The organism is Leifsonia poae (genome assembly GCF_027921845.1).
Classification (GTDB): domain Bacteria; phylum Actinomycetota; class Actinomycetes; order Actinomycetales; family Microbacteriaceae; genus Leifsonia; species Leifsonia poae.
Genome location: NZ_BSEN01000003.1, coordinates 112,577 through 163,656 on the forward strand (window position 1 = coordinate 112,577; position 51,080 = coordinate 163,656).

Annotated in this window: 48 protein-coding genes and 1 tRNA gene (1 of these 49 cut by a window edge); 31 read left to right on the forward strand and 18 right to left on the reverse strand. The window is 67.6% G+C overall.

Translation table 11 applies throughout. From position 1 onward, the window contains the following. Window positions 1-349 carry the 5' end (the start) of a carbohydrate ABC transporter permease gene (locus PKE84_RS04200; RefSeq protein WP_271175962.1) on the reverse strand. It extends 614 nt beyond the left edge of the window, so only the first 349 of its 963 coding nucleotides appear in the window; its start codon is at window positions 347-349; its stop codon lies off the left edge, out of view. Window positions 350-436: 87 nt separating this feature from the next. Here PKE84_RS04200 and PKE84_RS04205 point away from each other — a divergent pair, with 87 nt between their 5' ends. The 4 genes from PKE84_RS04205 (at window position 437) to PKE84_RS04220 (ending at window position 6,778) form a co-directional block, all read left to right on the forward strand. Next, the gene (locus tag PKE84_RS04205) at window positions 437-2,650 is read left to right on the forward strand and encodes an alpha-galactosidase (RefSeq protein WP_271175963.1); all 2,214 of its coding nucleotides are present in this window, start codon (window positions 437-439) and stop codon (window positions 2,648-2,650) included. Window positions 2,651-2,752: 102 nt separating this feature from the next. Continuing rightward, a complete protein-coding gene (locus tag PKE84_RS04210; protein ID WP_271175964.1) occupies window positions 2,753-5,218 on the forward strand; it encodes a X2-like carbohydrate binding domain-containing protein in 2,466 nt (821 codons plus the stop codon). A 12-nt stretch (window positions 5,219-5,230) separates the two neighbouring features. Beyond that, window positions 5,231-5,863 carry an SGNH/GDSL hydrolase family protein gene (locus PKE84_RS04215; RefSeq protein WP_271175965.1) on the forward strand — a complete coding sequence of 211 codons (633 nt, stop codon included), beginning with the start codon at window positions 5,231-5,233 and terminating at the stop codon, window positions 5,861-5,863. 30 nt (window positions 5,864-5,893) lie between these two features. Continuing rightward, window positions 5,894-6,778, forward strand: a complete 885-nt coding sequence (locus PKE84_RS04220) for an acetylxylan esterase (protein WP_271175966.1) — start codon at window positions 5,894-5,896, stop codon at window positions 6,776-6,778. On the opposite strand, the gene PKE84_RS04225 is transcribed toward PKE84_RS04220, so the two are convergent. Together PKE84_RS04225 and PKE84_RS04230 are read right to left on the reverse strand one after the other, a co-directional pair. Then, entirely contained in the window at window positions 6,775-7,467 is a 693-nt protein-coding gene (locus tag PKE84_RS04225; protein ID WP_271175967.1) for a VIT1/CCC1 transporter family protein, read from the reverse strand. The two genes, PKE84_RS04220 and PKE84_RS04225, sit on opposite strands and share 4 nt — an antisense overlap. Window positions 7,468-7,527: 60 nt before the next feature. Beyond that, window positions 7,528-8,727 carry an FAD-dependent monooxygenase gene (locus tag PKE84_RS04230; RefSeq protein WP_271175968.1) on the reverse strand — a complete coding sequence of 400 codons (1,200 nt, stop codon included), beginning with the start codon at window positions 8,725-8,727 and terminating at the stop codon, window positions 7,528-7,530. Window positions 8,728-8,819: 92 nt separating this feature from the next. Here PKE84_RS04230 and PKE84_RS04235 point away from each other — a divergent pair, with 92 nt between their 5' ends. Both PKE84_RS04235 and PKE84_RS04240 read left to right on the forward strand, forming a co-directional pair. After that, a complete protein-coding gene (locus PKE84_RS04235) occupies window positions 8,820-9,542 on the forward strand; it encodes a TetR/AcrR family transcriptional regulator (RefSeq protein WP_271175969.1) in 723 nt (240 codons plus the stop codon). A 124-nt stretch (window positions 9,543-9,666) separates the two neighbouring features. After that, on the forward strand, window positions 9,667-9,807 hold the full coding sequence (locus tag PKE84_RS04240; RefSeq protein ID WP_271175970.1) for a hypothetical protein: 141 nt from the start codon (window positions 9,667-9,669) through the stop codon (window positions 9,805-9,807). 13 nt (window positions 9,808-9,820) lie between these two features. Here PKE84_RS04240 and PKE84_RS04245 read toward each other — a convergent pair whose 3' ends face one another. Further along, window positions 9,821-10,432, reverse strand: a complete 612-nt coding sequence (locus PKE84_RS04245) for a TetR/AcrR family transcriptional regulator (RefSeq protein ID WP_271175971.1) — start codon at window positions 10,430-10,432, stop codon at window positions 9,821-9,823. Between the two features lie 174 nt (window positions 10,433-10,606). Here PKE84_RS04245 and PKE84_RS04250 point away from each other — a divergent pair, with 174 nt between their 5' ends. Then, window positions 10,607-11,632, forward strand: a complete 1,026-nt coding sequence (locus tag PKE84_RS04250) for an aldo/keto reductase (RefSeq protein WP_271175972.1) — start codon at window positions 10,607-10,609, stop codon at window positions 11,630-11,632. Between the two features lie 166 nt (window positions 11,633-11,798). Further along, the gene (locus tag PKE84_RS04255; RefSeq protein WP_271175973.1) at window positions 11,799-14,828 is read left to right on the forward strand and encodes a hypothetical protein; all 3,030 of its coding nucleotides are present in this window, start codon (window positions 11,799-11,801) and stop codon (window positions 14,826-14,828) included. A gap of 26 nt (window positions 14,829-14,854) precedes the next feature. Here PKE84_RS04255 and PKE84_RS04260 read toward each other — a convergent pair whose 3' ends face one another. Both PKE84_RS04260 and PKE84_RS04265 read right to left on the reverse strand, forming a co-directional pair. After that, the gene (locus tag PKE84_RS04260) at window positions 14,855-15,397 is read right to left on the reverse strand and encodes a dihydrofolate reductase family protein (RefSeq protein WP_271175974.1); all 543 of its coding nucleotides are present in this window, start codon (window positions 15,395-15,397) and stop codon (window positions 14,855-14,857) included. 55 nt (window positions 15,398-15,452) lie between these two features. After that, a complete protein-coding gene (locus PKE84_RS04265; protein WP_271175975.1) occupies window positions 15,453-16,031 on the reverse strand; it encodes a helix-turn-helix domain-containing protein in 579 nt (192 codons plus the stop codon). A 303-nt stretch (window positions 16,032-16,334) separates the two neighbouring features. Here PKE84_RS04265 and PKE84_RS04270 point away from each other — a divergent pair, with 303 nt between their 5' ends. Then, entirely contained in the window at window positions 16,335-19,496 is a 3,162-nt protein-coding gene (locus PKE84_RS04270; RefSeq protein WP_271175976.1) for a beta strand repeat-containing protein, read from the forward strand. A 30-nt stretch (window positions 19,497-19,526) separates the two neighbouring features. Here the strand turns inward: PKE84_RS04270 and PKE84_RS04275 are convergent, their stop codons facing one another. Beyond that, on the reverse strand, window positions 19,527-20,441 hold the full coding sequence (locus PKE84_RS04275) for a DMT family transporter (RefSeq protein WP_271175977.1): 915 nt from the start codon (window positions 20,439-20,441) through the stop codon (window positions 19,527-19,529). A gap of 84 nt (window positions 20,442-20,525) precedes the next feature. On the opposite strand from PKE84_RS04275, the gene PKE84_RS04280 reads away from it, so the two are divergent. Further along, a complete protein-coding gene (locus tag PKE84_RS04280) occupies window positions 20,526-21,458 on the forward strand; it encodes a LysR family transcriptional regulator (RefSeq protein ID WP_271175978.1) in 933 nt (310 codons plus the stop codon). 37 nt (window positions 21,459-21,495) lie between these two features. Here PKE84_RS04280 and nicT read toward each other — a convergent pair whose 3' ends face one another. Then, window positions 21,496-22,626 (reverse strand): Nickel transporter NicT, encoded by a 1,131-nt coding sequence (nicT, locus tag PKE84_RS04285; RefSeq protein ID WP_271175979.1) that lies wholly within the window; start codon window positions 22,624-22,626, stop codon window positions 21,496-21,498. Window positions 22,627-23,025: 399 nt separating this feature from the next. Between nicT and PKE84_RS04290 the strand changes: the two genes are divergently transcribed. From PKE84_RS04290 to PKE84_RS04310, 5 genes are read left to right on the forward strand one after another with little or no spacing between them, the layout of a single operon-like run. Next, a complete protein-coding gene (locus PKE84_RS04290; RefSeq protein WP_271175980.1) occupies window positions 23,026-23,412 on the forward strand; it encodes a hypothetical protein in 387 nt (128 codons plus the stop codon). A gap of 21 nt (window positions 23,413-23,433) precedes the next feature. Next, window positions 23,434-24,570, forward strand: coding sequence for a DUF4331 family protein (locus PKE84_RS04295; RefSeq protein ID WP_271175981.1), 1,137 nt, complete (start codon window positions 23,434-23,436; stop codon window positions 24,568-24,570). 2 nt (window positions 24,571-24,572) lie between these two features. Then, window positions 24,573-25,937 carry a Dyp-type peroxidase gene (locus PKE84_RS04300; protein WP_271175982.1) on the forward strand — a complete coding sequence of 455 codons (1,365 nt, stop codon included), beginning with the start codon at window positions 24,573-24,575 and terminating at the stop codon, window positions 25,935-25,937. A 40-nt stretch (window positions 25,938-25,977) separates the two neighbouring features. Beyond that, window positions 25,978-26,841 carry an enoyl-CoA hydratase/isomerase family protein gene (locus PKE84_RS04305; protein WP_271175983.1) on the forward strand — a complete coding sequence of 288 codons (864 nt, stop codon included), beginning with the start codon at window positions 25,978-25,980 and terminating at the stop codon, window positions 26,839-26,841. A gap of 48 nt (window positions 26,842-26,889) precedes the next feature. After that, window positions 26,890-27,969, forward strand: a complete 1,080-nt coding sequence (locus PKE84_RS04310; protein ID WP_271175984.1) for a sulfite oxidase — start codon at window positions 26,890-26,892, stop codon at window positions 27,967-27,969. Between the two features lie 72 nt (window positions 27,970-28,041). Here the strand turns inward: PKE84_RS04310 and PKE84_RS04315 are convergent, their stop codons facing one another. Both PKE84_RS04315 and PKE84_RS04320 read right to left on the reverse strand, forming a co-directional pair. Next, entirely contained in the window at window positions 28,042-28,374 is a 333-nt protein-coding gene (locus PKE84_RS04315; protein ID WP_271176181.1) for a DUF1214 domain-containing protein, read from the reverse strand. Beyond that, on the reverse strand, window positions 28,275-29,288 hold the full coding sequence (locus PKE84_RS04320; RefSeq protein ID WP_271175985.1) for a DUF1254 domain-containing protein: 1,014 nt from the start codon (window positions 29,286-29,288) through the stop codon (window positions 28,275-28,277). Before PKE84_RS04320 ends, PKE84_RS04315 begins: the two co-directional genes overlap by 100 nt. 195 nt (window positions 29,289-29,483) lie before the next feature. Between PKE84_RS04320 and PKE84_RS04325 the strand changes: the two genes are divergently transcribed. The 3 genes from PKE84_RS04325 to PKE84_RS04335 all read left to right on the forward strand — a co-directional run bounded on the left by PKE84_RS04325 (window position 29,484) and on the right by PKE84_RS04335 (window position 31,886). Further along, the gene (locus PKE84_RS04325; RefSeq protein WP_271175986.1) at window positions 29,484-30,008 is read left to right on the forward strand and encodes a P-loop nucleotide/nucleoside kinase family protein; all 525 of its coding nucleotides are present in this window, start codon (window positions 29,484-29,486) and stop codon (window positions 30,006-30,008) included. A 348-nt stretch (window positions 30,009-30,356) separates the two neighbouring features. Continuing rightward, a complete protein-coding gene (locus tag PKE84_RS04330) occupies window positions 30,357-31,145 on the forward strand; it encodes an oxidoreductase (protein ID WP_271175987.1) in 789 nt (262 codons plus the stop codon). 69 nt (window positions 31,146-31,214) lie between these two features. Then, window positions 31,215-31,886, forward strand: coding sequence for a Type 1 glutamine amidotransferase-like domain-containing protein (locus PKE84_RS04335; RefSeq protein WP_271175988.1), 672 nt, complete (start codon window positions 31,215-31,217; stop codon window positions 31,884-31,886). A gap of 86 nt (window positions 31,887-31,972) precedes the next feature. Here the strand turns inward: PKE84_RS04335 and PKE84_RS04340 are convergent, their stop codons facing one another. Further along, window positions 31,973-32,890, reverse strand: a complete 918-nt coding sequence (locus PKE84_RS04340; RefSeq protein WP_271175989.1) for an NAD(P)H-binding protein — start codon at window positions 32,888-32,890, stop codon at window positions 31,973-31,975. Window positions 32,891-32,957: 67 nt separating this feature from the next. Here PKE84_RS04340 and PKE84_RS04345 point away from each other — a divergent pair, with 67 nt between their 5' ends. Together PKE84_RS04345 and PKE84_RS04350 are read left to right on the forward strand one after the other, a co-directional pair. Continuing rightward, entirely contained in the window at window positions 32,958-33,296 is a 339-nt protein-coding gene (locus tag PKE84_RS04345; RefSeq protein ID WP_271175990.1) for a metalloregulator ArsR/SmtB family transcription factor, read from the forward strand. Between the two features lie 291 nt (window positions 33,297-33,587). Then, a complete protein-coding gene (locus PKE84_RS04350; RefSeq protein WP_271175991.1) occupies window positions 33,588-34,100 on the forward strand; it encodes a P-loop nucleotide/nucleoside kinase family protein in 513 nt (170 codons plus the stop codon). Between the two features lie 70 nt (window positions 34,101-34,170). Here the strand turns inward: PKE84_RS04350 and PKE84_RS04355 are convergent, their stop codons facing one another. After that, the gene (locus PKE84_RS04355) at window positions 34,171-34,470 is read right to left on the reverse strand and encodes a Dabb family protein (protein ID WP_271175992.1); all 300 of its coding nucleotides are present in this window, start codon (window positions 34,468-34,470) and stop codon (window positions 34,171-34,173) included. Between the two features lie 170 nt (window positions 34,471-34,640). On the opposite strand from PKE84_RS04355, the gene PKE84_RS04360 reads away from it, so the two are divergent. After that, on the forward strand, window positions 34,641-35,108 hold the full coding sequence (locus PKE84_RS04360) for a hypothetical protein (protein ID WP_271175993.1): 468 nt from the start codon (window positions 34,641-34,643) through the stop codon (window positions 35,106-35,108). Window positions 35,109-35,271: 163 nt separating this feature from the next. Here the strand turns inward: PKE84_RS04360 and PKE84_RS04365 are convergent, their stop codons facing one another. After that, entirely contained in the window at window positions 35,272-35,862 is a 591-nt protein-coding gene (locus PKE84_RS04365) for a TetR/AcrR family transcriptional regulator (protein WP_271175994.1), read from the reverse strand. A gap of 105 nt (window positions 35,863-35,967) precedes the next feature. Between PKE84_RS04365 and PKE84_RS04370 the strand changes: the two genes are divergently transcribed. After that, complete coding sequence (locus PKE84_RS04370) at window positions 35,968-36,411, forward strand: DUF1048 domain-containing protein (RefSeq protein ID WP_271175995.1); 444 nt, start codon at window positions 35,968-35,970, stop codon at window positions 36,409-36,411. Between the two features lie 131 nt (window positions 36,412-36,542). Continuing rightward, window positions 36,543-37,352: an aquaporin Z gene (aqpZ, locus tag PKE84_RS04375; RefSeq protein WP_271175996.1), complete on the forward strand. Its 810-nt coding sequence runs from the start codon at window positions 36,543-36,545 to the stop codon at window positions 37,350-37,352. An 82-nt stretch (window positions 37,353-37,434) separates the two neighbouring features. On the opposite strand, the gene PKE84_RS04380 is transcribed toward aqpZ, so the two are convergent. Continuing rightward, entirely contained in the window at window positions 37,435-38,973 is a 1,539-nt protein-coding gene (locus PKE84_RS04380) for a glycoside hydrolase family 76 protein (RefSeq protein WP_271175997.1), read from the reverse strand. A gap of 210 nt (window positions 38,974-39,183) precedes the next feature. Here PKE84_RS04380 and PKE84_RS04385 point away from each other — a divergent pair, with 210 nt between their 5' ends. The 6 genes from PKE84_RS04385 to PKE84_RS04410 are packed head-to-tail and all read left to right on the forward strand — an operon-like array spanning window position 39,184 to window position 45,966. Then, window positions 39,184-40,491, forward strand: coding sequence for a glycoside hydrolase family 125 protein (locus tag PKE84_RS04385; protein WP_271175998.1), 1,308 nt, complete (start codon window positions 39,184-39,186; stop codon window positions 40,489-40,491). After that, window positions 40,488-41,483: a carbohydrate ABC transporter permease gene (locus PKE84_RS04390; RefSeq protein WP_271175999.1), complete on the forward strand. Its 996-nt coding sequence runs from the start codon at window positions 40,488-40,490 to the stop codon at window positions 41,481-41,483. Before PKE84_RS04385 ends, PKE84_RS04390 begins: the two co-directional genes overlap by 4 nt. Further along, the gene (locus tag PKE84_RS04395; protein ID WP_271176000.1) at window positions 41,480-42,415 is read left to right on the forward strand and encodes a carbohydrate ABC transporter permease; all 936 of its coding nucleotides are present in this window, start codon (window positions 41,480-41,482) and stop codon (window positions 42,413-42,415) included. The genes PKE84_RS04390 and PKE84_RS04395 overlap by 4 nt, the downstream gene beginning before the upstream one ends. Before the next feature lie 55 nt (window positions 42,416-42,470). Next, entirely contained in the window at window positions 42,471-43,727 is a 1,257-nt protein-coding gene (locus tag PKE84_RS04400; protein ID WP_271176001.1) for an ABC transporter substrate-binding protein, read from the forward strand. A gap of 43 nt (window positions 43,728-43,770) precedes the next feature. Then, window positions 43,771-44,838 carry a glycoside hydrolase family 76 protein gene (locus PKE84_RS04405; RefSeq protein WP_271176002.1) on the forward strand — a complete coding sequence of 356 codons (1,068 nt, stop codon included), beginning with the start codon at window positions 43,771-43,773 and terminating at the stop codon, window positions 44,836-44,838. A gap of 27 nt (window positions 44,839-44,865) precedes the next feature. Next, a complete protein-coding gene (locus PKE84_RS04410) occupies window positions 44,866-45,966 on the forward strand; it encodes a GntR family transcriptional regulator (protein ID WP_271176003.1) in 1,101 nt (366 codons plus the stop codon). 163 nt (window positions 45,967-46,129) lie between these two features. Here the strand turns inward: PKE84_RS04410 and PKE84_RS04415 are convergent. Continuing rightward, window positions 46,130-46,219 (reverse strand) — tRNA-Ser (locus tag PKE84_RS04415). A 105-nt stretch (window positions 46,220-46,324) separates the two neighbouring features. Between PKE84_RS04415 and PKE84_RS04420 the strand changes: the two genes are divergently transcribed. Further along, entirely contained in the window at window positions 46,325-47,188 is an 864-nt protein-coding gene (locus PKE84_RS04420; protein ID WP_271176004.1) for an SGNH/GDSL hydrolase family protein, read from the forward strand. Here the strand turns inward: PKE84_RS04420 and PKE84_RS04425 are convergent. Then, a complete protein-coding gene (locus PKE84_RS04425; protein WP_271176005.1) occupies window positions 47,178-48,104 on the reverse strand; it encodes an alpha/beta fold hydrolase in 927 nt (308 codons plus the stop codon). The genes PKE84_RS04420 and PKE84_RS04425 overlap by 11 nt on opposite strands. Before the next feature lie 141 nt (window positions 48,105-48,245). On the opposite strand from PKE84_RS04425, the gene radA reads away from it, so the two are divergent. After that, window positions 48,246-49,613, forward strand: a complete 1,368-nt coding sequence (gene radA / locus PKE84_RS04430; protein WP_271176006.1) for a DNA repair protein RadA — start codon at window positions 48,246-48,248, stop codon at window positions 49,611-49,613. A 150-nt stretch (window positions 49,614-49,763) separates the two neighbouring features. Here radA and PKE84_RS04435 read toward each other — a convergent pair whose 3' ends face one another. After that, window positions 49,764-50,396: a hypothetical protein gene (locus PKE84_RS04435; RefSeq protein ID WP_271176007.1), complete on the reverse strand. Its 633-nt coding sequence runs from the start codon at window positions 50,394-50,396 to the stop codon at window positions 49,764-49,766. Between the two features lie 46 nt (window positions 50,397-50,442). After that, window positions 50,443-50,949 (reverse strand): amino-acid N-acetyltransferase, encoded by a 507-nt coding sequence (locus tag PKE84_RS04440; RefSeq protein WP_271176182.1) that lies wholly within the window; start codon window positions 50,947-50,949, stop codon window positions 50,443-50,445. Between the last annotated feature and the right edge of the window lie 131 nt (window positions 50,950-51,080).

Genomic DNA, 51,080 nt, shown 5'->3' on the forward strand with positions numbered 1-51,080 from the left:
GGATCGACACGACGAGGGTGAGCGCCACGGCGATGAGCACGAAGTAGATCGTGATCCCGAGCGATTGCCAGAACGTGTCGTCGTGGAACAGATCGATGAAGTTCTGCACGCCGATCCACGTCGGAGCGCTCAGCAGCCGGTAGTCCGTGAAGCTCAGGTAGATGCCGCGGAGCGTGGGGTAGAGCGCGAAGACGAGGAAGCCGATCATCGCCGGAGCGATCAGGATCCAGGCCAGTCGGGCGTCTCCGCGGTGAGAGGGCGCTGACGCGTTCACCGAACGACGCGGGCGTCGCCGTGACGCGCCTGTCGTCGTCGTCTCGATTGCGGTTGGGACGTTGGAGATCGTCATTGGTCTTCCTTCTCAGGGGTTGCAAGACACACAGTAGGCATGGTTAATTGACACTGTCAAGTAACTCCATCCGCTAGGAGCACCTTCATGGTCGACGGCTACGGCGCCGTTCTCTCACTGCGCGCAGCAGGCACGTCCTTCGTCATCGACACGGCGGGACGCGTGCCGCGGGTGCTGCACTGGGGGGCGGACATCGGCCCCCTCGACGAGGTCGCCGCGGCCGCTCTACGGGATACAGCGGGCCCCGCCGTGCTGAACAATTCGCCCGACATCCCCCGGGCGTTCAGCCTGTGGCCCACCGAGTTCGAAGGGTGGGCGGGCACCCCGGCCCAGGAGGGCCACGCCGCCGGTTCGGCGACGACACCGCGGCCGCGCACGGTGGCCGTACGCCATCGCCAGGACGGCCGGGCCGGCGAGGACGGCGGTGTGATCGAGATCGACCTGGTCGACGACATCACGGCGCTGCGTTCGACCATGTCGCTCGCACTCGACCGGTTCGGCGTGCTCGCCGTCGACGTGTCCCTGGTGCGGGACACGTCCCTCTCCCCGCACGCGACCGCCATCGCGTACACCCTCGACGCGCTCCGCGTGCTCCTCCCGCTCCCCGAACGGGCCGTCGACATCCTCGACTTCACCGGCAAGTGGTGCCGCGAGCGCGCCCCTCAGCGTGGGCCGGTGTTCTTCGGAAGCCACGTGCGCCGGGCCCGGCGCGGGAAGCCGGGCCACGACGCTCCGTTCCTCGTCGTGGCCGGCACGGAGGACCTCGGCTTCGGCCGGGGCGAGGCCTGGGCGACGCACCTCGCATGGAGCGGCGACGCCGAGTACGTCGTCGAGAAGCTGACCGAGGGCGCCGGTACGTTCTCCTCCGTCCTCGGAGTCGGCGAGGGCCTTCGGCCCGGGGAGATGGCGCTCGAGGACGGCGACCGCTACGCCGCGCCGACGGCCCTGTTCGTCTGGTCGGGCGACGGCCTCGACGGGATCGCGGCGCGGCTGCACCAACGCTTGCGTGCGCGTCCGACACACCCGTCCTCTCCCCGCCCCCTGACGCTGAACTCGTGGGAGGCCGTCTACTTCGACCACGACCTGGAGCGGCTGACCTCGCTCGTCGAGCGGGCCTCCCGCGTGGGTGTGGAGCGCATCGTGCTCGACGACGGGTGGTTCCACGGCCGCCGCGACGCGAATGCCGGGCTCGGCGACTGGTTCGTCGACCGGTCCATCTGGCCCGACGGCCTCTCGCCGCTGGTCGAGGTCGTCCGCTCCCACGACATGGAGTTCGGCATCTGGTTCGAGCCGGAGATGATCAGCCTCGACTCGGACCTCGCCAGGGCCCACCCGGAGTGGGTGCTCGGGCCTCAGCACGCGCTCGGCGCGACCGCACGGGATCAGTACGTTCTCGACCTGACCCGCCCCGACGCGTACGCCCACGTGCTCGAGCAGATCAGCGCGATCGTCGGGGAGTACGACGTCGACTACATCAAGTGGGACCACAACCGCGACCTCTCCGAGCCGGTGAGCGGGCGCGCGGGAATCGACCGCCCGGTCGTCCACGAGCAGACGCTCGCGCTGTACCGGATGCTGGACACCCTGCGCGCGCGGCATCCGGGCCTCGAGATCGAGACATGCTCCGGGGGCGGAGGGCGCGTCGATCTGGGGATCCTCGACCGCACCGACCGCGTCTGGGCGTCGGACTGCAACGACCCGGTGGAACGTCTGCAGATCGAGCGCTGGACCAGGATGCTCGTGCCTCCGGAACTCATCGGCTCACACCTCGGGGCGGAGCGCTCGCACACGACCTCCCGTCACACCGACCTTGCGTTCCGGCTGATCGTCGCGCTCACGGCCCATGCGGGCATCGAGTGGGACCTGCAGGAGGCCGACGACGGCCAGCTCGCGCAGATCGCGCGCTGGGGGGCCGCCTATCGCGAGCTGCGCGGGCTGATGCACACCGGTCGCGTCGTGAACGCCGACCTCGCCGACGAGGCGACGGTTCTCACCGGCATCGTCGGCGCCGATGGGAGCAGGTCGATCTTCACGTGGGCACGGCTCGCCACCTCGGCCCCCGGGCAGTCCGGGCGGGTGCGCTTCCCCGGTCTCGACGCAGCGTCGCAGTACGCCGTGCGGATCCGTGACGACTTCGGGCCCGCCAGCCGCCACCAGAGCGCCGATCCCGCGTGGATCGTCGCGGCTACTCGGGCCGACGGCGTCATTCTTCCCGGAGCGGTGCTCGCCATGGCCGGCGTCCCGATGCCCACCCTCAACCCGCAGCAGGCGATGCTGTTCGACCTCGTGCGGGTGCCCTGATGCGCTCGCACGCCGCCGGACCGGCCCGCTCCTCAGACGGCCCACCGCACTAACCGCTCCGGCGCACCGACGCGCCAGGGGCTCTTCAGAGAGGAAGATCGCATGACACGCCATACACGCACGCGAGGTGGTCTCACAGCCATGGTCGCGGCGATCGCGGCACTGGGGCTCGCTGTCGCCGCAGCCGCCCCGGCGGGCGCGACGCCGATGGATCGCGCCACGCCGTCCCCGACCAGCACGGTGACCCGACCGCCAGCCGTTGCTCCTGCTCCCGATTCCTGGGCGATGACGCCCTATATGGGTTGGAGCAGCTACAGCATGCAGGTCTACAGCGGGAATCCGAAGTGGATCACCGCCGACCAGATCGTCGCTCAGTCCGACGCGATGCACGCCAAGCTGCAGAAGGCCGGCTACGACTACATCAACGTCGACTCCGGCTGGACCGACCACGTCGACGCCAACGGGCGGCCGGCTCCGAGCGACGCGCTCTACCCGCAGGGCCTGAAGGCGGTCATCGATCACGTCCACGCGAACGGGCAGAAGTTCGGGCTCTACCTCATCCCGGGCATCTCACCGGATGTCTACAACAAGGCCTACCCGATCGAGGGCGCGCCCGGCTGCACCACGAAGAGCATCGTGAAGCAGCCGTTGCAGCAAGCCGATTACTGGAAGATCGGCTACCGCATCGACTTCGGCAACCCGTGCGCGCAGAAGTACGTCGACTCGGTCGTCGACCAGCTCGCCGCGTGGGGCGTGAACTTCCTCAAGTTTGACAGCGTGACCCCGGGCTCGGGTGTCAGCGACCTCTCTCTCGACGCGCGCGACGACGTCGCCGCCTGGTCGAAGGCCCTCAAGAAGCACGGAATTTGGTTCGAGCTGTCGTGGGCGCTCGACATCAACTACGCCGACACGTGGAAGCAGTACGCGAACGGCTGGCGCGTCGAATGGGACGTCGAGTGCTACTGCGCCGGTGTGGCGCTGACCCAGTGGGACAACATCGCGCGACTCTTCCCACGGGCGGCGGACTGGTGGCGCTATGCCGGCCCCGGCGGCTGGAACGATTTCGATTCGCTCGACGTCGGCAACGGCAGCATGGACGGACTCACCCGCGACGAGCGACGCACCGCGACCACGCTGTGGGCGATCTCGGCGGCTCCGATGTACGTCGGCAACGATCTGACCAAGCTGGATCAGTTCGGCGTCGACCTGCTCACCAACCGCGAGGTCGTCGCGGTCAACCAGGCGGGGACGCCGGCACAGCCGGTCTCCACATCGACCGACAAGCAGGTCTGGTACGCACCGAACGCCGACGGCAGCTACACGGTCGCGCTGTTCAACCTCGGCCGCACCGACGCGGACATCACGGCGAACTGGTCCGATCTCGGACTGAATGGCGCGGCGACCGTCCGCGACCTGTGGGCGGGCAAGGACCTCGGACGCTTCGACGCGCAGTTCACGGGCCGTTCGATCCCGATCCATGGCGTCCGCCTGCTCAGGGTGACCCCGCAGAAGAACTCGACGGTCGCGCTCAACGATGACGCGCAACGCGTGACGTACTCCGGAACGTGGAAGCGCAACGGTGGTCTCGAGGATCCGGCGACGGCTCAGCCGCTGCAGGTGGCGGTGGGCGATTCGTCGACCGGTCCGGTTCCGACGCCGCCCGCCTCTGGCCGTGTCGTCGCTGTGAACGACGGCGATGCCGGCATCTCCTACAGCGGCGGGTGGGGTCAGAGCGGCGGCCGCGGTTTCGGCGACTACAAAGACGACGTGCATTACGCCGAGACCGATGGCTCGTCGTTCCAGTACACCTTCTCGGGGACGGGCATCGACTACGTGACCGAGCTGGACGAGTCGCAGGGCGATGTGGACGTGTATCTCGACGGCCAGTTGCAGAAGACGGTGAGCACGGGTCGCGACGCGGGTCAGCCACGTCTCGTGCAGCAGGCGGTGTGGAGTGTCAGCGGACTGTCGAACGGCTCGCACACGCTGCGCGTCGTGAAGAAGTCGGGTGGTTACATGTTGCTGGACAAGCTCGATGTGACGCTGGCGAGCCTGCTGAAGCCGGACACCGCCGTGTTCGACAAGGCGAAGCCCGCCGATGTGTCGGTCGGCCTCCTGCGCGACGGCGGCGAGCTCGCCGGCATCACCCGCGACGGCACGGCGCTGAAGCGGGGCACCGACTACGTCGTGTCCGGCTCCACCGTGACGATCCGCGCGGGGTATCTCGCCGGGCTGGCTGCGGGAACCGCGTCGCTCAGCTTCGCTTTCGGTGGCGACGCGCATGACGACGTCCACGCGACGACGAAGAACGGCGACTCGGTCAGCCTCACCTTCCGCGGCACCGGCATCTCCTGGATCGGCCCGACCGCGCCCGATCAGGGCACGGCCGGCGTCTCGCTGGATGGCAAGCTGGTGAAGTCCGTGAACGTGCACTCGGATGCGCGCCGCACGGGCCAGACCCTGTTCAGCGTGGACGGGCTGCGCGACGGAGAGCACCGCATCACTGTCACGAAGGCGTCGGGAGACGTTCTCCGGCACGACCTGTTCCAGTACACCGTGAAGAAGTAGCCGAGGAGTTCCATGTCCCATCGCACCCGATTCGTCTTCGTCGGCGACTCGATCACCGACTGCGGCCGCGATCGGGGCGACTCCGCGTCGCTCGGCGATGGCTACGTCCGCATCCTCGCGGACGCCATCGCCGAGCGCGCTGGAGGGGCGGACGTGCGCAACGTCGGCGTCTCCGGCGATCGAGCGATCGACCTGGAGGCCCGCTGGGCGACCGACGTCGTGGCCGCCCACCCGGACGTGCTCACCGTCTACGTCGGAGTCAACGACATGTGGCGCCGCTTCGACAGCGACGACCCCACGTCGCCCGAGGCCTTCCAGGCGACCCTGCTCCGACTCCTCGACACCCTGCCTGCTCCCCTGCCCCGCCTCCTGATCATTGAGCCCTTCTTCCTGCCGTCCACGCCCGCACACCGCGAGTGGATCGACGACCTCGACGGCAAGCGCGCGGTGCTCCGCCGAGTTGCCGACCAGTACGGGGCGACGTTCGTTCCGCTGCACGACCGCCTGACCGCCGCTGCGGCCGAGAGCGGCATCGCCGCCATCGCCCCGGACGGCGTGCACCCGAGCCCCGCCGGCCACGCCCTGATCGCCGAAGCGTGGCTGGAGGCGTTCGGAGCGACCGATCCGGATGCGCGGGCGTCCTGACCGATGAACCCGCTGCACCCCGAGGCCCCGGTGGGTCACGAACCCCTGCCGACACCGGACGACTATCGGGACTTCTGGGCGGCCGCGATGGAGGATGCACGCCGGTTCCCGCTCGCGACCGGCATCGAACCGATCGACACGAGGCTGACGATGATCGACGTGTTCGACGTCACCTTCCGGGGCTCGAACGGCCGGGCGGTGAGCGGTTGGCTGAGGCTACCGCGCCACCGCCCCGGCCCCCTCCCTGCCGTCGTTCACGCGAACGGCTACGGTGCCGGCAGGCTGGCGCCGATCGACGACCTCACCTGGTCGGCGGCCGGCTTCGCTCACCTCGTGGTGAACACCCACGGTCAGGGCGGCGGCAGCGCCGGGCACCTGCTCGAGAGCATCGACGACGCTGAGAACTCCTACTACCGAGGGGTCTTCGTGGATGTCGCACGGGCCGTCGACGCCGTCCGCGGCCTGGCCGAGGTCGACCCATCGCGCGTGGCGATGATCGGCAACAGCCAGGGCGGAGGCATCGCCCTGGGCGTCGGAGCCCTCGTGCCGGACCTCGTCGCCGTCCTCGCCCAGGCCCCCTTCCTGACGGACGCACCCGAGGCCGTTCGGCGCGCGGCGCAGGGGCCCTGGACCGAGCTGCGCGGCTACCTCCGCGAGCATCCCGACCGCGCCACCGCCGTCGCGCGCACGCTCTCCTACGTCGACGGGGTCACCTCCGCCCGCCACGCGACGGCGCCGGGCTGGATGTCGGCGGGCCTCGACGACGACATCTGCCCTCCGCAGACCACCCGCGCGGCGGCCGCGGCGTACGCGGCACCGCTCGTTTTCCGCGAATGGCCGGATGCCGGCCACGAGGCCGGCGGCGCCGCCGACCGGGAGGCAGCCCTCGCGGTGCTCACGCAGCGCTTCGCCTAGAAGATCAGCACGCCCGCGAGATAGCTGACCCCGAGCGTCCCGACGCCGACCGTGAGCGACCGCCCGATCGTGCGGAGAACCGTCGTGCGCCCGCTGCGCGCGCTCACGATCGAGGTCAGGATCAGCGAGACGATCACGGCGAGCAGCACCGCCCACGCCTCGAGCCGTCCCGGCACCAGGATCGTGATCAGCAGCGGGACCAGCGCGCCCAGCACGAAAGCGACACCCGCGGTGACCCCCGACCAGATCGGCGCCGCCCTCGACATCACCTCGCGGATGCCGTGCTCGGTCTCGAGCTGCGCGCCCAGCGCATCCGCCGCCGTCAGCTGTTCGGCCACCTGACGTGCGAGCTCGGCTGTCAGCCCTTTTCGCTCGTAGTACCCGGCCAGTTCGACGACCTCATCCTCCGGACTGAGCGCGAGCTGCGCGGCCTCCTCCCGCGCGACCCTGAGCTGGGCCTCACGCTCGGCGGCCTCCTCCGACCACTTCGCGCCGCCCAGGCTGAGTCCGCCGGCCACGGTCGCCACGATCGCGGCTGTCAGGAGTGTCGCGTCGTTCGCCCCGGCCCCCGCGAAACCCTCGAGCACACCGGCCGTCGCGATGATGCCGTCGTTGGCGTCCACGGTCCACGAACGCAGGGATGCCGCATCCGTCACTGCATCGCGGAACCGGATGAGCAGGCTGGCCATGCGCCATGTTCTCACGACCGTGCGCTGCGAACGTCCGCTCAGCCCGGGGCGGACGCCGATTCAGCGCGGCGACCGGAGCCCGGTCGGCAGCGCGTAGTCGGGAACGCTGTCATCGGTGGCGAACATGTCGGTCATCTTCATCATCGCGGCGAAGGCGAGCCGATTCGAGAACGTGAAGTCCCGCATCCGGATGCGCGCCCGCGACGGCGGAGCGAGGAACGGTCCCGCGTTGCCGGACCGCGCGATCTTCGTCGGCTTCAGCATGCGCCGGTTGTAACCGGCGAAGGCGGCCCGATGGTCGCCGCCTGCGGCCGCGAGCTCTCCGGCGAGGATGTACGCGCCGACCAGGGCGAGCCCGGTGCCGAACCCGCCCAGGGTGTTGGCGTACCCGGCGTCGCCCACGAGGGCGACGCGTCCGGAGGTGAACGCGGTCATCGTGGTCCTCGCCAGCGCGTCGAGGTAGAACTCGTCGCTGGCGAGCGCGGCGGTGAGAAGCTCGGGCACCCGCCAGCCGGCATGCTCGAACCCGCGGGCGAGAAAACGCTTCTGGGAGTCGACGTCGTGGCGGTCGTAATCGCCGTTCTTCGCTGCGAACACGAACAACTGCGGTGCCTTCGAGCCTCCGAGAATCGCCAGCCGGCCCGGCTCGTTGTAGGCGTACCCGACCTGCCGTCCGCTCGGCAGCACCATCTCGAGGTCGCTCGGCACGGTGGCGCCCGCCACCGCGTAGTAGTGGCCGAGCGGCTTCACGAACTCCACCTCCGGCCCGAACGCCAGGCGGCGCACGCCCGAGTGCACGCCGTCCGCCCCGAGCACGAGATCGAAGGTCTCCGACGCGCGATCCACGAACGACGCCTCGACTCCGCGACCGGTATCGGTCAACTCCGTGATGCGGTCGCCGAAGACGTAGTCGCACGCCGCAGCGCTGTGCTTGTGCAGGATGCCGGCCAGATCGCCTCGCAGGATCTCGATGTCGCCGCCGATGAACTCGCCGGGCATCACGGCTCTGACCCTGTCTTCGTCGTCGACGATGCGCAGATCGGTCTTGGGTGTCTGCGCGGCGACGATGTCGTCCCAGATCCCCATGCGCTCCAAGACCAAGCGGTGAGTGCGCCCCTTGAAGTCGACGGCCTGGCCGCCTGGCCTCAGCGAGGGCGCCTGCTCGACGACGGTCACGTCGTATCCGAGCCTGCTCAGCCAGAGTGCCGCGGCCGGTCCGGCGATGCTCGCACCGGAGATGAGTACCTTCTTCGACGTCATGAGACGCCCCTTCCTTCGTAATTGCGTCCGATGGACACAAATTAGCGTATGGTAGACACAGTTTCAAGTCCCTGCGTCGAAAGGAGCCTTCGGTGGCTGCCAACCGGACACTTCTCTGGCCCACCGAGCGCAGCACGAAGCGCGGACCGAAACCGAAGATGACCCTGGAGCGCATCGTCGACGCCGCGATCGGTGTCGCCGACAGCGACGGCCTTGCCGCCGTCTCCATGCAACGGGTCGCGGACGAGCTGGGCGCGACCAAGATGTCGCTGTACCGCTACGTGCCGGGAAAATCCGACCTGACCGCCTTGATGCTGGACACGAAGATGGGCCCCGCCCCCGTGCCGCCTGCGCGTGCGACAGCGCCTGCGAACACGGAGTGGCGCGAAGGCCTCGCCGCCTGGACGGTGGAGCTGCACCGTCGGCTCGCAGACGCACCATGGGCACTGGAACTGTCCGTCGGCGCCCGCGTGATCGGGCCGAACGAGCTGTCGTGGATGGAGCTCGGCCTCACCGCCCTTTCCGGCACGCCACTGAACGGCGCCGAGCAGCTGGATGTGCTCGCCTTGCTCAGCGGGCACGTGCGCAGCATCGTCCAGCAGCAGACCGCGAACGGCGAGACGGAACGAGCGACCGCGCTCCTAATGTCCTCGATCATCGATGAGCATGCCGCGCGCTTCCCGCACGTGGCGAAGGCATTCGACAGCGCGTCCTCCGCAGGCGACCGCGACAATGCACTGGCGTTCGGAACCGACCGCATCCTCGACGGGATCCAGACCCTCATCGATGTCCGCACCGCCTCGTCGAGGCCGTGATCGACGCAGAGCCGGATGACTCCCGATCGCCCGCCTGACGAGGCCTTTCGATGGCGGTCGGTGCGCGCCTAGAGTTGGTCGTGCACGGGAAGAAGCAAACCCACTTTCGGGAGAGGAACGCTCCGTGAACAGAAGAGAGCGACGCGAGCAGGAAGCCACAGCGGAGGCGCACGCGCAGGCCGAAGCGGCGACGGCAGCGACCGAGACGGACGACACGTCCATCGACGCAGACGAGTCCCTCGAGTCCGAGGAAGAACCGGACTAGAGCCCGAGCGTCGTCAGTCGACGTCCGTGGCCCGCAATCCGGCGAGCAGCAATCGCACCATCCGCTCAGCCTGGCCCGGATTCTCACCGGATGGTCCGCCACCGTGGCAGAGGTTGGCGACCGCGCCGAGGAACTCGGTCGCCTCGACATCCTGAACGATGTCCCCGGATTCGGTCGCCGCAGCGAGCAGGCGCTGGAGCGTGGGCGCGAGACGCGTCGCGAAGTACTCGGCGAGCGGCTCGTACGCCGCGTCACCCGAGTGCAGCGCAGCGGCGAGACCGCGCTTCGTCGCGACGAACTGCATGTAGCGCATGATCCAGTGGTCGAGCGCCTCGCCGGGAGGATACGTGGCCTCGATCTCGGTCGCAGCGTCGACGCAGGCGTCGATCTCGCGTCGGAACACCGCCGAGATGAGATCGGACCGGAGCGGGTAGTGCCGGTAGAGCGTGCCGACCCCGACGCCGGCACGCTCAGCGATCGATCGAACGGGGGCGTCCACGCCGGCCTCGGCGAACACCGCCTTCGCGGCCTCCAGCAGGGCGTCGGCGTTGTGTCGCGCGTCCGCACGCATCGGGCGCTGTCGGTGATCCGCCACGATTCCGGCGGTACTCGCTGCGGTTGGCACGCACCATCTCCTTGCATCCGGAACGCTGTTCCGTATAGAGTCGGGAACTAAGCGGAACGCCGCTCCGGTAACTCGCCGGTGCACCCCAACTCATCCGGAGTGATGTTCCACTTCGCTCGATCCTAGGTCACTCCCGTGACCGTGTCACGGTGACAATCACAAGGAGCAGACACCATGCAATACCGCACACTCGGCCGCACCGGCATCCAGGTGACCCCGTACGCTCTCGGCGCGATGATGCTCGGATCGCTGGGAAACCCCGACCGGCAGCAGGGAATCGCCATCATCCATCGGGCCCTCGACGCGGGCATCAACTTCGTCGACACCGCCGACCGGTACGGGGACTCCGAGGAGGTCGTCGGCGAAGCACTCAAGGGTCGTCGCGACGAGGTCGTTCTGGCCACGAAGTTCTGGGGACCCGTCGACGACGACATCAACCATCGCGGCGCATCCCGTCGCTGGATCATGGAGGCGGTCGAGCGTTCGCTCCGCCGCCTGCAGACGGACCACATCGACCTCTATCAACTGCACCGGCCCGACCCGGAGACCGACATCGACGAGACCCTCTCCGCGCTCACCGATCTCGTTCGCCAGGGCAAAGTCCGCGCGATCGGCTCGTCGTCGATGCGGGGGTCGGAGATCGTCGAGGCGCAGTGGATGTCCGAGCGCCGAGGGTTCGAGCGGTTCCGCACCGAGCAGCCGAACTACTCGATCCTCGACCGCGAGATCGAGCGCGAGATCCTCCCCGTGGCCGAACGCTACGGGATGGGCACGCTCGTCTACAGCCCGCTCGCGGGCGGCACCCTGACCGGGCGATACCGGGCGGGCGCGGACAACGACAACTTCCGCTCCGCGAGAACCGGGATGCGCCACTTCCGGGATGAGCGCCGACTGGCGGTCGTCGAGGAACTCATCGCGCTTTCCGACGAAGTCGGCGTGAAGCTGACGCACCTCGCCATGGCGTTCGTCATCGCTCACCCGGGCGTCACCTCCGCGATCGCCGGCCCGCGCACGATGGAGCAGCTGGAGGACACCCTCGCCGGAGTCGACGTCGCGCTCTCGGACGAGGTGCTCGACCGCATCGACGCGATCGTGCCGCCCGGCGAGAGCATCGGCGCGATGGACATGGTCTACCGCGGCCCCGAGGTCGGCGACCCGAGCGCGCGCCGGCGGCCGGAGACGCAGCGTTCGGCCGCGTAGCCGCACGCTTTCTCCGCTATAGTGAGGCACTCTCACTTGAGCGAACCCGTGTCCGGGGGTGGCGATGTCGTTACCTGGTTATGTCTGGCCTGCTGTTCGCGCCGAATCCGTCCGAGCCACTGTTCGGGACCGCGGCAGGCGCATCGCGACGCTGCTGTGTTTCGCGATGCTCGCGGCCGCCAGCCTGCTGACGATCGCCGGCCTCGACCAGCTGATCGGGCAGGCGATCGGCAAGGATCGGCAGAGTCACCCCCTCTCCGGCGTCATCGGCCTCGGCGCGGCGACGAACGTCTCGTCGTGGGCTCAGTGGTACACCAGCGGCCGGGCCGACGCCGTCGGCTGGTGGATATTGTTCTCGGTCGCCGCGGATGCCCTGTTCGTGGTCGCCTACGCGGTGATCCTGCTGCGGTTGGTCGCTCGAGCCACTCCGCCGGCGCCCTCCGACATGGTCGCGGGACACTCCTGGACGAACGTCAGCAGACTCTTCCTCCAGCTGCTGATCCTGTTGGAGGCGATCGAGGCCGTCGTTCTGATCGTGGGGGCGATGACGCTTCTCTCCAGCGCCGGCTCGGCCACTCAGCCACCCTCTTTGGCGCTCATCGGGACGATCGAGGCCGCTGTGGCAACCGGCAAATGGATCGCCTTCGGTCTGCTCGTGATCGCGGTGCTGAGGAACCCCGGAACGCGCGGTGTGCTCTGGCGGGTGACTCGGAACATGTCCCAAGCGGTCTGGGTGCATCGGCTGTCGGCTGTGCTGGTACTCGCGCTGGTCGTGCTGGCGTGCATCCCGTCGGACGGCGTGCTCGATCAACTGCCAGACGTGCAACGCCAGTGGCTCGACGACCTCCCCTGGGGCGCTGTGCACTACGCAGGGATCGCCGCGGCGACGTTGGGACTCGCGGCGGTCGGGCTCTTCCTCCTCGGACGACAGCGTTCGCGCTGCAGCTACGATTTCCGCGTCCGCCAGTACCCGGAATCGGCGAAGCTGCCGGCTGAGCGCCAGTGGATCTGGTGGTCGATCCCCGTTGTCGCGTGGCTCGTCCTGGCTGTGTGGACGCTGCTCGCGTCGCTTATCGCGGGGGCCACGTGGCCCGCGATCATGACGCAGTTCGACTCCGCAGCCGCGCTGTTCCTCGGGATCCCGATCGCGGTGATCGTGGTCTCCGCGCTGCTCGAGCGGCGACGTCCCCCGGTGATGATCGACGTCGAACCGGATCCCGACCGGGCTGTCTACGCGTGGCTTTTCGGCGACGTCCTGGCTGTGCTCGTGCTCTGCGTCGGCGGGCTCGGCCTCGTGCGATCGTTTGCCGGGCCGACGTTCCTGAGCCCGTCCGGATGGGCGATCGGCATCTTCGTGCTCGGGTTCGTCAGCGCCGTACTGTGGCCGCTCGTCGTCGTCGGGCTCACGGGCTACGCGCGTCCCGCACCCGACGCCGGATGGCTGCGGATCACGTCCGCTCCTGCGCGCGCTCTCGGTTGGATCAACCGATGGGCCGATCCGACCGCCACGCCGACACCGGCGCGATCGGCCCGGAACCGTCGAGGCCTCTTCGCGCTGATCTGTGCAGGCGTCGCGGTGATCGCGCTGGCGCTCGTGTTCCCGGCCGACTTCGCCGCTGCGCTCGGAGGAGTCGGTGTCACGGTCGCCCTGATCACCGCCTGGGGTGTGATCCTGGGAGCCTTCACGGTGGCATTGCAGGACTACCAGGTGCTGGCGGTCTTCCGGGGCCTCCGCCTGAAAGCCGCGCCCATCCTGACCCTCGCGATCGCACTCCCACTCGTTTTCACCATTACCGGAGCATCGGTCTGGGGCGGCGACGCGACCGCGCACGCGATCCGGATCGGGCACGACTCGACCGGTCCGGCCTCGACGCCGCCCGCATCCCGAGACATGGTCGACGCACTGCGCGGTCGAATCGACGCGGCGCGGTGCTACCTGACCCTGCCGGACGGCACGGTCGTGAAACCCGTGATCATCGTGGCTGCCGAGGGCGGTGGCATCCGTGCTGCGTACTTCACCGTGAAGGCGCTGCAGAAGCTGGGGAGCGCAGGCTGCCTTGCCCAGTCCGTCGCGCTCTCCAGCGGCGTCTCCGGAGGCTCTCTCGGTCTGGCATTGACGAAGACGTCGGGCGGAGACGCACTCGCGAAGGTCCGCGCCGTGTCGGCGCAGAGCGTCGTCGCCAGCGGAGTGACGGGTCTCCTCGCAGGTGACCTCGTCGCCGGCAACCTCGGGATGCACGTCCCCTCCGTCATGGACGGCCGCATCGGCTGGCGGGATCGCGCCTCCCTCATCGAGCAGGGCTGGATCGACGCAGCACCGGGACTGGGGCGGCAGTTCGACGTCACGCCGACCGATACGACCGGATACACTCTGTTCAATTCGACCGACGCACGCTCGAAATGCCGGGTGATCATCGGGCAGCTGGCAACCGGCGCCGCACAACTGTCGGGGAGCGACTCGTCACCGGTCACGTGCTCCCGACCGGGCGTGCAGCCGGCCGAGACCGCGGACCTTGCGACGATCAGCGGCCAACAGTGTCCGGCCTCGCTGGATTGGGCGGGCGCAGCGATGCTGTCCGCTCGATTCCCCATCATCACCCCGGCCGGCCGACTGCCGAGCGGAAGCGCGTGCTCGGAGGGGAAGACCGTCGAGCTCATCGACGGGGGCTACGCAGAAGGTTCGGCACTCGGCACCGTCGCCGATCTCGCACCGACGATCACGACGGCGGTCCGCGAATACAATCTGTCGCGGCACGGCGCGGAACCGTTCGCGTTGCCGCTCCTCCTCTTCCTGCGGAACTCCAGCGGGTTCGACCTGCAAGCGAAAGAAGCGGGTGTCGTCGCCGAACCTCTCGTGCCGCTCGAAGGTAGGGATGCGGCGAGCGCGCAGTCCGACCACCGAGCGCTCATCCAGAGGATCATCGCCAACTTCCAGCGCGCGTGTCCGGCACACTCGGAGGCGTGCGCGACGCAGACGGAGGGGTTCGCCGACGAATACGGCTCAAACGCGATCGTCGTCTCCCCCTTCACCCGGCCGACCATCGCTGCCCCGCTCGGCTGGGCTCTGTCCAGTTACAGCGTGAACAGCCTCAGCCGAGCCATCGACGACGCGGCGAAAAGCGATTCCGGCTCGGGATACGCGCAACTCTCCGACGTGACCGGGCTGCCGACGAGCAGCTCCCCACCGGCGCAATGACGACCAGCGCCGACGACGGTCGAGGGTCAGGGATGCAGTGAGTACGCGAGCACCACTGCGCCGTTGCCGATCTCGGTCACGCCGGTCAGGGTCATGGGGCTCGCGGTGATCCCGGCCAGGAGCGAGTCACCGGATCCCGCGACGAACGGCGAGATGCTCAGATGCAATTCGTCCAGCAGGCCGGCCTCCATGAGGGCCCTGCTGAACGAGCCGTTTCCGTACTTGACCAGTGTTCCGTCGCCGGACTCCTTGAGCCGGGCGACGGCCTCGACGGCGTCGCCCTCGAGCACCTCGGCATTCCAGCTGGTCTCGGTCAGAGTGGTGGAGGCGACGTACTTCGGCAGGGCGTTGAGCGTGTCGGCGAGGTCGCCGGACATCGCGGGCCACGACCCGGCGAAGGTGTCGTAGGTCACTCGGCCGAGCACGAGACCTGTCGCCTGCTCCAGCAGCCGGAGCTGGTAGTCGAAATGGTTCGCGTTCGGGGCGACCTGCAGTTGCGCGGCCCACCAGCTGTCCCCGGCATACCGGCCGTCGATCGAGAGATGGTCGAATTCGATGAGTTTTCGCATGCCCTCAGCTAACCAACGCGACGGTCGCGGCGTCTTGTACCGAACCGAATCCGGGTCAGAACGCCAGGAACGGGATGTCGGTCCTCAACTCGCCCGGCGTGTGACCGGTGGCCGCCCTCATCGCGCGGGTGAGGTCCGGTTGATCGTAGTAGCCACCGGCGGCGACCGCGTCGGCGATCGACGAACCGGCGGCGAGGAGCTTCGCGGCCAGCTGTCCTCGTTCGATGCCCAGAAGCCTGCGGTGGGATACTCCGACGGCCCGACGGAACCGGAGCTGCGCGGTCCGCTCCGACATCCCGCGGGGTCGCTCGCCGTGACGGATGTCCTCGACGGCGGGATCGACGGTCAGAAGCCCGGCTCGCACGAGCCTGCCGACGAACACGTCGACATTCTGCGGTGTCGGCATCTCCCAGTCACGGTCATCCAGCACGACCCGGCCGCCGGAACGCGTGGGCAGCAGAGCGTCGTTGAGGTCGGCCAGAGCCGCTGGCGCGAACAGCGGCAGGTAGGCGCCGAGCTGCAGCTCCACTCCGAAGAACTCCCAGTCCTCCGGGCACGTCAGCTGCGTGGCCTTCGTCTCCGGCCCGCGCACGTGAACGGTGACGCTGTGACGATGCCGCGCGAACGCGATCATCGAAGACCCTTTGGCCACCGACGTGAAAGGGGTCGGGGCGTCGCAGGTGGCGGACCACACACGCTGCACCAGCGGAAGCTCACCCGCAATGGTGTCGAAGGTCATCCCCACAGGCGGGAGCTTACTCGCGACGGTCGCCGAAGCACCGTGTCCCGGGGTTTCCGCTGATCGGCGCATCCATCGTTTCTCTTGAACAATCGGCCGTGGACCCCCAAACTGGTCGCATTGGTCTTCGATGGCGCACCGATACGGCGGGGGGCCGGAATGCGAATGAGACGGAGTGGTCGCAGGGTCGCGACGGGCATGCGCGTCATCGCCGCGACGCTCGGGACGGCGGCAGTGCTCGCCGCTGCCGTTCTGCTTCCGGTCGCGACGCCGGCGCTCGCCGCCTCGCCGCCCGACACCGTCGACACGGGCGACCCGCCCCCACCCGCCGATCCCACCCTTCCCAGCGGCCTCGACGCACCGGCGCAGACGCCCGACGAATCCATCGTGGAGATGCCGCCCGCCGCCGTGCCGAATGCGAACACCCTCGCGATCGCCTGGGTCGGCACCCCTGCTCAACGTCCAGCCACCCGCACGCTCACACTGCAGGCCGCACTCAACGCTGCACCGGTCGGCGGAACCGTCTCGTTCGATCCGGGTGATTATGCCTTCACCGGCGCACTCCTGGTCCCGAACTCGGTGACCATCGACTCCAGCGCGCAGTCGATGCTCTATGCCCGGTTCACCATCAATGGCGGCGGCCTGTCGCTGGCCGACGACGTCACGATCGGCGCCGCCAACACGGGAGCGATCATCACCGTCTCCGTATCCGGCGCGGTGCTCACGAACATCACCATCCGCAATCCCACCCCTGTGCTCCGCCCGACGGGCGTCCAGCTCGGTGCGGCCGTCACCGGCGTGAAGATCAACGGCCTCGACATGAACGGCGCCGGCGAGGCGTCCTCCTACGGCGTGAACTTGACCACCGGGTCGGCGACCATCACCGATGCCAGCATCGTGGGCGTCGCCACCGGCATCATCGCGACCGCTGCCTCCACTGCGAGCGGCATCGCGATCAGCGGCGGAGCCATCACCGCGGCCACCTCCGGCGTCTCACTCGGAAGCGCCGGTGCGCCGACGATCACCGGGCTCGAGGTGACGGGCGGCACGGGAACCGGCATCGACCTCGCACAGTCGAGCGGCGCCGTCGTCACCGGAGCGACCGTGCACGGCTTCACCCGGGGCATCGCCACCGCCACCACGAACTCCGGCGCCGGGCCGGTGATCAGCGACGCGGTCATCGACGGCACCAGCCGGGAAGGGATCGCGCTGGGCGTGACGACCGGCCCCCGAGTGACGGGTGCGCGCATCACGGGAACCGGCGCCAACCAGTCGACCGGCATCGTCACCCTGCTGTCGACGGGGGTGACGATCGACCATCCGGTCATCGACCAGGTGATGTACGGGATCACCGTCAGCGCGGCGAACACCGGCGCAGGACCCACCATCACCGCACCGACGATCACGGCGTTCTCGGGTATCACCCTCGGCTCCACGCAAGGCGCGACCGTCACGGGCGCCGTTCTCGACAGCGGCAGCGCGACGGGTGGGACCGGCATCAACGTCGTCAACTCCGGTCACGTCACCATCACCACCGAGACTGCCACGGGTTTCCTCTACGCGATCGCCTCCCAGTCCACCGTCGACCCGACCTCGGAGCGCGTGGACATCGCCATCTCCGACATCACGGTGACAGGGCCGCCGGATGCCTCGCACGGCGTCTACCTGCTCGGCGCAGAGAACGCGACCATCACCGACGTCACCGCCGACATCACCGGCTCGGCCCTCGTCATCCACCAGTCCGTCGGCGTGCAGGCGACCGATATCACCGTGCACGGTCACGAGGGAATCACCCCGACGACCGGCGCCGCCATCCTGCGCGCCTACGCGTCGCAGAACGTCGACGTCGATCGCGCCTCGATCGACGCCGGGTCGTACGGTTTCTTCTACTCGGCCACGGACGGGTCGACCGTGACGAACGCCAGCGTGGCGAACCTGGTCGAGTACGGCATCTACGGTCGAAGCGCCGCGAACATCGACGTCAGCGCGACGACGTTCACCGACAACTCGGCTGTGGGTCTCTTCGTCGTGACGACGCCCGCCAATGGGATCAGTCACGACATCGACGTGCACGGCACCACTATGACGGGCAACGACGACGGCATCCTGGTGCTGCAGGGCACGACGGCGGTGACCATCTCCGACAACACCATCAGCGGGCAGCCGAACGCCGTCACCGCCGGGCCGGCTCACGACCTGGTCGTCACGGACAACACGATCGACCAGGTCGGCGGCGACGGACTCGCGGCGATCACGGTCGCGCCCCTCTGGGAGGACGGAGCGCTCGCCGGCTCCTACTCGTCGTCGGGGATCCGCGTGAGCGGGAACACTTTCACCGGCGGCGGGACGTGGATCCGCGTGGGAACGATCGACGACACCTCCGACGAGGCGACGAGGCGCACACTGCGCGACCCGGCACTCGTCACAGGGAACACGTTCCCGGCAGCGTCGACGGCCATCCGCACGTATCCGAATGCGGTCGTCGGCGACGACAGCGCCCCCGTGGCCAGGGTGGCGGCGGACGTCGTGCCCCTCGTCGCGGCCGCCGATGGACCGGTCGCGGTCGACGCCCGCGACTACGCCACTCCGAACGACTGGGGCGCGCCGTGCAAGGCGACCGGCTACCTCGACGACGCCCTGTACTACGACGGTGGTGGCGCCGAAGTCCGTGAACTCACCACCGCACCCGTTCTCTACCCGATGAACTGCATCGAGTTGTCGCTCACCGAAGTCCTCGACGCGCCGGACGCGGTGCGCCACGACGGCGACCTCGTCACCTGGACGCTGACGCCGCACAACGACGGCCCCCGCTCCGCACCCGCCGGATGGACGATCACCCAACTACTGCCGAGCGGCGTCGAACTCGTCTCGATGACGGGCGACGGCTACACCGTCGACGGCACGACGGCCACGTCCGACACCGCACTGGGGGCCGAGTCCGACGGTACTGCGTTGACCGTGACGGTCCGCGTCGTGTCCGCGCCGTCCGGTGAGTCGACGATGCACGACGTCGCCTACGTGGCCCCGGCCGCGAACACGGACCTCGACGGCGACGGCTTCGTCGACGCCATCTCTGAACCGGTCAGTCCGCTGGTCGTCCCGACCCTCGCCACCGACACGGACGCGTCGCCGACGGACAACGACGCGCAGGGCGTCTGGACGACCGTCGGAGGATCGCCTCCGCTCCCCGAGCCTCCCGGTGGTGGTGGCGGCGGGCTGCCGGGCACTGATCTGCCGGGCACGGACCTGCCGGGCACCGGCTCCGATCTGATGCCCGCCGTGACCGTCGCGGCAGCACTCCTCTTCCTCGGCGTAGGAGCTGCGGCGGTGGAACGCCTGCGACGTCGCCGACACTCCTGACGGTGTTGCCGGGCCAGCCCGGGAGCCGGCTCAGACGATATTCGCGTCGGTTCGGCCACGGAGGCGGCGCGCTGCGTGCGCTGAGAGCAGGCGCGGCGCCTGTGAGACGATGACGACGCCGATGATCACAACCACGCCGCCGAGCAGTTGGCTGAGGGCGGGCAGCTCTCCGAGCCAGACCCAGGCGATCAGCACCGCAACCGGAGACACGAGGTAGAGGAGTGACGTCGACGTCGCCACGGGCATCCGGGCGACCGCATACGCCCACAGCACGAACCCCGCCGCCGAGGGCAGCAATCCGAGATAGAGCGCTGCCAACCACGGCCCGGCACCCGCGCCGAGCAGGCTGTCACCGTCGAAGGGCACGAGCGGCAGCGTCATAATGGTGCCTGCCGTCATCGCGTAGCAGGCGACCTCGATGCTGGAGTAGCGCTTCAACAGCGGACGCTGCAGCGGGTGGTAGATGCCCTGCGCCACCATCGCGGCCACCACGATCCACACCGCGTTGGACAACGAGACGCCGGACCCGGCCAGACAGACGAACGCGACTCCGCCGAGTGCGACGATGCTGCCGACGACCGTCAGCCAGGAGACGCGCTCGGCGAAGAGGATGCGCGCGACGGCGACCGAGACGAGAGGCGCGGCGGCGACGATGATGCTCGCTGTTCCGGCGGGAACGTACAGCTCGCCCCAATTCAGCAGCAATTGGTAGGCGGCCATGCCGAAGAATCCGCACGCCGCGATCCAGCCGAGGTCGCGGAGCTTCGGCAGACGCGCTCCGACGATCAGGGCCACGAGGATCAGCGCGACCGTCGCGACCGCGAGACGAACGAACGAGAGCCCGTTCACCCCCAGTGCGGGAGCCGCGACGCGGATCGCCGGAAACGCCGATGCCCAGAGCACGACGACGGCAAGTCCGGAAATCAGGGCCTTGTTGACTCTCATGACTCGATCGTGACAAGCTGGTTGAATAAGCACAATTGACGAGTTGTTTCGCTATACCTAATCAACGCTTATTGGAGCTGATCAATGATCGATGTGCGCAAGCTCAGGCTCCTCGCCGCTCTGGAGCGGCTCGGCACGATCGCCTCCGTCGCCGAAGAGCTTCACCTGAGCGCACCCGGCGTCTCCATGCAGCTCACGGCACTGGAGAAGGAACTCGGCCTCCGTCTCACGCGGCGCCAGGGACGCGGAGTGGTGCTCACCGCCGCAGGCAGAACGCTGGCGGCGCACGGCCACGACATCCTCGACCGGCTCTCCCTCGCCGAACTCGAACTCGAATCCCTTCGAAGCGGAAGCATCGGCCAGTACACGCTGACCGCCTTCCCGTCGGCCGCGCGAACCATCGTGGCCGACGCGTGCCGCCGGATCCTGCCCGATGCGGACCCTGCCATCGACCTGCGCATCACCACGTCCGAACCCGACGACGCGCTCAGTGCGCTTGCCTCGGGCACGGCCGATCTCGCGGTCATCCACTCCTACTCGAACGTTCCGCGGGACATCCCGAACGGACTGTCGTCGCGCCCTCTCGGAACGGAACCCGTCTGGCTGGCGATCCCGGCGTCGCGCCCCGGCGAAACGGCGAGCGGGATGGTCGACCTCGCAGACTTCGCGGACAGCCGGTGGATCGCGCCGACCGACGACGTGACCTGCTACACCATGATGGAGCGGGCGTGCGGACTGGCCGGCTTCCGCCCTCGCATCGTCGCGGAATCGATGGACTTCGCCGTGCAACTCGAGCTCGTCGCGGCCGGAACCGGCGTCGCGTTGGTTCCTTCACTGGCCATCGCGCAGCTTCCGGCCGGCGTCGACCTGCGCGAGCTGACGTCGCCGGTGAAGCGGAGCATCCACCTGGCCGCCCGCCAGCCCGACTTCGCCGACCCGGGAATCCAGAACCTCGCGGCCGTCCTCACCGAAGCCGCCTCCTCACGGCTCGCCACGACGCAGCCTCTCGCGTCCTAGAGCTCGGTCTCGAGCTGACCGTTCGCGTACCTGCTGCTCACTCTGCGGGTCCCTCGTCGAGCACACGGGGCGCGGGGAGCCGTTTCGTCCACCGGTCGTCGATCCTGCCGACGTGCCAGATGGTGAGTGCGAGCGTCCACGTGGTGATGAAGATGGCGACGATGATGAAGCCGACATAGTTGAGGTCGAGACGGCTGACCCAGCCGATCGGCCCCGTGGTGATGTCGAGCTTATCGGCCACGACCGAGATGATCTCTTGGCCGCCGATGAGGAGCGCGACTGCGACGGATAACGCGGTGATGGTGATGTTGTAGTAGACCTTGCGGACCGGGGTGGAGAACGCCCAGCCGTAGGCGAAATTCATGAGGTAGCCGTCGACGGTGTCGAGCAGGCACATGCCGGCGGTGAACAGGACGGGCAGCGTGAGGATCGCGTACCAGGGCAGCGCGAACGCGGCGGCGCCGCCTGCGAGGACGAGCAGGGAGACCTCGGTCGCTGTGTCGAAGCCGAGCCCGAAGAGCAGGCCGATCGGGTACAGCTGCCACGGCCGCTTGACCGATCGGGTCAGCGGCCCGAGCATCCGGCTGATGATGCCGCGCCGGTCGAGCTGACGTTGGAGTTCCGTCTCGTCGTAGTTCCCCGTCCTCATCCGGCGGAACACGCCCACGACCTGCTTGAGTACGAGCAGATTGACGACGCCGAGCAGGAGCAAGAACACGCCGGAGACGGATGCTCCGATGAGCCCGGTCGTCTGCTGGAGGGCCGATTTGTCGCTGATGACTTGTGGCGCCAGGGTGCGCACTCCGAAGGCGAGCAGTGCGCACAGGCCGAAGACGACGCTGGAGTGGCCGACCGAGAACCAGAAGCCCACGGAGACAGGGCGCTGGCCGTCGGCGATGAGTTTGCGGGTCGTGTTATCGATGGCGGCTATGTGGTCGGCGTCGAAGGCGTGGCGCAAGCCGAGCGTGTACGCGGTGATGCCGAGTCCGACGCCGAAGACCTGGGTCGGGCCGCCGACGTGGTAGCCGGCCGGCGCGACGATCCCGAGCAGAGTCCCCCAGCCGATGATGTGAAGAGCCACGATGAACGTGCCCATCGCGATCAGAGACGTCCACTTGCCGGAGACCCGGTCGTGCCCGTTCTGCATAGGTCGCTGTCCATTCGTCATGGCGGCGATCGCTCGGAAACGAGCCGGATCCGGTGTTGCGTTGTGCCCGAATCACTCTCCGTTGCGTACGTCGTCGTGTAGGTATCGTCTCAGTCGCATCCCTCGGCGTCGAGGCCCGATGGGATCACCCCGCTCGAGGAAAAGATCATCCTCGATTCCATTGCAAGTTCTCCAACGGGCTGTAAGACTGACCGCGGATCGACGACAAACTCGTGATTCCACCCCCGGGGAGGGCCCATGGCTGCATCGGAGACAGAGAGTACTCGACCAGGTGTGATGGTCGGACCGACGAGCGAGTTCAGCTTGTTCTTCCGTGTGAAACCGGGTGATGGCGAAGCGTTGCGCGCGGCGTTGCGCGACCTCCAGAACACACCCGGGTATCGCCCCGGCGACTACGGAATGGCCATATCCACCATTCACGAGGCCCGCTTCGTGCTGTTCGACGATGACAGGCAGCTGGCGTTCATCACCAGTTTCGATGGACCGTGGGACGCCTACATGGAGGACTTCTTCACCTCCGGACCGACCCTCGCTCTCTTCGACCTGATCTTCCAGCACGCCGAAGGGTACGAGGGTCTCCCCGACCTCGCGTCGGTGAAGTCGTTCATTCTCGGCGCGCAGCAGAGCGCGGCCGCGTACGCCAGAAACTATCCCGGAACGGTGAAGGAGATCCGGAAGGCGCAGCGCGTCAACGCCGCCTTCGAGAAGGTGCTCGATCATCCGGATGCGGCGGAGGCGCTGCGGCACCCCGCCCTGCAGCCGCTGCTCGACGAAGCCGCAGGCTGATCGAATCTCCGGAGGACACCGATGTCGGATCACATCTCAGGCCCGCGTGCGTTGTCCGAGCCCATCGCGGACATCACGGACTTCTTCGCCTTCCCGAGTCCGGAACGGCCGGGTCACCTCGTGCTCGTCATGAACACCCTTCCGTTCGCGCAGCCGTCCAACACGCTGTCCGACGGCCTCATCTACCGGTTCCGGGTACGTCCACTCACGGAGGACCGCACGAGCAGCGCCGCCCCGTTTGCACCCGGCGGGCGCGAGTTCGTGTTCGACTGCGTATTCTCAGCGCCCGGGCACCACGGCTCGGGTGACGACGCCGGGCAGCAGGGGTTCTGCACGACACCGAGCGGCGAAACCGTCGAGTTCCGGGTGAACGACGATCACGCCGAGTCGGCCCACGGGGTCCGGGTCTTCGCCGGTCACCGCTGGGATCCGTTCTTCATGGACGCTCCGGCCGCGTTGAAGACCATCGCAACGGGAGAACTCGCGTTCACCGACCCCGGCACGATCTTCCTCGACGGCAAGAGCGTGCTGAGCCTGGTGCTCGAAGTCGACATAGCCCTCCTGGAGGGCGCGCAGCTGATCGGCGTCGTAGCCGAGACGCTGACCCGCGGAACCTTCAACGTACGCATCGAACGCGTCGGGCGCCCCGAGGTCAAGAACATGATGCTCGCACCGAAAGAGCACGATCCAGTGAACCGCGATCTGGAGATCCGAGACCTCTACAACATGGAGGACGCCTTCCACCTCGGTGAGTCGTATCCCGGGGCGTATCGGGCACGCTTGAACGCGAACCTGGCGTACTGGGACGGCATCGACGGCACGGTCGATTGGGAGACGAACACCAACGGCGACCATCCGCTCACCGATCTCGTGCTCGCCGACTACCTCGTGCTCGACCTGACGAAGCCGTACGCCGAGACGGGATCGTTCCTGGAGATCGAACTGGCGGCGATGCGCGGTGAAGCGCACGAGACCTGCGGTGGGCGCGCGCTCAACGACGATGTGATGGATACGATCTTCACCCAGCTCGTCAACGCCGGCAACGGGCCGGTCATCCGTGACGGCGTCGATGCACCGACCAGGCCGGCGACCCGTACGTTCCCCTACCTGGCGGAACCCGATCCCAACCCGCCGTCGGCTCCCGCGCACCACCACTGATCATGGAACCGCAGACGGGCGGTAACACCGGCGAGGCCGAGGTCCGACTCGAGCTCGACGATATTCAGAGCGGCGCGCTGCACGAGCGTCCGTCGCCCTACGTCGGCAGTCACCTCTTGCTGCGCATCGACGATCGCGAGGAGGGGCGCGCCTTCGTGCGGCGGCTCCTCCCGCTGGTCGACTCCGGACGGCCCGATCTGGTTCCGGCGCAGGGCGCCTGGATCACGGTGGCGTTCACCTACAACGGCCTCGAAGCACTCGGCGTTCCACAGGACTCCCTCGACAGTTTCGCACCGGAGTTCCGCGAGGGGATGGCCGCCCGCGCAGAGCAGCTCGGCGACGTCGGCGAAAGCGGCCCGGCCAACTGGGAGTGGCCCCTCGGCACCGATGACGTGCACATTGCGATCGCCGCCCTGTCACCGGATGCCGAACGACTCGCGGTGGTGCTGGAACGGGCCCACAAGGTCTTCGACGAGTCGCCCGGCGTCGAACTCATCTGGCAGCAGGACTGCTATCAACTGCCGACCGGGAGGACCTCGTTCGGCTTCAAGGACGGAATCGGCCAGCCGCCGATCGAAGGAACGGGGGTCGCCCCGACCAACCACCACGAGCGACCGCTGAAGGCCGGCGAGATCGTTCTCGGCTATCCCGACGAGACCGGCGACCTGCCGCCGATGCCGACACCGGACATCCTGGGGCGCAACGGGACGTACGTGGTCTTCCGTAAGCTCCACACCCGGGTGGCGGCCTACCGCACCTACCTGCGAGAAAAGGCCAAGAACCGCGAAGACGAGGCGCTCCTCGGGGCCAAGATGGTCGGACGCTGGCAGAGCGGTGCACCCCTTGCGGTCTCACCCGACCACGACGACGCCGCCTTGGGCGCAGACCGGCATCACAACAACGACTTCTCGTACGGCGACGATCCACGCGGTTTCAAGTGCCCTGTCGGCGCCCACGCGCGACGAGCGAATCCGCGCGACGCACTCGACGGCGAGGGAAGCGTGGATGTGCGGCTTCACCGCATGATCCGCCGGGGCACCAGCTACGGCCCGATGCTGCCCGAAGGCGTGCTCGACGACGACGGGGTCGACCGCGGCATCATGTTCGTGTTCGCCGGCGCGCACCTGAAGCGACAGTTCGAGTTCGTCAAGACGCAGTGGCTCAACGACGGCATCTTCATCGGTGCCCCGGCCGAGAAGGACCCGCTTGTCGGATCCGCCGACGGCACCGGAGTTCTCACCATCCCCGAACGACCCATCCGGCGACGCCTGACCGCGTTGCCGCCGTTCGTGGTGACCAGGGGCGGCGAGTACTGCTTCGCACCCGGCCTGCGCGCGCTTCGCTGGCTCGCGGACCTCGACACCTGACCACAGCTCAGACCACCGTTAGCGCGCCCAGGGGGCAGAGATGACCGATTCACCGGCAACCGACCGTTGGGATTCGCTGGATTTCGGGCCGCCTGCCGCCGGCGGCGACGAGCCTAGGGAGTCGGTCGTCGTCGATCACGCGGCCGACGGCCGCGTGGCCGTGATCACCCTGAACCGGCCCCACGCCGACAACGCCATCACGACCGAGATGGGCGCGCGCCTGACCGAGATCCTGGAGGACATCGCGGTCACGCCGTCGATTCGGGTCGCCGTGCTGACCGGCGCGGGCGACCGGGCGTTCTCGGTCGGCAGCGACCTCCGCCAGCGCAATGCCATGACCAAGGAGCAATGGCTGCGGCAGCGCCAGGACTTCGATCGCACCCTGTACACGCTCCGTCAGCTGCGCAAGCCGATCATCGCCGCCGTCAACGGCATCGCGTACGGCGGCGGGTCGGAGATCGCGCAGAGCACGGACTTCATCATCGCGTCGGACAACGCCACCTTCGGCCAGCCGGAGGCGATGATCGGCCTCTCTGCAGGCGGGGGCTCACCGGTGTTCCTCCCCCGGCTGCTCTCCCCCGGCCGGGCGCTTCAGATGCTGATGACCGGCGACCCGATCACTGCGCAAGAGGCCTACCGGCTCGGGATGGTCAACGAGCTCCACGCGCCGGGCGAGGTGCTCGACGCCGCGGTGCGGATAGCGACGAAGATCGCCAGCAACTCCCCCACCGCCGTGCAAGCCGTCAAGCGGGCAGTGCGTCTCGGCGACGGCGAGCCGATCGAACAGGCGATCGCCGTCATGATGGAGGCCCATTGGCGCTCCGCCGTGCACCCCGATCGCAGCGAAGGCATCGGCGCCTTCAACGACGGCCGCGATCCGTCATTCCGCGACGCCGACTACTGACACCGACCTATTGACGCCGATCTACTGACACCGACGAGGAGACCCACCGTGGCCGAAACAGACGAACTCGAACAATCCCGTGCCGCACTCCAGATGATCAACCCGGCACCATACAACGCCGAAGCGCCCCCGGAGGCGCTGGTCGGTGACATCACGCCCACCGACTTCCACTACGTGCGGAGCAACTTCGCCGTGCCCACCCACGACGGCACCTTCACGATCGGGGGCGCGGTCGAGAACCCGATCTCGCTCACCCTCGACGACCTTCGATCCATGCCCGCCATCGAGCGCTCCGTCACGCTCGAATGCGCGGGCAACGGCCGCCTCGCGATGCGACCGCTCCCGACCGGAGAGCCGTGGGGCGATTACGCCGTGTCCACCGCACGATGGACCGGCGCCCGCCTCTCCGACGTGCTCGCCATGGCCCGACCGAACGACGACGGCGTCGAAGTGCGCTTCGAAGGCGCAGACCACGGCCCGTACCACCTCCATCCCGTCCTTCCCAACGTCGACGGTGGAGACCTCACCTTCGTCAGAAGCCTCCCGCTCGCACTCGCTGCCGACCCGGCCACAGAGATCCTGATCGCGTACGAGATGAACGGCGAACCACTCCGCCCCGATCACGGCGCCCCGTTCCGAGTGATCGTGCCCCACTGGTTCGCCGTGGCCTCGGTCAAGTGGCTGCACCGCATCGACGTGCTCACCGAGCCGTACGCCGGCGAGTTCCAGACCGGACACTACATCTACGAGTGGCCCGACCGGCCCCACGAGCCGGTGACTGTCATGCGCGTGCGTGCGCGCATCACCGACCCGGAATCCGGATCCGTGTTGGCCGCCGGACCGCACACTGTGCGCGGCAAGGCCTGGTCAGGCAGCGGCCCGATCACCAACGTCGAGGTGAGCCTCACCGGTGAGGGCGACTGGTTGCCGGCGACGGTCGAACCCCCGAAGGGCCCGTACCAGTGGCAGGACTGGACATTCGAATGGGTGCCGCCGAACGACGGCAGACACACGCTGCGCGCGCGTGCGACCGATGCCGCCGGAAACGTGCAGCCCGAGGTACCGCCCTGGAACCGCCTCGGCTACGGGAACAACTCGGTCGAGGTCATCTTCGTCGACGTCGAATGACGCGTCCCGTTCTGGGCCGACCTGGGTTCGAACGGCCTGTCTGCTACCTGGCACCGCGGGATGTTCGTCCGGTCACCGTTCGACGACCGAGAACACGGGTGCGGTGTAGTCGCCGTTCTGGATGGCTTCGCTCGGCCCGTAGAGACGCAGGATGAGGTAGGAGTCCTTCTCGGGGACCGGATGGAAGTGCGGGTCGTCGACGTGGGCGTCGACGTCCGCGCTGAGGAGGATCGAGTACGTTCCGTCGTCGTCGGGGGTGAGCGTGCGGTCGCCGCGGCTGCGCCGGTTGATGCTGTTGTGCGCCATCAGCCGGTTGTCGTCGCCGTAGGCCGTGAACGACCAGAACTCCGACACATCCGGTGCCGCGAACCTGGTCCGGTACTCGCGTCCACCCGCGCCGTTGATCGGCTGCCCGTCCGCGTCCGTCTCGATCTTGACGTACACCGACTCGACCGGCGGGAGCCCCAACTGGCCGAGCAGCGTCCCGATGTCGAAGACGTCGCGGGTGCGTGCTGCAGCTCCTCACGGGTGCCGAGGGCGCCCTTCGAGCTCGTCACCGTCGGCGCCAAAGCCGTCAGCTGCCGCATCCCCAGCTCCTCACCGCGGGCAGCAGTTTCGAGCTGCTCATCGGTGAAGTCGGTGCGGCCGGGCTCGACGCCGACGGCGGCGATCGGTTCCAGCCACTCGGCGTCCGCCTGGGCCATGGAGCCGTCGGCGAGGAGGACGTTCACCCGCTCCAGCCACGTCGTCGTGGCGGGATCCGGGAAGTCCCTGACGGCCGGCGCCGGCTCCGGCTCGCCGAGGTACTCGGACAGGGTCTGGAGCACCCATCGGTCCTGCAAGTCGCGCGCGACATCGAGGTCGTCCCCACCGGTCGTCATGATCCGCCCCATCACCTTGATGAGGTTCGAGTCCGACCGGACGACGTCGTCGATCCCCTCCGGCACCTCGCCCGCCCAGTCGCGGGCGGCGAACAGGAACCGCCCACCCTTCGACCCTCGGGTGCGCGAGCCGATCATCGCCGTCGTGTAGTGCCCCATGTCCATCGTGTGCAGGATCCAGTACCGATCGCTGTCGACGTCGGGCACCGTCACCACCACCGGCTTCGCGGCGACGTCGAACCAGCCTTGCAGGTGCAGGGTGTCGTTGTTGATCGTGGGATGAGCCGTGTAGGTGTCGTCGGCGAGATCCCGGAGCTTCTGGAACTCGTTCAACAGCACCCCCGGTTCGATCGTCGTCTCGTAAAGGAACCCGTGGGCCTTGTCCATCGAGTGCCCGTACAGGTACGCCTCCCGCGCCGTCTCATCCGAGATGCCCATGCGCTACTCCCCCTCATCACCACTTCATCGCCGAAAGCTTCGTGGCCATTCCAGCATCATCCGAGTACGCGCATCTAGGGAGCTCAGGAGAATGCTCAGGGTGCAGGAACCGATGGGCTACTGTTCGCGCAAATGCCGCTCGGCCTCGCGAGCACCCGGCGGCCCCAGGACCAGCCCGTGGAAGGACGTTCGGCGATGAAGTACTCGAATCTTGGGCCCACCGGCGTGTCGCTGGCGTGGCCCCTCTCCCGACCCGTCGTCATCCTCTTATGCGGGTTGCCTGGTTCCGGCAAGACGACCTTCGCTCGCCGACGCGAGCGAGAGACGGGCGCGATCCGCTTCAGCACCGACGAGTGGATGGCCGACCTGGGTCTCGACTACTTCGACGCGCTGCGCGACAACGTTCAGAACCGCCTGGACCGTCTCTGGGCACAACTGGTCGAACGCGGGCTGAGCGTCATCCTCGAAGACGGAACGTGGCAACGCGAAGAGCGCGATGAGCTCCGCCACATCGCCGAGCGGCTCGGCGCCGGCACCGAGCTGCACTACTTCGATGTCCCGTTCGACGAGCTCTGGCGTCGCCTCGAAACCCGAAACGCCAATCCGCCCTACGGCACTGTTCCGATCACGCGGGAACTACTCGAGGATTCCCGGCTACGGCTCCAACGGCCCGATCAGGCTGAGTTCTCGCTCTTCGACCGGTTCGTCGTGCATCATTGAGGGCGCTCGGCGGCCGCCGAGATCCCTCACGACTTCGCGGCGAAACCGATGTAGTCGAGAGCGAGGCGGAGCGTTTGATCACGTGGGCGCGTGCTGTCCACCACTAGGCGATCATCCACCTCTGACCCGCTCCACCTGGTCCCATGTGGGCGGAACAAAATCCGGAAGCTGCTCGAACCTCAAGCGGCTGTTCGGCTTCTTCTCGACCACCCCCGCACCCTAGCCGCTTCGATCCGGACAGCAGGCTCCCGTTATACGGGACGCGTCGAGCGCTGCGTGATGTCACACCCGGCTCTCCGGATCCGTCCCAGGTGATGCAGGTTGCATTAATCCGAACGGGAGAGAGACATGACGGGCACGGAACAACTGGCGGGCAAGACAGCAATCGTGACGGGCGCGAGCCGAGGGATCGGCTTGGCGATCGTACGCGCACTGGCGGACGCGGGCGCACGAGTGGTCGGCTCCGCCCGAACGGCGACCCGGGAACTCGCCGACCGTGCCTCGGTCGTCGTCACCGCCGATCTCACCACCCCCGATGGCCCGGCGGAACTCGTGCAGACGGCGCTGGAACGTGTGGGAGACATCGACATCCTGGTCAATTGCGCGGGCGGAGGGAGCCCCGACGACCTCCGCGACTTCTTCGGCTACGACGACGAGATCTGGCGCAAGACCTTCGAGCTGAACCTGTACGCAGCGGTCCGCACCTGTCGGGCAGCGATCCCCAGTCTGATCCGCCGCGGGGGCGTGATCGTGAACATCTCGTCCGTCGGCGCCCATCTGCCCCAGACAGGCCCGGCGCCGTACGGCGCCGCCAAGGCCGCGCTCACCGCGTACAGCAAGGCCCTGGCCGAGGAGGTGGCGCGCGACGGGGTGCGCGTGGTCACCATCACCCCGGGCCTGACCCGTACCCCCATGTGGACCTCAGCCGACGGGATGGGCGCCCAGCTCGCCGCCGCCCAGGGGATCACGCTCCCCGAGCTCCTCGACGCGCTTCCCGGGAACGCCGGCAGCAGCACAGGACGGTTCGTCGAACCCGAGGAAGTGGGGGCGCTGACCGCATTTCTCGTCTCCACGGCAGCGCCCAGCATGACCGGTCAGGAATACATCATCGACGGAGGCGCGATCAAGACCGTATGAACGCTTTGTCGCCGCCTCGGTGCGGTCTATCGTGGGCGGCGGTTCCGCGCGTCGGTCGGGAGGACGAGGATGAAGCTGCTGCTCACGTCGGGCGGCGTCACGAACGCTAGCATTCGCGACGCGCTGATCGGGATGCTCGGCAAGCCGATCGCCGACAGCAACGCCCTCTTCATCCCCACCGCGCAATGGGGGCAGCCCGCGTGCGACCCGCAGAGCGTCTGGAGGTCGACCGCAGACCGGTGGGGTGACGATCCGGGCCTGGTCGGTCTGGGTTGGAAGTCGGTCGGGGTGCTCGAGCTGACGGCGCTGCCGAGCCTCGCCGAGGAGCGCTGGATGCCGTGGGTGCGCGGGACCGACGTGCTGCTGGTCGATGGCGGCGAGGCGAGATACCTCTACACCTGGATGCAGCAGTCGGGCCTGGCCGCGCTGCTGCCCGAGCTCCCGGACACCGTCTGGGTGGGCGTGAGTGCAGGCAGCATGGTGATGACTCCGCGTGTCGGCGAAGAGTTCCTGGACTGGCAACCGGATGGCCCCGACGAGGTGCTCGGCGTCACCGATTTCTCGATCTTCCCGCACCTGGACTACCCCGGATGGCCGAGCAACACGCTCGATGCCGCACGGCGCTGGTCTGAGCGCATCCCGGGGCGGTCGTACGCGATCGACGACCAGACTGCGATCTCCGTCGTCGGTGACCGCGTCGAGGTGATCAGCGAAGGACACTGGGAACAGTTCGACCACTGAACGCTGCTGCGGTTGGGGCCCGCCGACGGGCGAAGGACTGACGCTCTGCCGCGACGTGCCAAACGGCGTGTTTGCGCGACGAGCCGTTACACGCTGGCGGCCTGACGCCGGTTCAACCACCACTGCATAACCCGGAGGTCGTCGCGGCCAAATCGGCCGGCAGGGAGTGCGGCCCGGATCCGCGCATCGTCGAACAAACGGGAGGGCCGGATGTCTTTGGGCGGTTCGGGAGCGAATGGTGCCGGTTCGCTGACGCCTTCTGCGAGCATGTGCGCTTGCGCTTTGGCGACGAGCGGCACGACCATCGTCCATTCGGTGAGTTGCGCGAGCGCTCGGATGGCCCAGACCGGAGCGGGAAAAAAGATCGGCATACGCCCGGCGACGCGGGCGATCCGTCGCACCGCTTCGCCGAGCGTGATTTCCTCGGCTCCCATGACCGCGACAGTCGAGTCGGGGATGCGACCCTCAAGAGCTGCGACTAGGACATCAATAGCGTCTTCGACAGGAATCGGCCGTACGGTTCGCTCGCGAAAGCCCACAGTCGCGAACATGGGCAGCGTGCGTACTGCTCGGGTCACATGGTTGATCATGTGGTCGCCGGCACCGTAGATCATCCCAGACTTGAGGATCGTGTGGTCGAGGCCGGAACGACGCACGAGTTCTTCTGCGGCCCACTTCGATTCGTGATAGCCCGACCCGCAATTCGGTCGCGCGCGCAGGAAACTGACCATGACGATCCTCTTCACGCCTGCTCGACGCGCGGCCTCGATGACGGCGCGTGTGCCCTCTACGTGAACGTGCTCGAATGTCTGGTCGCCGATCTCGCGGTTGATCCCCGCACAGTGCGCGATTACATCGCATCCGGTGAAGGCCTGGGCCAGCGCGTCGACGTCGTCGATCGCAACGCCGGTGCGACGAGAGATGATCACGGTGTCCGCCGGATCCAACCGCTCGGCGAGGTGACGACCGACGAACCCGGTACCGCCAGTTATGGCTACACGCATGACCTTGCTCCTTCGCTTATTAGCAATGAAGCTAAACTCTATATAGCAATAGTGCTATATTGCAAGCATGACAGACACCGCGAGTGACATCTTCGCCGCTCTCGCACATCCCACGCGGCGACAGATCCTGCAGGACCTCAAAGACGGTGAGCTCCCCGCTGGTGAGATCGCTGCGCGGTTCAACGCGACCGGACCCACGATCTCCCGGCACTTGAGTGTGTTGCGTCAGGCTGGCCTCGTCACAGAAAGACGTGACGCAAACCGGATTCTGTACTCGCTCGTCAGCGACCGACTCGCCTTGTCCGTCGGCGACTTCCTTTCGACTGTGTGTCCGGAACAGATCGTGATGCGCGAGGTTCGGAAACGCGGTAGCGGCCGGGCGAACACCAAGACCGCTGAAGCCTGAGCAAGTCCCCCTGACCTCAATCATCACTCCCCGGTCGACGTGGCGCAGCCCGTACCCCAAGGGATGCAACTCAGCTTCACCATCGCCGCAGCCGCACTCCTGATCGCGGCTCGCATCAGCCTGCGCATCCGCACACCGCAGCACAGCTGACACAGACCAACCCGCAAAACGCGGCCGATCACCGGCTCCTTCGTCGAAAAGGACCTCCCTCAGCATGACCCTGAAACCGTGGTGCCGAACCGACGACGCGGTAGCGTGATTGTCCGGTGCTGACGACGGGAGCAGCAGCATTTGAATGGGACGCGCGCAGATCCGGGAGGGGTCGCAACTGAGCGGCCCGTCGTCATCCTCCTCTGCGGGCTGCCCGGTTCCGGCAAGACGACCTTCGCTCGCCGACTCGAGCGAGAGACGGGCGCGATCCGCTTCAGCACCGACGAGTGGATGGCCGACCTGGGTCTCGACTACTTCGACACACTGCGCGACAACGTTCAGAACCGCCTGGACCGTCTCTGGGCACAACTGGTCGAACGCGGACTGAGCGTCATCCTCGAAGACGGGACGTGGCAACGCGACGAACGCGATGAGATCCGCCACATCGCCGAGCGGCTCGGCGCCGGCACCGAACTGCACTACTTCGACGTCCCGTTCGACAAGCTCTGGCGTCGCCTCGAAACCCGCAACGCCAATCCGCCCTACGGCACTGTTCCGATCACGCGGGAAGTACTCGAGGATTCCCGGCTGCGGTTCCAACGACCCGATCAGGCCGAGTTCTCGCTCTTCGACCAGTTTGTCGTGCACCACTGAGGGCGTTTGACGGCCGGCCCGAGCTCGCCATCTAGGGTTTCCGGCAGCCTGACGATCGCATGGGTTGCTGTCAGTCCGCGATGTCGAACACGGCTACGCGTGACGAGTTCCGTTGCAGGGCCTCGGCTAGGGGAATGTGGCTCGGGTGGGTCAGGTACACGTCGCGCGAAAGCGCATCTGCGAAGACGATGACCAGCCCGTAGTCGTACCCGGCCTCGAGGTTCTCCGGACTCATACTCGGGCCGTCGACGACACTGCGGATACCCTGAATGCTGCTTTGCAGCGATTGAGTGTACGTACGGATCCAGTCGAGCTCGGCTGGATCCACCTGCTCGTTCCACTGCACCAGTACAACGTGGGTGACGGTCACACCTGGTCCTCTCATCCGGCTGACTGAGGACGCTCGAGTCCCCTTCAGTCTGGTGAGCCATGTTAGCGGCCCGCGTGACGCATCGGCTGGCCGTGCTGCGACCCACGATTGCGGGGGTTGGGTCGATCGAATCGTGCCTTTAGCCTGTGACCAGGGCGCAAGGGGGAAGCATGCGACGGCTGCGGCGATCGGCTGGCCTCGTTGCGGCCTGCGTGGCACTCGCCGCGCTGACCGCGTGTTCGGCCGGGCCACAGATCGAACGCGAGCGGCGCGGCAACCTCAACTCTGCGATCAGAGAGTTCGACCCGGAGTCGATCTCGACGATGTCCTGCAACGTGGCGGGCGGATCGATCGAGTTTCAGAGAGGATTCACTCGGCTCATCGTCTTCAATGGCGCGGATTCCTGGGATGTTGTCGTCGATCGTTTCAGCAAGCTCAGCTACGAGGGACCGGTGAACCCGCCTGGCCTGTCGCTCGCACGGAAGGACGGCATCATCGTCGACGGCCGGCGCATTGACGCGCCCGACGATCAGCCGGATCTCGTTCCGTGGCTCATTGCGAAAGGCTGCACGATTCCTGCCGAGGGCGCTGTCATGCTGAGCTTTGAAGAACGCGCTGTTCCTATCGGCGGCAACTAGCGCGGGGACGTTCCACGGACTCCTCGAACTGGCGATTGAATGGGCGACGCTCGACACCCTTTCAGTGCGAATGCTGATGGTGCATCACGCGTGACGCGTCGCCTCTACGTGTTGCGATCCACGTTAAATCAGCGGTCCCGCGGGTGGCACCAGCGCGGACTTCTCAGCGGGCAGGATCGGCGGCACGGAGGGCGGCGATCACGTGGTCGACCCGGGAGCGGATCTCTTCCTCATCCGGCATACCGAAATGGAACGCTAGGCGGTGGTAGATGGGGCCGTAAAAGAGGTCCAAGGCAACGCCGAGGTCGGCGTGCGCGGGCAGATCACCCGCGTGTTGAGCGCGGCGCAATCGTTCCTCGAATCCCTCGATCCGTGGGCGCATCTGATCGCGCAGGGCTTGTGCAAGTGCGGGCTCGCGCTGGGCCTCTGCGATGACCGCGGCGAGGGGGGATGTCTCCTGCGGGGTGAGCATTGCGACGACGGAGTTGAGCTGTGCGCACATGTCGCGGGCCAGGTCTCCGGTGTCTTCGTACGTCACGAGCGTTGTCGCCGAGTCGGCCACGGCGTCCAAGAGCACAGCGCCCTTCGACGGCCACCAGCGGTAAATGGTCTTCTTGCTGACACCGGCGCGCTCAGCGATCGCCTCAATGGTGAGCTGAGCGAAACCGTTGTCGCGGCACACGGCCAACGCGGCATCGAGCACCGCAAGGCGCGCGCGTTCGCTCCGCCGGGCCGGATCAGGTGTACTCGCCATCTTCGCAATCTACACGCTACGTGTCGTGTTGCGTCTCCAAGACCTGAACTGCTACCTTGCAACAACACGACACGTTCCGTGTCGTCTGCTCGATTGCAACGACTCGTGCGCGAGGAACTCACAGGAGGATCAGCAATGAGATTGGCGACATTGAAGGGCGCCTCGGTGTCCGACCCATCGCAGGCGACGCGCCCGCACGACGAGTACGTGATTCGCAAGCTTCGGCTGAGCCCGGATCACCGCGCGGCAGTCGACGCGGTTGAGCGCTACCTCGTCCACCGAGGGGCGTTCACTGATGCCGGGCACCTCGAGCGACTCCTGAACGACCTCGTCGACCTCTTCGAGCAGAGTGCGTGGAACAACGTTCCGATCCGGGAGATCGTAGGCGAGGATCCCGTCGAATTCGCCGAGCAACTTCTCGCCAATTACGCCGACGGGCAGTCGATCGCAGAGCAGCGAAACAGGCTGACTGCGACCATCGACGAGATCATTGCCGGGGTCGTGGTCCGATCGCGACACGACCTCCGTAACCCGGATGCCCTGCCTTAGGTCCGTCGACTGAGCCAGCCCACAGCAAAGGGCGAGCTCACTTTCTCGCGCTGTGCGGCCCGCGAGGTGAAGCCTCTTCGGTATATTGACACCAACCTTCGCTGTCTATCTCGTCAGTTCAGGAGTGGAAAATGTCTGAATCAGTTTCCGATGCCACAGTTTCGCCCCAGCCGGTCGCGCCGGTCGCACCCTCGTTGTTCTCCCGGCTCGCCGCAGAAGTGGCGGGCACCTTCGTCTTGGTCTTCGGAGTGGTCGGCACGGCGCTTTACGCAGCCGGCTTCGCCGACGGCGACGGCGGCCTCAACGTCGGTTTCTTGGGGGTCGCACTTGCGCTCGGATTGAGTGTCGTCGTCGGCGCTTACGCGTTCGGCCCGGTGTCGGGTGGACATTTCAACCCGGCGGTGACGCTCGGTCTGGCCGTTGGCGGACGGTTCGCGTGGCGCGACGTGATCGGTTACATTCTTGCCCAGATCGTCGGCGGGGCCCTGGCGACGACCCTGCTGGTCGCGATCGCCGCCGGAGGTCCGGATGGGTTCCTCGACAAGGCGATGAGCGGCGGGTTCGCTTCTACCGGCTGGGGGGAGCTTTCGCCGGGCGGCTTCCCGCTGTTGTCCGCGCTGTTGGTCGAGATCATCACCACGGCCGTTTTCGTCTACGTGATCCTCGGCGTGACGAGCACCCGCGCCGCTGACGGATTCGCGCCGCTCGCCATCGGTTTGACTCTGACCATGCTCGCCCTGATCGCGATTCCCGTGTCCAACGCGTCGTTCAATCCGGCGCGCTCGATCGCGACCGCAATCTATGGCGGTCCGACCGCACTCGCTCAAGTATGGCTGTCGATTGTGGCGCCGATCGTCGGGGCATTGATCGCCGGCTCCACGTTCAAGCTCCTGTTCGATCGCTCGCGTCCTCAGCGGGATCTATCCTCCGCCGCACGGTAGGGAGCGCATCATCTGGCCACAGGAACGGTCGCTCCCCCAGCGGGAGAGCGACCATTCCTGTCAGCTGACGCGGCAAGCTCCGCTAGAGCGACACGCTCAGGCGGTCCAGGTTCACGTAGTTACTACTCCCGGCTGCGGCGTCGAAGCGGATGCTCACGGCGTTCGAGCCCGCGGCGAGCGTGACAGGCACGGTCACCTCCGACCAGGTACCCCAGCCTCCCGTTGACGGGAAGGTGACCGTCGCGACCTGGCCGCCTGCGACTGTCACGGCGCGGGTCGCGTCACCGGCTCCCGCAGCGTAGCGAAGCGTGAGCGTGTGCGCCCCTGCGGTCGCGACGTTGAGGTGGAACGTCACCGAGGAGCCGTCGGCGATCCAGCCCGCGACATAGCCGCGTCCGCTGAAGCCCGCGTTCGAGCTCTCGTTCCCGACTCCCGACTGGTCGACGTTCTCCGCCTCGTAGACCCCCGATCCTTCGACGATCGCCGACGAGCCGTCCGGGACCGCCTGCTGGGCGATGGCCGCCGTCGCTCCCGCGGCGAGGCTCTGCACGGCGGCTGTTCCGAGCGCGGGAGTCGGCGCCGTCCAGTCGCCGCCGCCGATGCCGGACGCGTTCACGTGCTGCACGGCCTGAGAGGCGTTCGCCGTGAGGACAGACTCGTACTCCGTCTGCCCGGCCTCGTCGATGAGGGCCCGGATGTTTCGGGTCAGGATCGCCTTGAACCCGGCCGTGTCGTCCGAGCCCTCGTTGCGGAAGGTACCGGAATCGGTGAGGTTGGCGATCGCCCAGTCGACCGCCGCTGTCGCCTTGCTCAGGTATGCGGCGTCGTGGGTGACGAGATACATCTGGAGCGCGGCACCGGCATAGTCGCCCTGGTTGTACGTCCAGTCGTAGTCGGTGTACGTCCCCGTGCCCGACACGTGGTCGCGGAGGTGCCCGTTGCGGTCGAAGTTCGTGTCCAGCCAGGTGAACAGCCGGTTAGCGGTGTCGAGGTAGCTCTGCGTGCCCGTCGCCGCGTAGAGCCGCAGCGCCGTATAGATCGCCGTCCCGTTCGTGGCGACGTTCTTCTCATTCTTCGACCCGTCGCCGACGTCGACGTTCTTCCACCAGATGCCGCCGCCGTATTTCGTGTCCTCGTAGCCGGAGACATACGAGAACAACGTCTCGGCCTCGGTGAGGTAACGGCTCTCGCCGGTGAGCTCGTAGGCGCGGATGCTTCCCCGTGCCCACCATCCGATGTCGTCGTTCCAGTCGTTGTCGGTCGGGGTCGGATACGCGGCCTGGAACCCGTCGAAGACGTCGTCGATCATCGCGCGGGATGCGGAGTCGTGGGTCCGCTCGTAGCGGTCCATCACCATCTCCCAGAGCTGGGCTTCCCACCAGTAGTCCGTGTATACGCCGCCGTCGGGTCCGACGGCATGCTCGCTGTGCGCGACGTGATCGCTATATGTGTAGAAGTAGTTCTTCGACGCGTCCCAGTACTGGCTGACGAAGGACTGGTACGCGTCATCGGCCTGGGACGTGGTGAGTGCGGCCGCGGGTTGGGCCACCACCGCAGTCGCCAGGGTGGCGACTGCGGCGACGGCCGCCAGTCCGCCTCGGATGCGTGTGCGCGTGGTCATGCGAACTCCTGTCGGATGGGCCGAGCGCGGAGTCGGGTTGCTCGACGGTGAGTCGGATCGGAACCGATCCATGTGGACTCTACGAAGGCTTTGGCAGCCCCGTCAACCATTAATTCGAGATTAGTTCTATTAACCATATTGATTCGGTTTCGAACATGTGAATATGATGACTACCGCACTCGAATCACCCCCAGAGCAATGGAGCCCCACATGCGACACGTCCGTGCCGAGACCGTCGACCGCGTCACCCGCGAGGTGCGCGAGCGCATCGGCCCCGCCGTGGCGGAGGTCTTCGAGCGGTGCTTCGTCGACACGCTGGAGTCGGCCGTCGGGACGGCGCCCGACGGGACCGCGTTCGTGGTCACGGGAGACATCCCCGCAATGTGGCTGCGTGACTCGACGGCTCAGCTGGCCCCGTATCTGCACTTCCTGGCCGACGACGACCTGCTCGCCGACACCGTCGCTGCCGTGTCGCGCCGGCAGTTGGCGTGCATCCTGCTCGACCCGTACGCCAATGCATTCAACCGATTCGACAACGGCAACGGCCACAGCGACGACCTCACCGAGCAGAGCGGCTGGGTCTGGGAGCGCAAGTACGAGATCGACTCGCTCTGCTACCCCCTGCAGCTCGCGCACGACCTCTGGCGCGCCACGGGCCGCACCGACCACCTCGGTGAATTCGCGGCCGCTCTCACGGCGGCGATCCGCGTGATCCGCACCGAGCAGGACCACGAGGCCGCGTCCCCGTACCGGTTTCAGCGCACCGACTGCCCGCCCTCCGACACTCTCGTGCGCGACGGTCGCGGTTCCCTCGTCGCCCCCAACGGCCTCAGCTGGAGCGCGTTCCGTCCGAGCGACGACGCGTGCGAGCTCGGCTACAACATCCCCGGAAACGCTTTCGCGGTCGTCGCGCTGACGATGGCCGCCGAGCTCGCGCGTGACGTGCTCGACGAGCCCGGCCTCGCCGCCGAGGCCGAGGAGCTCGCCGAGCGCATCGACGACGCGATCCGTTCGGAGGCGATCGTCACCGACGCCACCGGCAGAGCGATACTCGCGTACGAGATCGATGGTCTCGGCGCGGATGTGCGCATGGACGACTCGAACGTGCCGAGCCTGCTCTCCCTCCCGATCGTCGGATGGTGCGCCGCGGACGATCCGCTGTACCTTGCGACCCGTGCGTTCGTGCTGAGCGACCAGAATCCGTACTTCGCGCGGGGCACCGCGGCGACCGGTCTCGGCAGCCCGCACACGCCGCCGGACACGATCTGGCCGATCGGCCTGGCTATCCAGGGCCTCACGGCGCTGACCACAGACGAGAAGCGGGACGTGCTCGACACCCTGCTGCGCACGGATGCCGGAACCGGCTTCATGCACGAGTCGTTCCACAAGGACGATCCGACGGTCTTCACCCGAGAGTGGTTCTCCTGGGCGAACGCGATGTTCTGCGAACTGGTGCTCGACGTCGCCGGGCTGCGCACCCTCATCCGTCAACCGCAGCCGGTCGGAGCGGACCGGTGAGCGCCCTGCTGCACGCGCCGGAGGCAGCGGTGGTCTCACAACCGGAACGGGTCGGCGGGGGCCTACCCGGCGGCGGTCCGGCCCGGCGGGGCAAGCGCCGCAGCGGGCGGGGCGTATCCGGAACGGCCCGGCAACAGACCATCAACGCGTGGGTCTTCCTCGCGATCCCGATCGTGCTGTTCGTGGCGTTCCTCGCGATCCCGATCGTGACCGCCCTGGTGCTGAGCTTCAGCGACTACTCCGTGCTCGGTTCGCTCTCGTGGACCGGGATCGACAACTACGTGCAACTCGTCAACGACCCTTTCTTCTGGATCGCGCTGCGGAACACGGCCTTCTACACCGTGCTCTACGTGCCGCTCGGTCTCGTGGTCGCTCTCGCCACCGCACTGCTGCTCAACCGCAGCACACGAGCCGCCCGAATCTTCCGCACCCTGTTCTACATCCCCGTGGTGTCGTCCACCGTCGCGACGGCGTCGATCTGGTTCTGGCTGCTGAACCCGCAGTACGGAATCTTCAACGTCGTCCTCTCCTGGTTCGGCATCGACGGCCCGGCCTGGCTCTACGACTCGAAGTGGGCGATGCTCGCCATCGTCATGATGAGCGTGTGGGCCGGGTTCGGCGCGAACATGATCATCTTCCTCGGCGGGCTGCAGGGTGTATCGCCCGATCTGCACGAGGCCGCGCGGCTCGACGGCGCCAACGCCTGGCAGGCGTTCTGGCACGTCACCCTCCCCGGCATCTCCCGCACCACGCTGCTGGTGACGACGCTGCTCATCATCGGGGCGTTCCAGGTGTTCGACCAGGCGTACGTGCTCACCAAGGGCGGTCCGGGCAACTCGACGCTGACCCTCGTCTACCTGATCTACAACGAGGGCTTCGGCGCGCTGAAGATGGGCTACGCGTCCGCGATCTCGTTCGTGCTGTTCCTGATCATCCTCGTGTTCTCCATCGTCAATGCGCGGATCTCGAATCCGAAGGGAGCCCGCGCATGAGCGCATCCGTCTCGACCGCCGCCTCCTCCGGCTCGCGGGTCGCCGCCACTGCTGCCCGGCGCAAGCGGTCGCCGCGGCAGATCGCCGGCCGCATCGTCTGGTACATCGCCGTCGTGCTCGTCAGCATCGTCACGGTGATGCCGCTGATCTGGACCATCTCGACCTCGCTGAAGCCCGCGGGGGAGATCCTGTCGGGCTACCTCAACCTCATCCCCAGCGCTCCGACGATCGGCAACTACGTCGCCGTCTTCTCGCAGACGCCGTTCGCCCGCTACATGTTCAACTCGTTCCTGCTCGCGTTCATCGGAACGGCGACGAACCTGTTCTTCGGCGGCCTCGCCGGATACGCGCTCGCCAAGTTCCGCTTCCGCGGCCGTCGCGTGGTGTTCAGCATGTTCCTCGGGTCGATGATGATCCCCACGATCGTCACGATGATCCCGACGTTCCTGGTGCTGCGCTACTTCCCGCTCGCGGGAGGCAACGACCTCTTCGGGCAGGGCGGCGTCGGCTTCATCAACACGTACTGGGCGATCATCATCCCGTTCGCCGCCGGTCCGTTCGCCGTGTTCTTCATGAAGCAGGTGTTCGAGGCGCTGCCGGACGAGCTCGGAGAGGCCGCCCGCATCGACGGCGCGAGCGAGTTCCGCATCTTCCGCCAGGTCTACCTGCCGATGGCGACGGCGGGGCTCGCGGTCCTGGGCGTGCTGACGTTCCAGGCGGGCTGGAACAGCTTTCTCTGGCCGCTCATCGTCCTCAGCGATCCGAGCCTCCTCACGGTCCAGGTGGGACTGTCGTCGTTCGTCAGCGACCACCAGACCGACTACGGACCCCTCATGGCCGGGACCATCGTCTCCACCGTTCCCGTGCTCGTCGTCTTCGTCTTCGCCCAACGCTGGATCGTGCAGGGCGTCGCACACACGGCGAGCAAATGATCTCCACCCACACCCCCGTTATCCGCATCGCAACCACCCAACGAAAGAGAAATCGATGAAGATCTCCCGTCGCGGCGCCGCAGCCGCAACCCTGGCGCTCGTCGCCGCCCTGGGCTTGAGCGCCTGCTCGGCCGGAACCGGTTCATCCGCATCCGGCGGCACCAAGGACGTCACCTTCTGGGGCTCCTGGAGCTCCGCCGAGCAGGTCGCCCAGATAAACAAGCAGGTCGCAGCGTTCAACAAGGACCAGAGCCAGTACAAGGTCACCTACGCGGCTCAGAACCTGGTGGAGCAGAAGCTCCTCACCGGTGAGGCGAGCGGCCAGGTTCCGGATGTCGTGCTCTGGGATCGCGGTCAGACATCGCTCTACGTGTCGAAGGGCGCGCTCCAGAGCATCGACGACCTCGTGAAGAAGGACAGCGTCGACCTCGACCAGTTCTACTCCGAGCCGACCGCGGAGATGACAGTCGACAAGAAGGTCTACGGCCTCCCGATCCTGGTCGACAACCGTTCGCTGTTCTACAACAAGAAGATCCTCGACAAGGCCGGCGTGAGCGTGCCGACCACCTGGGACGAGCTCAAGAACGTCGCTCAGAAGGTCACCACGGTCGAGGGCGGGAAGACCACCGTCGCCGGGTTCATGCTCGACGACCCCGGACTGTTCAACATGTGGCTGCAGCAGGCGGGCGGCACGATGCTGAACAAGGACGAGTCGAAGACGGACTTCAACAACGAGAAGGGTCTCGAGGTGCTCGACTTCTGGAAGTCACTGCAGCAGGAGAAGGTCTTCCAGCAGGGCTTCGGCGCCGGCACCGACCCGTTCGCAGCGAACAAGGCGGCGATGAAGTACGACGGACCGTGGGACATCTCCACCTACAACGGAGTCGACGGGCTCGACTACGGGGTCGCCGAGCCTCTCGCCGGTCCCGACGGCGACAAGGGCGCCGTCACCGGCGGCTTCGGTCTCGTGGTGCCGAAGGGCGCCAAGAACGTCGACGGTGCCTGGGCGTTCATGAAGTGGTGGGCGACGCAGCCCGCCAACGGGGTGTCGTTCGGCAAGATCGCCGGATGGGTCCCCGCGAACAAGGAGGCCGCGAGCAACGAGTTCTTCACCGCCGACCCGCACTACGCCGCCATCGTCAAGGCGCTCTCCTACGCGAAGATCCGTCCGACCGTCGCCGGCTACTCGGATGTGGAGGGCAAGGCGCTCATCCCCGCGCTCCAGAAGTTCATGTCCGGCGAGCTGAGCGCGAAGGACGCACTCGCTCAGGCGCAGGAGCAGGGCGACCAGATCCTCGCCCAGAACCGCTGACGCCCGGCGCACCGCCGACGACAACCCATCGAGAACGGACACCATGACCACCGACAGCCTCTGGTCCGCCCGGGCGGACATCGCCCAGCACAGCCTCACCCACTTCTACGGAACGGCGGAACCGCAGTTCTTGAACAACTCGTACCCCGACGCCCCCGGAGGGAACGAGACGTTCAACTACTGGTGGCTCGCGCACGTGATCGAGGCGAGGCTCGACGCGTACGAACGCACGGGCGACCAGGGCTGGCTCGATGCGGCGGTCGCCGCGTACCGGAACATCATCGACCGCAACGGGTCGCTCTTCAACGACTACTTCGACGACATGCTCTGGTACGCGATCGCCATCGTTCGCCTCGCGGATGCGACGGGCGACTCGGGGTACCTCGCCGATGCCGTCGCGATCTGGGAGCACGTGCGCGCGTTCGGCTGGAACGACACGTTGGGGCAGAGCCTTGCCTGGCGCAAGCAACAGCTCTACTACAAGAACACCCCTGCCAACGGCCCGTTCGCCATCGTCTCCTGCCGGCTCGCGGAGCGCACCGGCGACGCCCGCTACCTCCCCGTGGCGCTTGCCGCGTTCGACTGGATCGAACGCACCCTCGTCGACCCGTCGAACGGGTTCGTCGAAGACGGCATCAACCGCGAGGAGAACGGGCGCATCGACACCCAGTGGCGGTTCACCTACAACCAGGGCCTCTACATCGGTGCGGCGGTCGAGCTCTACCACCGCACCGGGGACTCCTCCTACCTGGACCGCGCGGCGCGCACGGCGGTGACCGCGATCGACGAGCTCAGCACCGACGGCGTGTTCCGTGCCGAGGGTGATGGCGGCGACGAGGGGCTGTTCAAGGGGATCTTCTACCGGTATGCGGAGCTGCTCCTCCGAGAGCTGCCGGACGACTCCGACCAGGCGGCGCGCATCCGCGGGCTCATCGAGACGAGCACGGATGCGCTCGTCGCAACGAGCCTGGACGGCGACCTCCTCCTCGCCGGGAACGACTGGAGCGTCGCACCGAGCGGGCCGATCGCGTACTCGACCGAGCTCAGCGCGATCCTGGCGCTCGAGGTGCGCGCGCGGGTCGAGACGCGGGTTCCGGCGGCCCGGTCCTGATTCCATATATTCATATAGCCTGAGCGTATGCGTGACTCCCTCTACCAGCAGGTCTACGACCGGATCCGGGAGCAGATACGCAACCACGACTACCCGGTCGGCGAGCGGCTCCCCTCCGAGGCGGAGCTGCTCGCCGAGCACGAGGTCAGCACGATCACGCTCAAGCGCGCGCTCGACCTGCTGCGGGACGAGGGCTACATCGACCGCAAGCCTCGGCGCGGGACCTTCGTCGTCAGCGACGTTCCCACCACGGGGGCGAGCGAGACCCCCAAGCCGCTGATCGGCTGCATCGTCACCAACTTCGACGATACGTTCGGGTCGCACATCATCGGCGCCCTACTCGACACCGAGACGCCGGCGAACGTGGTGCTCAAACGCAGCCTCGGCGATCCCGTCGTGGAGGAACGGCTGATCCGGGAACTCGTGGCGAGCGGTGTGCAAGGGCTCATCCTCGAGCCGAGCTCATCGGAGTTCGCGCCGCCGGCCATCTTCGAACTGATCATGCGGGCCTTCCCGCTCGCGATCCTCGACCGGGTGTTCGAGGGCGTGCCGGTGTCCAGCGTCTGCTCCGACAACGTCGGCGCGGCCAAGACGGCCGCCGAGTACCTGATCACCCTCGGGCACACCAGGCTCGGCCTGGTGACCTCGTCGAGCAAGGTCTCCGCGGCAGAGGACCGCCGAGAGGGGTTCGTACACGCCCACGCGGCCGCGCACATCCCCCACCGCCCCGAGGCCGAGTACCGGCTCATGGAGTCGACCGTGCCCGGCAGCGACGTGCCTGCAGAACAGGACGTGGCCGCCCTGCGGGTGTTCCTCTCCGAGCACCCGGAGCTCACCGCATTCGTGGCGACCGAGCACAACATCGCCGTGCTGCTGCGGGCAGCGCTGGAGCAGGAGGGGCGAACGGTGCCCGGGGATGCGTCGATCGTGTCCTTCGATCAGCCCGACACCTTTTACGCGCCCGCCTCGTTCCACTTCAGCAGCATCCGTCAGCAGCAGGCGGCGATGGGCGCGGAGGCCCTGCGACTCGTTGTCGATCAGCTCGCCGGGCCCGTCCCCGTGCAGAAGGTGTCATTGACCACCGAGCTGGTGCTCGGGGAGTCGACCGCCCCCCGGCGGGATCCCTAGGCCGCACCCGATAACTGGCTTTCGCCTGCTTCTGGATGACGAATATGCGGCTGACTCACTCTGCGCGCGTTGCTGGCCCGACCGTCGAAATGTGGACGACCTTTTTTGTGAAAGAGAGAACCCCCGCATCCCTTGTAGAAACAGGGATAGCGGGGGTTTCACGTGGCGGTACCGGTGGGATTTGAACCCACGGTGGGCTTTCACCCACACAACTTTTCGAGAGTTGCACCTTCGGCCGCTCGGACACGGTACCGCCGACTACTGTACGCGATCCGGGCATCCGGGCGCCAATCGAGCGGGGCGCCGGAGGCTGCGAATCCCCTCGGAACGGTGCGCGCGCAAGAGTACAGTTTCGAGGATGGTGACGAAGAAGACGGTGGTGCTCGCGGGCACCGGGATCTCGTCGGTCGCAGTCGGTCTCGCCGCCTGGGCTCGGGTGCGCAAGGCGCAGGCGAAGCTGGCCGCGAACAAGACACGGCTCAACGAGACGCTGCCGGTCCACTCCGCGTGGTGGCGCGACTACGCGAAGACAGAGGGCGACCTGCTCTACGTCGCGATCGGCGACAGCGCTGCTCAGGGCATCGGCGCATCCGCCCCCAAGAACAGCTACGTGGGCGTCATCGCCGATCACGTGCACGCCGTCACCGGGCGCTCCGTGCAGGTCGCCAATCTGAGCGTCTCCGGCGCGACGGTATCGCTCGCGGTCGCCGACCAGCTGCCGCGGTTCTCGTCGTACTCCCCCGACCTCGTGACGGTCGCGATCGGCGCGAACGACATCGCCGCATTCGATCCGGAACTCTTCTCGACGGGCATCCGCACGGTGTTCGCCGCGCTGCCGAATGACGCGATCGTCGCCGACCTGCCCTACTTCTTCTTCCCGTGGAACGAGAAGAAGGTCGCCGTCGCCAACCGGATCCTGCGGGAGGCAGCCGCGGAGCGCGGGCTCACCGTCGTCCCGCTCCACGAGTCGATGCGCCGTCAAGGGCTGCGCGGGATCTTCACCCAGTTCGCCGAAGACCTCTTCCACCCCAACGACCACGGCTACCGCGTGTGGGCGTCGGCGTTCCTCCCGGCCGTGACGACGCTCGTCAAGAAGCGGTTCCCGCGGCAGTCGACGGGCGCCACGACGCAGGCGACGGTTCCCGAGACGCAAAGCGATGCGCAGTCCGGCTCACAGGCCGACGCGCAGCCGGACGCCGCCTCCGATCCCGCTAGCGTCTGACCGTGCCCGGCGCGACATGCGCCAGCACGTCGCCCCACGCCGGGAACACCACCATGTGGCCCACGCCCGGCGTCATCTGCACCCGGGCATCCGGCAGCGCACGCTGATACCAGGTCGCGTGCGCATTGCCGGCCAGCGGATCGCCCTGACCGTTGACGATCAGCGTCTTCGCCGCGACATCCGAGAACTCGAACCCCCACGGACGCGCCGTGTAGCTCAGGATGTCGGCCGCGACGCCGCCCGCCCCCTGCCGGAAGGCGTCCCTCAGCATCATCCCGAGCCGATCGCGCGCACCGGGGCGCGCCAGCGCGGCCGCGTCGACCGGCGACTCGCCCAGCATCTCCAGCGGGACGTCGCCCACCTCGTCGGGGGCGGCGACCGCCTCCGCCTGGCTCGCGAGCATCTCGGTGAGCTGGCTCAGCGCCGCATCCGGTGTCAGCGTCGCGAGGTGATCGGACAGCTGCTGCAGCGACGGATCGATCCACGGCACCTCCTCGTTCGGCGCCGGGGTCGCGATGATGGCGACGCGATCGACGACATCCGGATGCCGCGCAGCGAGCGCGAGCGCGACCCGTCCACCGGCCGACCAGCCCACCACCCCGACGGTCTTCGGGCGGTTGACGCCGATCTCGGATTCGTCCCGGTTCATCTCGCGCAGATACTCGGCGATATCGTCGGCCGACTGCGCGATGCTCGGCCAGTGCCCAGGCGGCAGTGGGTCGCTGGACCCATAGGCGGGCCGGTCGAAGGCCAGCATGTGCACGTTGCGGGTCGCCGTCACCGTCGGGTCGGGGTCGAAGACCGACGAGCCGGGCGCCGGATGGCAGAACACCACGATCTTCTCGGCGATGGGATCGCCCTTGGTGGTGACGCCGATGGTGCGGCCGGACGGCAGGGTGAAGGTCAGATTCGCCATGCCGCCCATTGTGCTCCTCCGCGCTCGTCTCGCCCAGGTGTCTCCACAAAGGCGCGAACGCGTGCGACTTCGCACAGGCCGGTCGGCCTCGAGCCGGATGACGGTGGTCCGCCGTACAGTTGACCCGATCGAGGAGGTAGCGTGGCGCGAGCCCAACTCAACTACCGCTGCACGGAGTGCGGCTGGACCACCGCGAAGTGGGTGGGGCGTTGCGGCGAATGCCAGGAGTGGGGCACCGTCACCGAGACGGCGGCTCCGACCGGAGTGCTCCGGGCGTTGAAGCCCGTCTCGATCGATGCCGCGCGAGCCGCCCGGTCGATCACCGCCATCGACGCCGACAGCGACACCGCGACCCACTGGCCGAGCGGCATCGCCGAGTTCGACCGCGTGCTGGGCGGCGGCATCGTCCCCGGTGCGGCCATCCTGTTGAGCGGCGAGCCGGGGGTCGGCAAGTCCACGCTGCTGCTCGAGGTCGCCTCGCGCGCGGCCCGCGCCCGCTCGCGCGTGCTCTACGTGAGCGCCGAGGAGTCGGTGAGCCAGGTCCGGATGCGCGCCCAGCGCACCGGCGCCCTCCACGACCACCTCTACCTCGCCTCCGAGACCGACCTGGCGACGATCGTCGGCCAGATCGACGCGGTCGACCCGCAGCTGGTCATCGTCGACTCGGTGCAGACCGTTTCGAGCTCCAACGGCGAGGGTCTCGCCGGCGGCCCCAGCCAGGTGCGCGAGGTCGCGAGCACTCTCATCCGGGTCGCCAAAGACCGCAACCTTCCGCTCGTGCTGGTCGGGCACGTCACGAAAGACGGCTCGATCGCCGGTCCCCGCCTCCTCGAGCACCTCGTCGACGTCGTCTGCCAGTTCGAAGGTGACCGCCAGACCGCGCTCCGCTTCGTGCGTGCGCTCAAGAACCGCTTCGGGCCGACGGATGAGGTGGGCTGCTTCGAGATGACCGGTGACGGCATCGCCGAGGTCGCCGATCCGAGCGGACTCTTCCTCAGCCGCAGCACGACGCCCGTCTCAGGCACGTGCGTGACGGTCGCGATGGAGGGCCGCCGGCCGCTCCCGGTCGAGGTGCAGGCGCTGATCGTCAAGAGCTCGGCGCCCAACCCGCGCCGCGTGACCAACGGCGTCGACGCCTCCCGGGTCGCCATGCTGCTCGCGGTGCTCGAACGGCGCGCGAACTTCACCTTCGGCGACAAAGACGTGTACGTCTCGACGGTGGGTGGCGTGCGGCTCACCGAGCCCGGCGCCGACCTGGCCATCGCGCTCGCGATCGCGTCGGCTTCGAACGAGAAGCCGATCCCGCACACGCTCGTCGCCTTCGGCGAGATCAGCCTGGCCGGGGAGATCCGCCCCGTCAGCAGCGGCAAGCAGCGCACGGCCGAGGCCGCGCGCCTCGGATTCGTCACGCGCGTCGACGCCGAGAGCCAGAGCATCCGGGAGGCGCTGCGCGTCGCCTTCACCGTCGGCGCGACGACTCGTGAGCGGGAGCTCGACGCGGCGTTCTGACGTGGGGCGACAGCCGTCGCTGCTGTCCCGTCCGCTCCCGTAACTCCGGAACTACGAGCGCGAACCGGCCCTGACATCCGGAGTTATGCCCACCCGCGCGGCGCGTCGCACGGACCTTCCGGAGTTATGGGCCCGCCTCGGACGCGGGAGCTAGTTCAGTGAGAACTGCTTCGTCGTGTCCGAGATGATCCCCGCCACCGACGTCTGCAGGTGGTACGAGGCACCACCGGCCGGCACTTGATCGCGCGTCGCCTGGCAGGTCTTCGGGTCGGACCGCGTCCGGTCCCAGGTGATCGGCGTCTGCGAGGAGATCGTCTTGCCCGGCTGCAGCAGCACTTCGGCATAGACCTTGGACGTCTGGCAGTCCGTCGACTTCCAGTAGACCTCGGACCCGCTGGTGATGGTGAAGACCTGCTTCGACGTGCCGGCGTCGATCTTGCACGACGTCGTTCCGTGGTTGGTGATCGAGACGGCCAGCTTGGGGTTCTGTCCGGCCGCGTACGCGTTCAGGTCCGTGATCGCCTGAACAGTGATGTTCGCGGCCGTGCACGGCTGACCGTTGGCCGTCGTCTCCGTCGTCGGGATGCTCGTGGGGTTCGTCGCGGCTTTCGGTGTGGTCGACGTCGTCGGCACCGCCGCCGGCGTGCCGCTGGACGATCCCGGACGCACGACGATGAGGATGATGACGACGATCACGGCCAGCAGGCCCAGGGCGACCAGCAGCCGGCGTCGCCAATACACTTTGCTCGGCTGGGGGCCGACCGGGTGCTTGAACGTCGACATGCCTGCAGGATAGCCGCGCTTCGGCGTATTTCCGCGGCAAAACGCGCTAGAGCTGCTTCAACATCCTGGTGTTTCCAAGCGTGTTCGGCTTCACGCGTGCGAGATCGAGGAATTCGGCGACACCTTCGTCGTGCGAGCGCACGAGTTCCGCGTACACCGCCGGGTCGACGGTCTCGTCGCCCATGTCCACGAAGCCGTTGCGCTCGAAGAATCCGACCTCGAACGTCAGGCAGAACAGCCTGCTCAGCCCGAGCTCGCGCGCGTCCTCCTCGAGACGGCCGAGGAGTGCCCGGCCGATGCCCTTGCCGAGCCATTCGTCGGACACCGCCAGCGTGCGCACCTCCGCGAGGTCGCTCCACATGACGTGCAGCGCGCCGCATCCGATGAGCTCGCCGTCGTCCGTCTCGGCGACCCGGAACTCCTGCACCGACTCGTAGAAGACGACCTGCTCTTTGCCGAGCAGGATACGGCGCTGCACGAGCGGCTCCACCAGCTCCCGGATGCGCGTGACGTCGCTGGTGCGCGCGCGGCGGATGCGGAAACCAGTGCTCACGAGACTCACCCGTCCAGCCTAGTGACCTGCCGCCCGGCGCGTCCGGGCGCGTCCCGTCCCATCCGCCACCGGGCCCTGGCAACGAGGGGTCGCAACACGCCGTGTCGCAGATTCCGTAACGGCGTGTTGCG

Bases quoted from the DNA above. Each gene is read 5' to 3' on its own strand.
- PKE84_RS04385 (WP_271175998.1), top strand. From the start codon at position 39,184: ATGCGACACGTCCGTGCCGAGACCGTCGACCGCGTCACCCGCGAGGTG.
- PKE84_RS04205 (WP_271175963.1), top strand. From the start codon at position 437: ATGGTCGACGGCTACGGCGCCGTTCTCTCACTGCGCGCAGCAGGCACG.
- PKE84_RS04365 (WP_271175994.1), bottom strand. From the start codon at position 35,862: ATGGCGAGTACACCTGATCCGGCCCGGCGGAGCGAACGCGCGCGCCTT.
- PKE84_RS04425 (WP_271176005.1), bottom strand. From the start codon at position 48,104: ATGGCGAATCTGACCTTCACCCTGCCGTCCGGCCGCACCATCGGCGTC.
- PKE84_RS04210 (WP_271175964.1), top strand. From the start codon at position 2,753: ATGACACGCCATACACGCACGCGAGGTGGTCTCACAGCCATGGTCGCG.
- PKE84_RS04340 (WP_271175989.1), bottom strand. From the start codon at position 32,890: ATGCGTGTAGCCATAACTGGCGGTACCGGGTTCGTCGGTCGTCACCTC.
- PKE84_RS04330 (WP_271175987.1), top strand. From the start codon at position 30,357: ATGACGGGCACGGAACAACTGGCGGGCAAGACAGCAATCGTGACGGGC.
- PKE84_RS04250 (WP_271175972.1), top strand. From the start codon at position 10,607: ATGCAATACCGCACACTCGGCCGCACCGGCATCCAGGTGACCCCGTAC.
- PKE84_RS04410 (WP_271176003.1), top strand. From the start codon at position 44,866: ATGCGTGACTCCCTCTACCAGCAGGTCTACGACCGGATCCGGGAGCAG.
- PKE84_RS04395 (WP_271176000.1), top strand. From the start codon at position 41,480: ATGAGCGCATCCGTCTCGACCGCCGCCTCCTCCGGCTCGCGGGTCGCC.
- PKE84_RS04230 (WP_271175968.1), bottom strand. From the start codon at position 8,727: ATGACGTCGAAGAAGGTACTCATCTCCGGTGCGAGCATCGCCGGACCG.
- PKE84_RS04320 (WP_271175985.1), bottom strand. From the start codon at position 29,288: ATGGGCATCTCGGATGAGACGGCGCGGGAGGCGTACCTGTACGGGCAC.
- PKE84_RS04270 (WP_271175976.1), top strand. From the start codon at position 16,335: ATGCGCGTCATCGCCGCGACGCTCGGGACGGCGGCAGTGCTCGCCGCT.
- PKE84_RS04265 (WP_271175975.1), bottom strand. From the start codon at position 16,031: ATGATCGCGTTCGCGCGGCATCGTCACAGCGTCACCGTTCACGTGCGC.
- PKE84_RS04290 (WP_271175980.1), top strand. From the start codon at position 23,026: ATGGCCATATCCACCATTCACGAGGCCCGCTTCGTGCTGTTCGACGAT.
- nicT (WP_271175979.1), bottom strand. From the start codon at position 22,626: ATGACGAATGGACAGCGACCTATGCAGAACGGGCACGACCGGGTCTCC.
- aqpZ (WP_271175996.1), top strand. From the start codon at position 36,543: ATGTCTGAATCAGTTTCCGATGCCACAGTTTCGCCCCAGCCGGTCGCG.
- PKE84_RS04325 (WP_271175986.1), top strand. From the start codon at position 29,484: ATGAAGTACTCGAATCTTGGGCCCACCGGCGTGTCGCTGGCGTGGCCC.
- PKE84_RS04380 (WP_271175997.1), bottom strand. From the start codon at position 38,973: ATGACCACGCGCACACGCATCCGAGGCGGACTGGCGGCCGTCGCCGCA.
- PKE84_RS04400 (WP_271176001.1), top strand. From the start codon at position 42,471: ATGAAGATCTCCCGTCGCGGCGCCGCAGCCGCAACCCTGGCGCTCGTC.
- PKE84_RS04275 (WP_271175977.1), bottom strand. From the start codon at position 20,441: ATGAGAGTCAACAAGGCCCTGATTTCCGGACTTGCCGTCGTCGTGCTC.
- PKE84_RS04255 (WP_271175973.1), top strand. From the start codon at position 11,799: ATGCTCGCGGCCGCCAGCCTGCTGACGATCGCCGGCCTCGACCAGCTG.
- PKE84_RS04215 (WP_271175965.1), top strand. From the start codon at position 5,231: ATGTCCCATCGCACCCGATTCGTCTTCGTCGGCGACTCGATCACCGAC.
- PKE84_RS04345 (WP_271175990.1), top strand. From the start codon at position 32,958: ATGACAGACACCGCGAGTGACATCTTCGCCGCTCTCGCACATCCCACG.
- PKE84_RS04305 (WP_271175983.1), top strand. From the start codon at position 25,978: ATGACCGATTCACCGGCAACCGACCGTTGGGATTCGCTGGATTTCGGG.
- PKE84_RS04335 (WP_271175988.1), top strand. From the start codon at position 31,215: ATGAAGCTGCTGCTCACGTCGGGCGGCGTCACGAACGCTAGCATTCGC.
- PKE84_RS04225 (WP_271175967.1), bottom strand. From the start codon at position 7,467: ATGGCCAGCCTGCTCATCCGGTTCCGCGATGCAGTGACGGATGCGGCA.
- PKE84_RS04420 (WP_271176004.1), top strand. From the start codon at position 46,325: ATGGTGACGAAGAAGACGGTGGTGCTCGCGGGCACCGGGATCTCGTCG.
- PKE84_RS04260 (WP_271175974.1), bottom strand. From the start codon at position 15,397: ATGCGAAAACTCATCGAATTCGACCATCTCTCGATCGACGGCCGGTAT.
- PKE84_RS04360 (WP_271175993.1), top strand. From the start codon at position 34,641: ATGCGACGGCTGCGGCGATCGGCTGGCCTCGTTGCGGCCTGCGTGGCA.
- PKE84_RS04295 (WP_271175981.1), top strand. From the start codon at position 23,434: ATGTCGGATCACATCTCAGGCCCGCGTGCGTTGTCCGAGCCCATCGCG.
- PKE84_RS04435 (WP_271176007.1), bottom strand. From the start codon at position 50,396: ATGTCGACGTTCAAGCACCCGGTCGGCCCCCAGCCGAGCAAAGTGTAT.
- PKE84_RS04280 (WP_271175978.1), top strand. From the start codon at position 20,526: ATGATCGATGTGCGCAAGCTCAGGCTCCTCGCCGCTCTGGAGCGGCTC.
- PKE84_RS04300 (WP_271175982.1), top strand. From the start codon at position 24,573: ATGGAACCGCAGACGGGCGGTAACACCGGCGAGGCCGAGGTCCGACTC.
- PKE84_RS04405 (WP_271176002.1), top strand. From the start codon at position 43,771: ATGACCACCGACAGCCTCTGGTCCGCCCGGGCGGACATCGCCCAGCAC.